Source organism: Ensifer aridi (genome assembly GCF_002078505.1).
In the GTDB taxonomy this organism is placed as follows: Bacteria; Pseudomonadota; Alphaproteobacteria; order Rhizobiales; family Rhizobiaceae; genus Sinorhizobium; species Sinorhizobium aridi.
Genome location: NZ_LUAV01000002.1, coordinates 202,429 through 255,833, shown reverse-complemented (window position 1 = coordinate 255,833; position 53,405 = coordinate 202,429). Strand labels below are relative to the sequence as shown.

Annotated in this window: 62 protein-coding genes; 32 read left to right on the top strand and 30 right to left on the bottom strand. The window is 63.3% G+C overall.

The features are described from left to right. The first annotated feature begins 39 nt into the window (after nt 1-39). Nucleotides 40-1,128 (top strand): DUF1513 domain-containing protein, encoded by a 1,089-nt coding sequence (locus tag AYK65_RS01565; RefSeq protein WP_046120030.1) that lies wholly within the window; start codon nt 40-42, stop codon nt 1,126-1,128. A gap of 36 nt (nt 1,129-1,164) precedes the next feature. On the opposite strand, the gene AYK65_RS01560 is transcribed toward AYK65_RS01565, so the two are convergent. Beyond that, the gene (locus AYK65_RS01560; RefSeq protein ID WP_026613550.1) at nt 1,165-1,719 is read right to left on the bottom strand and encodes a GNAT family N-acetyltransferase; all 555 of its coding nucleotides are present in this window, start codon (nt 1,717-1,719) and stop codon (nt 1,165-1,167) included. A 242-nt stretch (nt 1,720-1,961) separates the two neighbouring features. On the opposite strand from AYK65_RS01560, the gene AYK65_RS01555 reads away from it, so the two are divergent. The 4 genes from AYK65_RS01555 (at nt 1,962) to AYK65_RS01540 (ending at nt 5,659) form a co-directional block, all read left to right on the top strand. Further along, nucleotides 1,962-2,348 (top strand): PaaI family thioesterase, encoded by a 387-nt coding sequence (locus tag AYK65_RS01555; protein WP_373414016.1) that lies wholly within the window; start codon nt 1,962-1,964, stop codon nt 2,346-2,348. Continuing rightward, nucleotides 2,345-2,983, top strand: a complete 639-nt coding sequence (locus tag AYK65_RS01550) for a 5'-methylthioadenosine/S-adenosylhomocysteine nucleosidase (protein WP_081157830.1) — start codon at nt 2,345-2,347, stop codon at nt 2,981-2,983. Before AYK65_RS01555 ends, AYK65_RS01550 begins: the two co-directional genes overlap by 4 nt. Nucleotides 2,984-3,145: 162 nt before the next feature. Continuing rightward, nucleotides 3,146-4,708, top strand: a complete 1,563-nt coding sequence (gene guaA / locus AYK65_RS01545; protein ID WP_081157829.1) for a glutamine-hydrolyzing GMP synthase — start codon at nt 3,146-3,148, stop codon at nt 4,706-4,708. Nucleotides 4,709-4,771: 63 nt separating this feature from the next. Further along, the gene (locus tag AYK65_RS01540; RefSeq protein WP_081157828.1) at nt 4,772-5,659 is read left to right on the top strand and encodes an arginase family protein; all 888 of its coding nucleotides are present in this window, start codon (nt 4,772-4,774) and stop codon (nt 5,657-5,659) included. A 149-nt stretch (nt 5,660-5,808) separates the two neighbouring features. Here AYK65_RS01540 and AYK65_RS01535 read toward each other — a convergent pair whose 3' ends face one another. Further along, nucleotides 5,809-6,507: a GNAT family N-acetyltransferase gene (locus AYK65_RS01535; protein ID WP_205625816.1), complete on the bottom strand. Its 699-nt coding sequence runs from the start codon at nt 6,505-6,507 to the stop codon at nt 5,809-5,811. Then, nucleotides 6,500-6,994, bottom strand: coding sequence for a MarR family winged helix-turn-helix transcriptional regulator (locus AYK65_RS01530; RefSeq protein ID WP_081157827.1), 495 nt, complete (start codon nt 6,992-6,994; stop codon nt 6,500-6,502). The genes AYK65_RS01535 and AYK65_RS01530 overlap by 8 nt, the downstream gene beginning before the upstream one ends. 308 nt (nt 6,995-7,302) lie before the next feature. On the opposite strand from AYK65_RS01530, the gene AYK65_RS01525 reads away from it, so the two are divergent. Next, nucleotides 7,303-7,869 (top strand): 2'-5' RNA ligase family protein, encoded by a 567-nt coding sequence (locus AYK65_RS01525; protein ID WP_139793103.1) that lies wholly within the window; start codon nt 7,303-7,305, stop codon nt 7,867-7,869. Between the two features lie 103 nt (nt 7,870-7,972). Further along, nucleotides 7,973-9,034, top strand: coding sequence for a succinylglutamate desuccinylase/aspartoacylase family protein (locus tag AYK65_RS01520; protein ID WP_081157826.1), 1,062 nt, complete (start codon nt 7,973-7,975; stop codon nt 9,032-9,034). Between the two features lie 42 nt (nt 9,035-9,076). Here AYK65_RS01520 and AYK65_RS01515 read toward each other — a convergent pair whose 3' ends face one another. Further along, nucleotides 9,077-9,547 carry an Lrp/AsnC family transcriptional regulator gene (locus tag AYK65_RS01515; RefSeq protein WP_046120036.1) on the bottom strand — a complete coding sequence of 157 codons (471 nt, stop codon included), beginning with the start codon at nt 9,545-9,547 and terminating at the stop codon, nt 9,077-9,079. A 212-nt stretch (nt 9,548-9,759) separates the two neighbouring features. Here AYK65_RS01515 and tatA point away from each other — a divergent pair, with 212 nt between their 5' ends. The 4 genes from tatA to ybaK all read left to right on the top strand — a co-directional run bounded on the left by tatA (nt 9,760) and on the right by ybaK (nt 12,511). After that, a complete protein-coding gene (gene tatA, locus AYK65_RS01510; protein WP_046120108.1) occupies nt 9,760-10,929 on the top strand; it encodes a tyrosine aminotransferase in 1,170 nt (389 codons plus the stop codon). A 13-nt stretch (nt 10,930-10,942) separates the two neighbouring features. Continuing rightward, complete coding sequence (locus AYK65_RS01505; protein WP_046120037.1) at nt 10,943-11,596, top strand: YitT family protein; 654 nt, start codon at nt 10,943-10,945, stop codon at nt 11,594-11,596. Nucleotides 11,597-11,683: 87 nt separating this feature from the next. Next, complete coding sequence (locus tag AYK65_RS01500) at nt 11,684-12,034, top strand: ArsC family reductase (RefSeq protein ID WP_046120038.1); 351 nt, start codon at nt 11,684-11,686, stop codon at nt 12,032-12,034. 3 nt (nt 12,035-12,037) lie between these two features. Continuing rightward, a complete protein-coding gene (ybaK, locus tag AYK65_RS01495; RefSeq protein WP_026613561.1) occupies nt 12,038-12,511 on the top strand; it encodes a Cys-tRNA(Pro) deacylase in 474 nt (157 codons plus the stop codon). 407 nt (nt 12,512-12,918) lie between these two features. Here ybaK and AYK65_RS01485 read toward each other — a convergent pair whose 3' ends face one another. Beyond that, nucleotides 12,919-13,383: a MarR family winged helix-turn-helix transcriptional regulator gene (locus AYK65_RS01485; protein WP_026613562.1), complete on the bottom strand. Its 465-nt coding sequence runs from the start codon at nt 13,381-13,383 to the stop codon at nt 12,919-12,921. Between the two features lie 82 nt (nt 13,384-13,465). On the opposite strand from AYK65_RS01485, the gene AYK65_RS01480 reads away from it, so the two are divergent. Continuing rightward, complete coding sequence (locus AYK65_RS01480; protein WP_046120040.1) at nt 13,466-14,152, top strand: glutathione S-transferase family protein; 687 nt, start codon at nt 13,466-13,468, stop codon at nt 14,150-14,152. 68 nt (nt 14,153-14,220) lie between these two features. After that, nucleotides 14,221-15,477, top strand: coding sequence for an aminopeptidase (locus tag AYK65_RS01475; protein WP_046120041.1), 1,257 nt, complete (start codon nt 14,221-14,223; stop codon nt 15,475-15,477). A 54-nt stretch (nt 15,478-15,531) separates the two neighbouring features. Here the strand turns inward: AYK65_RS01475 and AYK65_RS01470 are convergent, their stop codons facing one another. Next, entirely contained in the window at nt 15,532-16,407 is an 876-nt protein-coding gene (locus AYK65_RS01470; protein ID WP_081157825.1) for an EamA family transporter, read from the bottom strand. Nucleotides 16,408-16,540: 133 nt separating this feature from the next. Between AYK65_RS01470 and AYK65_RS01465 the strand changes: the two genes are divergently transcribed. After that, on the top strand, nt 16,541-17,038 hold the full coding sequence (locus tag AYK65_RS01465) for a MarR family winged helix-turn-helix transcriptional regulator (protein ID WP_046120043.1): 498 nt from the start codon (nt 16,541-16,543) through the stop codon (nt 17,036-17,038). Nucleotides 17,039-17,111: 73 nt separating this feature from the next. On the opposite strand, the gene AYK65_RS01460 is transcribed toward AYK65_RS01465, so the two are convergent. The 3 genes from AYK65_RS01460 to AYK65_RS01450 form a co-directional block, all read right to left on the bottom strand. Beyond that, nucleotides 17,112-17,699 (bottom strand): NAD(P)H-dependent oxidoreductase, encoded by a 588-nt coding sequence (locus AYK65_RS01460; protein ID WP_026613567.1) that lies wholly within the window; start codon nt 17,697-17,699, stop codon nt 17,112-17,114. A gap of 12 nt (nt 17,700-17,711) precedes the next feature. Next, nucleotides 17,712-19,292: an exodeoxyribonuclease VII large subunit gene (gene xseA / locus AYK65_RS01455; RefSeq protein ID WP_026613568.1), complete on the bottom strand. Its 1,581-nt coding sequence runs from the start codon at nt 19,290-19,292 to the stop codon at nt 17,712-17,714. Between the two features lie 79 nt (nt 19,293-19,371). Then, nucleotides 19,372-20,151, bottom strand: coding sequence for a helix-turn-helix domain-containing protein (locus AYK65_RS01450; protein WP_046120044.1), 780 nt, complete (start codon nt 20,149-20,151; stop codon nt 19,372-19,374). Nucleotides 20,152-20,278: 127 nt separating this feature from the next. Between AYK65_RS01450 and AYK65_RS01445 the strand changes: the two genes are divergently transcribed. Next, nucleotides 20,279-20,689 carry a hypothetical protein gene (locus AYK65_RS01445; protein ID WP_026613570.1) on the top strand — a complete coding sequence of 137 codons (411 nt, stop codon included), beginning with the start codon at nt 20,279-20,281 and terminating at the stop codon, nt 20,687-20,689. A gap of 124 nt (nt 20,690-20,813) precedes the next feature. Here AYK65_RS01445 and AYK65_RS01440 read toward each other — a convergent pair whose 3' ends face one another. Then, complete coding sequence (locus AYK65_RS01440; protein WP_046120045.1) at nt 20,814-21,800, bottom strand: Gfo/Idh/MocA family protein; 987 nt, start codon at nt 21,798-21,800, stop codon at nt 20,814-20,816. Nucleotides 21,801-22,021: 221 nt separating this feature from the next. On the opposite strand from AYK65_RS01440, the gene AYK65_RS01435 reads away from it, so the two are divergent. Continuing rightward, complete coding sequence (locus AYK65_RS01435; RefSeq protein WP_081157824.1) at nt 22,022-23,002, top strand: aldo/keto reductase; 981 nt, start codon at nt 22,022-22,024, stop codon at nt 23,000-23,002. Here the strand turns inward: AYK65_RS01435 and AYK65_RS01430 are convergent. Both AYK65_RS01430 and AYK65_RS01425 read right to left on the bottom strand, forming a co-directional pair. Further along, nucleotides 22,995-23,633: a hypothetical protein gene (locus AYK65_RS01430; RefSeq protein ID WP_026613573.1), complete on the bottom strand. Its 639-nt coding sequence runs from the start codon at nt 23,631-23,633 to the stop codon at nt 22,995-22,997. The two genes, AYK65_RS01435 and AYK65_RS01430, sit on opposite strands and share 8 nt — an antisense overlap. 34 nt (nt 23,634-23,667) lie before the next feature. Next, nucleotides 23,668-24,438 (bottom strand): SDR family oxidoreductase, encoded by a 771-nt coding sequence (locus AYK65_RS01425; protein WP_026613574.1) that lies wholly within the window; start codon nt 24,436-24,438, stop codon nt 23,668-23,670. Between the two features lie 220 nt (nt 24,439-24,658). Between AYK65_RS01425 and AYK65_RS01420 the strand changes: the two genes are divergently transcribed. The 3 genes from AYK65_RS01420 (at nt 24,659) to AYK65_RS01410 (ending at nt 26,227) form a co-directional block, all read left to right on the top strand. Next, on the top strand, nt 24,659-25,150 hold the full coding sequence (locus tag AYK65_RS01420) for a YciE/YciF ferroxidase family protein (RefSeq protein WP_026613575.1): 492 nt from the start codon (nt 24,659-24,661) through the stop codon (nt 25,148-25,150). Nucleotides 25,151-25,434: 284 nt separating this feature from the next. Next, nucleotides 25,435-25,794, top strand: coding sequence for a nuclear transport factor 2 family protein (locus AYK65_RS01415; protein WP_026613576.1), 360 nt, complete (start codon nt 25,435-25,437; stop codon nt 25,792-25,794). Nucleotides 25,795-25,888: 94 nt separating this feature from the next. After that, nucleotides 25,889-26,227 carry a VOC family protein gene (locus AYK65_RS01410; protein ID WP_139793118.1) on the top strand — a complete coding sequence of 113 codons (339 nt, stop codon included), beginning with the start codon at nt 25,889-25,891 and terminating at the stop codon, nt 26,225-26,227. 171 nt (nt 26,228-26,398) lie between these two features. Here AYK65_RS01410 and pheT read toward each other — a convergent pair whose 3' ends face one another. The 5 genes from pheT to infC form a co-directional block, all read right to left on the bottom strand. Continuing rightward, nucleotides 26,399-28,825 carry a phenylalanine--tRNA ligase subunit beta gene (gene pheT, locus AYK65_RS01405; RefSeq protein WP_081157823.1) on the bottom strand — a complete coding sequence of 809 codons (2,427 nt, stop codon included), beginning with the start codon at nt 28,823-28,825 and terminating at the stop codon, nt 26,399-26,401. A gap of 34 nt (nt 28,826-28,859) precedes the next feature. Continuing rightward, complete coding sequence (gene pheS, locus AYK65_RS01400; protein WP_081157822.1) at nt 28,860-29,942, bottom strand: phenylalanine--tRNA ligase subunit alpha; 1,083 nt, start codon at nt 29,940-29,942, stop codon at nt 28,860-28,862. Nucleotides 29,943-30,132: 190 nt separating this feature from the next. Then, nucleotides 30,133-30,537: a 50S ribosomal protein L20 gene (rplT, locus tag AYK65_RS01395; RefSeq protein ID WP_026613580.1), complete on the bottom strand. Its 405-nt coding sequence runs from the start codon at nt 30,535-30,537 to the stop codon at nt 30,133-30,135. A 36-nt stretch (nt 30,538-30,573) separates the two neighbouring features. Next, nucleotides 30,574-30,777 (bottom strand): 50S ribosomal protein L35, encoded by a 204-nt coding sequence (gene rpmI, locus AYK65_RS01390; RefSeq protein ID WP_026613581.1) that lies wholly within the window; start codon nt 30,775-30,777, stop codon nt 30,574-30,576. Nucleotides 30,778-31,028: 251 nt separating this feature from the next. Then, nucleotides 31,029-31,565, bottom strand: a complete 537-nt coding sequence (infC, locus tag AYK65_RS01385; protein WP_077068068.1) for a translation initiation factor IF-3 — start codon at nt 31,563-31,565, stop codon at nt 31,029-31,031. Between the two features lie 217 nt (nt 31,566-31,782). Between infC and AYK65_RS01380 the strand changes: the two genes are divergently transcribed. Next, nucleotides 31,783-32,589 carry an alpha/beta hydrolase gene (locus tag AYK65_RS01380; RefSeq protein WP_026613583.1) on the top strand — a complete coding sequence of 269 codons (807 nt, stop codon included), beginning with the start codon at nt 31,783-31,785 and terminating at the stop codon, nt 32,587-32,589. A 285-nt stretch (nt 32,590-32,874) separates the two neighbouring features. Then, a complete protein-coding gene (locus AYK65_RS01375) occupies nt 32,875-33,495 on the top strand; it encodes a transglutaminase-like cysteine peptidase (protein WP_026613584.1) in 621 nt (206 codons plus the stop codon). A gap of 69 nt (nt 33,496-33,564) precedes the next feature. Here the strand turns inward: AYK65_RS01375 and mbfA are convergent, their stop codons facing one another. The 3 genes from mbfA to efp all read right to left on the bottom strand — a co-directional run bounded on the left by mbfA (nt 33,565) and on the right by efp (nt 36,667). Next, on the bottom strand, nt 33,565-34,548 hold the full coding sequence (gene mbfA, locus AYK65_RS01370) for an iron exporter MbfA (RefSeq protein ID WP_046120050.1): 984 nt from the start codon (nt 34,546-34,548) through the stop codon (nt 33,565-33,567). A gap of 120 nt (nt 34,549-34,668) precedes the next feature. Beyond that, nucleotides 34,669-35,910: a cyclopropane-fatty-acyl-phospholipid synthase gene (cfa1, locus tag AYK65_RS01365; RefSeq protein WP_026613586.1), complete on the bottom strand. Its 1,242-nt coding sequence runs from the start codon at nt 35,908-35,910 to the stop codon at nt 34,669-34,671. A gap of 187 nt (nt 35,911-36,097) precedes the next feature. Then, nucleotides 36,098-36,667: an elongation factor P gene (efp, locus tag AYK65_RS01360; RefSeq protein WP_026613587.1), complete on the bottom strand. Its 570-nt coding sequence runs from the start codon at nt 36,665-36,667 to the stop codon at nt 36,098-36,100. 160 nt (nt 36,668-36,827) lie between these two features. On the opposite strand from efp, the gene epmA reads away from it, so the two are divergent. The 3 genes from epmA (at nt 36,828) to AYK65_RS01345 (ending at nt 39,840) form a co-directional block, all read left to right on the top strand. Beyond that, nucleotides 36,828-37,880, top strand: a complete 1,053-nt coding sequence (gene epmA, locus AYK65_RS01355; RefSeq protein ID WP_046120051.1) for an EF-P lysine aminoacylase EpmA — start codon at nt 36,828-36,830, stop codon at nt 37,878-37,880. After that, nucleotides 37,877-38,929: a lysine-2,3-aminomutase-like protein gene (locus tag AYK65_RS01350; protein WP_081157821.1), complete on the top strand. Its 1,053-nt coding sequence runs from the start codon at nt 37,877-37,879 to the stop codon at nt 38,927-38,929. The genes epmA and AYK65_RS01350 overlap by 4 nt, the downstream gene beginning before the upstream one ends. A 98-nt stretch (nt 38,930-39,027) precedes the next feature. After that, nucleotides 39,028-39,840 carry a class I SAM-dependent methyltransferase gene (locus AYK65_RS01345; protein ID WP_046120052.1) on the top strand — a complete coding sequence of 271 codons (813 nt, stop codon included), beginning with the start codon at nt 39,028-39,030 and terminating at the stop codon, nt 39,838-39,840. Nucleotides 39,841-39,920: 80 nt separating this feature from the next. Here the strand turns inward: AYK65_RS01345 and AYK65_RS01340 are convergent, their stop codons facing one another. Then, nucleotides 39,921-40,586: a YiaD family glycine zipper/OmpA-like lipoprotein gene (locus AYK65_RS01340; RefSeq protein WP_026613591.1), complete on the bottom strand. Its 666-nt coding sequence runs from the start codon at nt 40,584-40,586 to the stop codon at nt 39,921-39,923. Between the two features lie 272 nt (nt 40,587-40,858). Between AYK65_RS01340 and AYK65_RS01335 the strand changes: the two genes are divergently transcribed. Then, entirely contained in the window at nt 40,859-41,497 is a 639-nt protein-coding gene (locus AYK65_RS01335) for an exopolysaccharide biosynthesis protein (protein ID WP_026613592.1), read from the top strand. Nucleotides 41,498-41,509: 12 nt separating this feature from the next. Here AYK65_RS01335 and AYK65_RS01330 read toward each other — a convergent pair whose 3' ends face one another. The 4 genes from AYK65_RS01330 to AYK65_RS01315 form a co-directional block, all read right to left on the bottom strand. After that, nucleotides 41,510-41,860 (bottom strand): antibiotic biosynthesis monooxygenase family protein, encoded by a 351-nt coding sequence (locus AYK65_RS01330; protein ID WP_052728598.1) that lies wholly within the window; start codon nt 41,858-41,860, stop codon nt 41,510-41,512. A 99-nt stretch (nt 41,861-41,959) separates the two neighbouring features. After that, complete coding sequence (locus tag AYK65_RS01325; RefSeq protein ID WP_046120110.1) at nt 41,960-42,985, bottom strand: histone deacetylase family protein; 1,026 nt, start codon at nt 42,983-42,985, stop codon at nt 41,960-41,962. A 101-nt stretch (nt 42,986-43,086) separates the two neighbouring features. Next, nucleotides 43,087-43,614: a GNAT family N-acetyltransferase gene (locus tag AYK65_RS01320; RefSeq protein ID WP_046120053.1), complete on the bottom strand. Its 528-nt coding sequence runs from the start codon at nt 43,612-43,614 to the stop codon at nt 43,087-43,089. A 1-nt stretch (nt 43,615) separates the two neighbouring features. After that, a complete protein-coding gene (locus tag AYK65_RS01315; RefSeq protein WP_046120054.1) occupies nt 43,616-44,194 on the bottom strand; it encodes a helix-turn-helix domain-containing protein in 579 nt (192 codons plus the stop codon). Between the two features lie 196 nt (nt 44,195-44,390). Between AYK65_RS01315 and AYK65_RS01310 the strand changes: the two genes are divergently transcribed. From AYK65_RS01310 to AYK65_RS01295, 4 genes are read left to right on the top strand one after another with little or no spacing between them, the layout of a single operon-like run. Further along, entirely contained in the window at nt 44,391-45,644 is a 1,254-nt protein-coding gene (locus AYK65_RS01310; protein ID WP_046120055.1) for an MFS transporter, read from the top strand. 49 nt (nt 45,645-45,693) lie between these two features. After that, nucleotides 45,694-47,529, top strand: a complete 1,836-nt coding sequence (lepA, locus tag AYK65_RS01305) for a translation elongation factor 4 (protein ID WP_081157819.1) — start codon at nt 45,694-45,696, stop codon at nt 47,527-47,529. Between the two features lie 56 nt (nt 47,530-47,585). Next, nucleotides 47,586-47,819 (top strand): type II toxin-antitoxin system CcdA family antitoxin, encoded by a 234-nt coding sequence (locus AYK65_RS01300; protein WP_026613599.1) that lies wholly within the window; start codon nt 47,586-47,588, stop codon nt 47,817-47,819. After that, on the top strand, nt 47,819-48,118 hold the full coding sequence (locus AYK65_RS01295) for a CcdB family protein (RefSeq protein WP_046120056.1): 300 nt from the start codon (nt 47,819-47,821) through the stop codon (nt 48,116-48,118). Before AYK65_RS01300 ends, AYK65_RS01295 begins: the two co-directional genes overlap by 1 nt. A 5-nt stretch (nt 48,119-48,123) precedes the next feature. Here the strand turns inward: AYK65_RS01295 and AYK65_RS33800 are convergent, their stop codons facing one another. The 4 genes from AYK65_RS33800 to AYK65_RS01275 all read right to left on the bottom strand — a co-directional run bounded on the left by AYK65_RS33800 (nt 48,124) and on the right by AYK65_RS01275 (nt 50,282). Next, on the bottom strand, nt 48,124-48,429 hold the full coding sequence (locus AYK65_RS33800; protein WP_420810234.1) for a GNAT family N-acetyltransferase: 306 nt from the start codon (nt 48,427-48,429) through the stop codon (nt 48,124-48,126). Between the two features lie 221 nt (nt 48,430-48,650). After that, nucleotides 48,651-49,202 carry a sugar O-acetyltransferase gene (locus AYK65_RS01285; RefSeq protein ID WP_046120057.1) on the bottom strand — a complete coding sequence of 184 codons (552 nt, stop codon included), beginning with the start codon at nt 49,200-49,202 and terminating at the stop codon, nt 48,651-48,653. Beyond that, nucleotides 49,199-49,690 (bottom strand): GFA family protein, encoded by a 492-nt coding sequence (locus AYK65_RS01280; protein WP_081157818.1) that lies wholly within the window; start codon nt 49,688-49,690, stop codon nt 49,199-49,201. Before AYK65_RS01280 ends, AYK65_RS01285 begins: the two co-directional genes overlap by 4 nt. A 136-nt stretch (nt 49,691-49,826) precedes the next feature. After that, a complete protein-coding gene (locus tag AYK65_RS01275) occupies nt 49,827-50,282 on the bottom strand; it encodes a DoxX family protein (RefSeq protein WP_026613603.1) in 456 nt (151 codons plus the stop codon). Nucleotides 50,283-50,524: 242 nt separating this feature from the next. Between AYK65_RS01275 and AYK65_RS01270 the strand changes: the two genes are divergently transcribed. Continuing rightward, nucleotides 50,525-50,806 (top strand): Rdx family protein, encoded by a 282-nt coding sequence (locus AYK65_RS01270; RefSeq protein ID WP_026613604.1) that lies wholly within the window; start codon nt 50,525-50,527, stop codon nt 50,804-50,806. Nucleotides 50,807-51,047: 241 nt separating this feature from the next. Here the strand turns inward: AYK65_RS01270 and AYK65_RS01265 are convergent, their stop codons facing one another. Then, nucleotides 51,048-51,674, bottom strand: coding sequence for a ribonuclease D (locus tag AYK65_RS01265; protein WP_026613605.1), 627 nt, complete (start codon nt 51,672-51,674; stop codon nt 51,048-51,050). 222 nt (nt 51,675-51,896) lie between these two features. Between AYK65_RS01265 and AYK65_RS01260 the strand changes: the two genes are divergently transcribed. Both AYK65_RS01260 and AYK65_RS01255 read left to right on the top strand, forming a co-directional pair. Beyond that, complete coding sequence (locus tag AYK65_RS01260) at nt 51,897-52,223, top strand: hypothetical protein (RefSeq protein WP_026613606.1); 327 nt, start codon at nt 51,897-51,899, stop codon at nt 52,221-52,223. 95 nt (nt 52,224-52,318) lie between these two features. Further along, entirely contained in the window at nt 52,319-53,350 is a 1,032-nt protein-coding gene (locus tag AYK65_RS01255) for a hydroxyacid dehydrogenase (RefSeq protein WP_026613607.1), read from the top strand. Nucleotides 53,351-53,405 lie beyond the last annotated feature (55 nt).

Sequence of the window (53,405 nt, the reverse complement as noted above, 5' to 3'; positions counted from 1 at the left end):
CTATGCCTCGACTCCGCCGACGTCTGCCACGGAAAGCGCATGAACGCCAAAAACCTCATCGACCGACGCAGCTTCGTCAAAATGGCCGGCGCCGCCTGGGTGGCGGCGCTCGGATCCCGCGGCGCCTTCGCGCTCGAAAGGACCGACGCGGTCTTCGCCTCCGCGTTCATGGCGCCGGACGGCAGCTACGGCGTTGCGACGCTGACGGAGGAAGGCGAGATCGTCGATCGCACGCTCCTGCCGGCGCGCGCGCACGGCATGGCCTTTTCGCCGGTGAGCCACCGCGCGGTCGCCTTTGCCCGCCGGCCGGGCACCTATGCGATGATTTTCGCATGCGACGGCACCGCTAAGCCGGTCATCATCACTGCCGCCGAAGGCCGCCACTTCTTCGGCCACGGCTGCTTCTCCGCCGATGGCCGGCTGCTTTACGCCACGGAGAACGATTTTGCCGCCAACCGCGGCATGGTCGGTATCTATGATGGCGGCCAAGACTTTGCCCGCATCGGCGAATTCCCGACCTACGGCATCGGGCCGCACGACATGACGCTGAGTGCGGACGGGAGCACGCTCGCAATCGCTAATGGCGGCATCGAGACGCATCCCGACTTCGGCCGCGCCAAGCTCAATCTCGACCACATGGAGCCGAGCCTCACCCTCGTCGACACCGCGACGGGCGCGCTCATCGAGAAACACGCGCTGCCGCCGGACCTCAGGCAGCTTTCGACCCGCCACGTCGATATCGGGGCCGACGGCAGGATCTGGTTCGGCTGCCAGTACGAGGGCGCGCGCGACGACCTGCCGCCGCTCGTCGGTCATTTCGCCAAGGGCGAGGCGCTGGCCTTTGTCGCTCTGCCCGAACGCACAACGCTAGCGCTTGCCAACTATGTCGGCGCTATCGCCGTCAATCGCCACGAAGAGCTTGTCGGGCTCACCTCGCCGAAGGGCAATATCGCCGTCACGCTCGATGCCAGAACGGGACGGGTGCTGAAGGAGGAACGGATTGTGGAAGCGGCCGGTGTCGCAGCGGCGGAACACGGTTTTGCGGTTTCCTCCTATGACGGCTATTTCAAGCAGCACCGCAGCCCCGTCGCCTGGGACCAGCATATCGTGCGGCTTAGCGCGGGATAAGGCTACATGACGGAGGAGTTCACTCCGAAGGTCGAATCAGGCCGAGATATCCCCGAAGCCCGAGAGTGCCCCAAGGTCGTCCCAGCGATAGGCGACCTGATCCAGGCGTTCGCTGCCGACGCTCACTCGCCCCTGGCCGACGGCGCGCGCGCCCATGCGTTCGTAGAACACCCTGTTCGGATTGTCGGCCAATACCCAGGCAAAGAGCGACGACCCCCCCATCTCGCGGCAATGGCCGGCAACCGCACGCACGAGCGCCGAGCCGATGCCTGCACCATGGAACTCCGGCAGGAGGTAAAGCTCATAGAGCTCCCGGTCGAAGGCGGGCGGCATCCCCCTTGCCCGGCCGTAATTGGCAAAGCCGATCACGCGCTTTTCCGCCATGTCGACGGCGACCATGAGAAAAGTCCCTGGGAAACGCATACGCCGCGCATGCCCGATCGCCTGATCTTCGACGGTCATCGCGTCGAGATAGGCGTCGGAAATGATGCCGCGAAAGGTCGCTCGCCAGGTCCGCACCAGAACCGAAGCGATCATCATGAGATCGTCCGGTACCGCCAGGCGGATCTCTATGCGTCTGATGTTCTTCATTGATGATGATATATGGATGCGTCCTCGCTCGCGAAAGCCCGGAAGACATAGATTCCACCCGCCGCGATGAAGCGCTGGGGCGACCTCATGATTGCGCTTGTCCTCTTTCGCGACGCATGCAACTGTCGGCCCGTCGCGGGGCGATCGGCCCCGCCTTCGCAAGGATCCTTTGAGTGATAGAAGACAGCGAGCCGTACGATTTCCGCGCCCGCGTCCGGCAGAGCTTCAGCCGACAGGCCGCCATGCGCACGATCGGCGCGGAACTCACGCGCGTCGAACAGGGAACGGTCGAGATCGAGCTGCCGTTCGACATCAAGCTGACGCAGCAGCACGGCTTGCTCCATGCCGGCATCATCTCCGCCGCGCTCGATGCGGCCGGCACCTACGCGGCCTATTCAGTGATCGACTCCGACGCATCGCTGCTGACGATCGAGTTCAAGGTGAACCTCTTGTCGCCTGGGCGCGGCGAGCGCTTCCTCTTCCGCGGTGAAGTGACGAAACCCGGGACGACGATCATCGTTTCGGATGGTCGCGCCTATGCGGTGAGATCCGACGGCCCGGCCAAACTCATCGCCTCGATGACTGGAACGATGATGGTGGTGCGCGGACGCGAAGGGATCGAGGGATGAGTTTCGAACTGAAATCGGTGGCGGGCAAGAAGATCCTCTATGTCATGGCGGTCGACCCGGAATACGGACCGTGCCTGCGCGCCCGCATCACACCCCTGATGACCGGCGTCGGACCTGTCGAAGCCGCGGTGGGTCTCACGAGGGTCCTTGCCGAACTCCGCGCCGGTGCCAGCCTGCCGGATCTCGTCGTCTCGCTCGGCTCCGCCGGCTCCGCGACGCTAGAGCAGACGGAGGTCTATCAGGCCACCTCCGTCGGATATCGCGACATGGACGCGTCGCCGCTCGGCTTCGAGAAGGGTGCGACACCCTTCCTCGACCTGCCCGCCGTCGTAAAGCTGCCCTTGCGCATCCCGGGCGTCAAGGAAGCGCGGCTTTCGACCGGGGCCAACATCGTCTCCGGAAAAGCCTACGATGCGATCGATGCCGACATGGTCGAGATGGAGACCTTCGCGGTTTTGCGCGCCTGCCAGGCCTTCGGCGTGCCGCTCATCGGGCTGCGCGGCATCTCCGACGGCAAGGCGGAGCTGAGGCATGTCGACGACTGGACGGCATATCTGCACGTCATCGACGAAAAGCTCGCCGCCGTAATCGACCGGCTGGAAGAAGCGCTCGAAAACGGCGAGATCCGGCTCTGACGCTTCTGCCGCAAGCCAATTGCTGCAGCGACCTTCGCGCGTCCGATAAGACGCGGCGCTGTAGGAGCAGGCGCTAAATTGTCGGGATGCAATGTTATCGTTGCGCCAAGAGCGGGCTTTCATTAAAGGCTCGCCATGATCAAGCTTGCTTGAAGGCCCGCTATGACCCAGACAGCCCACCCCGACACCGTCCTCATCGTCGATTTCGGCAGCCAGGTGACGCAGCTCATCGCCCGGCGCGTGCGCGAAGCCGGCGTCTATTGCGAGATCGTGCCGTTCCAGTCAGCCGAGGAAGGCTTCAAGCGGCTCAACCCGAAGGCGGTGATCCTGTCCGGCAGCCCCGCCTCGACGCTTGATATCGGTTCGCCCCGCGCCCCCTCGGTCATCTTCGAAAGCGGCCTGCCGGTCTTCGGCATCTGCTACGGCCAGCAGACCATGTGCGCCCAGCTCGGCGGCAAGGTCGAGAGCGGCCATCACCGCGAATTCGGCCGGGCCTTCCTGGAAGTCGAGAAGGAATGTGAGCTTTTCGAAGGTGTCTGGTCGCTCGGCTCGCGCCATCAGGTCTGGATGTCGCATGGCGACCGCGTGACGGCGCTGCCTCAGGGCTTCGAAGTGGTCGCTACCTCACCGAACGCCCCCTTTGCCTTCATCGCCGACGAGAAGCGCAAATATTACGCGGTGCAGTTCCACCCGGAAGTGGTCCACACGCCGGACGGCGCCAAGCTGATCGCCAATTTCGTGCACAAGATCGCCGGCATCAAAGGCGACTGGACGATGTCGGCCTATCGCGCCAAGGCGGTCGAGGCGATCCGCGAGCAGGTCGGAGACAAGAAGGTGATCTGCGCGCTTTCGGGCGGCGTCGATTCCTCCGTCGCGGCCCTCCTTATCCATGAGGCGGTCGGCGACCAACTCACCTGCATCCTGGTCGACCACGGGCTGATGCGCAAGAACGAGGCGGCGAACGTCGTCGCCATGTTCCATGAGCATTACAACCTCAACCTGCTGCACATCGACGCCTCCGACCGGTTCATCGGCGAGCTCGAGGGCGTCAGCGATCCCGAAACCAAGCGCAAGATCATCGGACGTCTCTTCATCGAGGTCTTCGAGGAAGAGGCGAAGAAGCTCGGCGGCGCCGATTTCCTCGCGCAGGGCACGCTCTACCCGGACGTCATCGAAAGCGTCTCCTTCACCGGCGGCCCGTCGGTGACGATCAAGTCGCACCACAATGTCGGCGGCCTGCCGGAGCGCATGAACATGCAGCTCGTCGAGCCGCTGCGCGAACTCTTCAAGGACGAGGTGCGCGTGCTCGGCCGCGAGCTCGGCCTGCCCGAGAGCTTCATCGGCCGCCATCCCTTCCCCGGCCCGGGCCTTGCGATCCGCTGCCCCGGCAGCATTACCCGCGAGAAGCTCGAAATCCTCCGGGAGGCGGACGCGATCTATCTCGACGAGATCCGCAAGGCGGGGCTCTACGACGCCATCTGGCAGGCCTTCGCCGTGCTTCTGCCGGTGCAGACGGTCGGCGTCATGGGCGACGGGCGCACCTATGAATATGTCTGCGCGCTGCGAGCCGTCACCTCGGTCGACGGCATGACCGCCGACTTCTACCATTACGACATGGAATTCCTGGGCCGCACGGCGACCCGCATCATCAACGAGGTCCGCGGCATCAACCGCGTCGTCTACGACGTCACCTCGAAGCCGCCAGGCACCATCGAGTGGGAATGAGCGCATAGCTGAGGAACCTTCCGGCGTTGTATCGGTTCGAGCCCGCATCAGCCGGAGGTTGCAATGCCAAAGCGCCGCTATGCCATCCTTGAAGCCCCTTCAGCACTTGGTCTGTCGACCGACGGCGTGGAGGGCTTGCCCGCTCGGCTCCTGGAGCTCGGTCTCGCGGAGCGGATCGGGGCGCGTCACGCCGGGCGACTCGCCGTTCCGCCGAAGGATGCAACACCTGACCCGGAAACTCTGATCCTGAACGCCAAAACGATCGCGGCATGGTCGCCGAGGCTCGCCGACGCCGTCGAGGCGATACTGGATGCCGGCGAGTTTCCGGTCGTCTTGGGCGGCGATTGCACGATCCTGCTGGGCCCGATGCTCGCCTTGCGGCGGCGCGGGCGCTATGGCCTGTTCTTCATCGACGGCCATGCCGACTTTTTCCAGCCGGAGGCGGAGCCTAACGGCGAAGGCGCGTCCATGGATCTGGCTCTCGTGACCGGCTACGGGCCGGCACTGCTGACCGATCTCGAGGGCCGCGGGCCTTTGGTTCGGCCGGAGGATGCCGTTGCCTTCGCCTTTCGCGACCACGAGGACCAGGCTGAATTCGGCAGCCAACCCTTACCGCCGGAGCTCCGCGCCTATGATCTCCATTACATCCGCCGCCACGGCATCGACAGGGCGGCTAGTGCCGCGCTCGACCATCTGACGCGGCCTGGCTTGGATGGCTTCTTCATTCACCTCGACGCCGATTGTCTCGACGACGCCGTCATGCCGGCGGTCGATTTCCGCGTTCCGGACGGACTCTCCTGGGATGAGCTGATGACGGCGCTCGAAATCATTCTGACGAGTGAAAGAGCGGTCGGCCTCGAAGTCACCATCTACAATCCGAGCCTCGACGAGGACGGCAGCGCCGGACGCGGCCTGGTCGAGGTGCTGGCGGGAGCCCGCGCGGCCGTTTAGCGCGGGATGAGGAAAAGTGTGCGCGGTTTTCCGCCCGCATCCCGCGCTGACTTCTTAGAATCGATCACGTTCATCATTTTAGGTCGGCCCAACTTAAAATCATCGTGATCTAGCGGATACGCGGCGGCGTCAATCCGGTCGCCTCGACCTCACGCCTGCGGTCCGCCCGTGCAGCGGGCGAGCACAGTTACGACCATCGGCGAACGGAGAACAAACCCCAACGCCCTATAGAGATTGATCGCCGGCGTATTGGTCGCATAGGCGTGCAGGAACGGCGTTTCCCCGCGTTTCAAGATCTCGCCTGCGACGACCCGAGAAAGCATCGCCGCATAGCCGCGACCACGGAAATCCGGATGAGTGCAGACGCCGCTCACTTCCGTATAGCCGTTCAGTTTCATCCGCTCGCCGGCCATGGCGACGAGCCGTCCATTGGCCTTGATGCCCCAGAACGCGCCGAGCCGGTGGGTGTTGGCGAAGAAGGGGCCGGGCTGTGTCAGCGTCGCAAGCTCCAGCATTGCTGGTGCGTCCGCCTCGGCCAGGCGTTCGACAGGAGCCATCGGCTCGGAAGGCGCGACTCCTTCCGCGACCATCTGGACGCCCATCGCAATCTTGTCGACCCGCGTACCCGGCGGGACCGGGCTTTCTCCGGGCTGAAGCAGGATGACGCTGCCGTCAGGCGGCACGAGATCGCCCAAAGCGCGCAAAGCCTCCTCCGAGTCGTCGCGCGCTGCCGCGAAAATCCCGACATCCGGCAAAAAGCGCTTCGCGCTTCCGCCGCCCACCGCAAATGCCGCCTGCCTCGATAGAAGAGCATGCCATACGGGACGATCGAGAGTATGTTCAGCCACCACCACGCTCCTTGTGCCGGAGGGCGCGCCTGTCGAGCGACATTTGCCCCAAGCGGTCCTCCATCGCGTTCAACTGGTCGAGCAGGGAGCCCGAGAGATCGCCGCAGAGCTCGACGACTGCCGCCTCGACGTGGCGCCAGACTTCCCCTTTCGATGTTTCGACCGCGCGTCGGCCCGCCTCGGTGAGCGCCACTGTCTTCTGCCTCCGGTCCTCATCGCCCCGCTCGATTTCGAGAAGCCCCATCTCTACCAGACGCAGGACGCTGCGCGTGACGCCCGGCTGGCTCACGCCGAGCGCGCCGACCAGACCACCCACAGTGAGAGGCCCATTGCGGTCGAGAGCCGCGAGCAGCGGATACTGACCCGCCTGAACGTCGAGGCCGACCCGTTCGCTCAAGCGGTTGACATCGGCTTGGAGCCGCTCGCTGATCCGCTTCAATCGGCTGCCGAGGCAGAGATAACCCAGTTCACGAACCACGTCTTCCATCAAACCACCCCGATTGTAATAGCACGTTATATAACGTGTAATGCGATCGAGGCAATGCCACGGTTTTTGGCACCACCCGCTATCTTGGCCGCCTCTGCCGTTTTCGCGAGTATCCCGGCAGGGCGGTTACGCGCCAGCGACTAACCCGGATCGCGCGTGTGGCCGGTGGCCGGCTAGCAGCGGATGTGCTGCTCCATGCGGCATACTCTCCTGCGACTTTCTTGAAGAGCACACCTTGGTGCGCCCTTGCTGCTTTCCCATCTTCTTCATTTAGAGCGGCTGGACGTGCCAGGAACCAGGAGCATCGCATGGCGTCGTACCAGCTTTCCTTGAACTTAGGATCTCCTGCACCACGTGCCGTTGACGTATACTATTTCGCTGTTCTCCCGGAGGAAGAAGCCGCCGTGGAGGCGCTGGAACTGGCGCGCGTGGATCAGCAGAAATATGGGCTTTCCGGAAAGATCTACGACCGTCACCGGCTGCATGTGTCCCTCGCCAAGATCCGCGAGGGCCGCGGGCTTTCGGAAGCAGTCGGCACATATGCTGCAGACCTCGGTTCACGCGTGAAGGCCGCCGCGTTTCAAGTGCGGTTCGATCGTCTCATCAGCGTCGGCCACGGTAACCGACATCCCCGGGTATTGACCTGCAACGGCGTCGTCACTGGTCTCAATGCGTTGGTCCGACAGATCACGGGGCTGCCGCATCTCTCGGCTGAAACAATCCCGCATATGACCCTTTATTACGGCGATCGCGAAGCGCCGCGCGTCGATCTGCCCAGGCCGATCGCATGGACGGTTCACGACTTTGCACTTGTCCACACGCGCAGAGGGTGCGGGGTATTCGCGATCATCAATCGGTGGTCGCTTTCGCTCTAACGGCCAGAAAGGTTCGGCCGATGCCGGTCGCAAGCGCTTGGCCCTTGCGAAGAGGCAGCCGAAAACCGATAAGCGATCCCAAAGAAGCAATGCGGGGAAGGCCGTGGACATTTCCGAAATCATCATCGCCGGCGACACGCCGGGCATCGAATGGCGGCTGCCGGTCTTCCGGTTCAAGGGAACGAGCGCGGAGGCGCCCCGGACTTATATCCAGGCGGCACTTCACGCCAACGAGCTCCCCGGCACGGCGCTTCTCCATTTCCTCCTCGAGAAGCTCCGCCGGGCGGACCAGGACGGCGCCATCCTCGGCGACATCACCATCGTCCCGCAGGCCAACCCCATCGGCTCGGCACAATCGCATTTCGGCGAGTTGCAGGGCCGCTTCGATCTCGGCTCGCGCACCAATTTCAATCGCGATTTTCCGCTGATCACCTTAGGCGAGCGCGCCGGCCTCCTTGAGGACCTCGATCGGCATTCGGCGGTCGATCGCCTGAAGCGGCACCTCCTCTACATGGCGCTTGGCGCCGAGCTGGCGCTCGACCTCCATTGTGACGACGAGGGGCTGCAATATGCCTATATCGACGAGGCTTTCTGGCCGGAGGCGGCGGACCTCGCGGCCGCGCTCGACATGAAGGCCGTATTCCTCTCCGACGGAGAAAGCTCGGCTTTCGAGGAGGCGGTTGGCTATGCATGGAAGCACGAGAGCGAAGGCGAGCGGAGGACTGCGCTGCCCGGCCGCCTGTCGGTGACCGTGGAATTGCGCGGCACGCGCGACGTCTATCCGGAACTGGCGGGCAAGGATGCTGAGGGCCTCTTCCGGTTCCTTGTCGGCCGCGGCGTCGTTGCGGGCGCCCGCTCCGAGCTTCCGGCCTTTACCGGTCGGGCCGTACCGCTCGACAATATCGAGATGGTCCGCGCGCCTGAGGCGGGCGCGATCCTGTTCCACCGCGACATCGGCGACAGCGTCGAGGCGGGAGACCTGCTGGCGACGATCGTCGCCAGACCGGGCATGGCGGACGGCACAGTCAAGGTAAGAGCGCCGCAGGATGGGCTGATCGTCACCCGCGTCTCCAGCCGTTTCGCCCGCCGCCAGGCGGACCTGATGAAGATCGCCTGCGCCGAGCCGTCGCGAGCCGCGCGCAAGCCGGGCGCGCTGGAGGCGTAATGCTTTCAATAGGCCCTTATCCGGCGTGCCGTTGGCGGTGACCTACGGCGCCGCTCCGCCCTGCATTTTCGGGCTGTCGAGAAGGATGGTCGAGCGGAGCGTCTTGATTTCGGCGATCTGCTCGAACTCGCTCCAGAGCAGGCGCTTGTAATCCGCGACGTCGCGGACGGCGATCTTCAGCAGGAAATCGAAGTCGCCGGCGACCGTGTGGCACTCAACGACTTCCGGCATGCGCGAGACGAGCTCGATGAAGCGCTGCCCCACCTTGCTGGCGGTGCGCTCCAGCGTCACTTCTACGAAGGCTTGGAAGCCGATCCCCAGCGCCTTCGGATCGACGGCGACCGTCTGGCGGATCACGCCGGCCGAATAGAGGCGAGAGAGTCGCCGCGACAGAGGCGCGGGCGACAGGCCCACCCTTTCCGCCAGTTCGTTGTTGCTCCTCGACGCGTCCTCGATCAGCAGCCTTATGATCCGCCGGTCGATCGCGTCCAGTTCCGTGCGTCCGCGTTCCATAGGAACTCTCGATGATATCAGCAAACATGTTTCGACTTACGGGAAAATAGCGCAAAAACATTCAATTCAATACCGGCATTCCGGCAAATATGCCATCGAATTTGCGCTTGGATCGTTTTACAGAGAAGGCAAGTGAGCCGCTGATGCGGCTTGCCATTCCGCCGGCAGGAAACGACTATCTTTCGATCTTCAGCTCCAAAGGGAATTCCAGCATGTTCGACGCCCTCACCCGCCAACCCGACGATCCGTTGCTGGCCCTGATCGGCCTGTTTCAAAAGGACGAACGCCCCGGCAAGGTGGACCTCGGCGTCGGCGTCTACCGCGACGAAACCGGGCGCACGCCGATCTTTCGGGCCGTCAAGGCAGCGGAAAAGCGGCTCCTGGAAACGCAGGACAGCAAGGCCTATGTCGGTCCCGAGGGCGACCTCGTCTTCCTCGACCATCTCTGGAGCCTGGTTGCCGGCGATACGGTCGAGCGGAGCCATGTTGCGGGCGTGCAGACGCCCGGCGGGTCCGGTGCGCTGCGGCTCGCGGCAGACCTCATCGCCCGCATGGGCGGCCGGGGCATCTGGCTCGGGCTGCCGAGCTGGCCGAATCACGCGCCGATCTTCAAGGCGGCCGGACTCAATATCGCGACCTACGACTTCTTCGATATTCCGTCGCAGTCGGTAACCTTCGACAATGTCGTCACTGCTCTGGAAGGTGCAGCACCGGGTGATGCGGTGCTCCTGCATGCGAGCTGCCATAATCCGACCGGCGGCGTGCTCACCGAAGCGCAATGGATGGAGATCGCGCAGCTTGCGGTGCAGCGAAGCCTGCTGCCGCTCGTCGACCTCGCCTATCAGGGCTTCGGCCGCGGTCTCGATCAGGACGTCGCCGGCCTCAGACATCTCATCGGCGTCGTGCCGGAGGCGCTCGTCGCCGTCTCCTGCTCCAAATCCTTCGGCCTTTATCGCGAGCGCACTGGCGCGATCTTCGCGCTCACCACTTCGGCCTCTTCGGCGGATACCGTCCGTTCCAATCTCGCGGGCCTCGCCCGCACCAGCTATTCCATGCCGCCTGACCATGGCGCCGCCGTCGTGCGCACCATCCTTGCCGACCCGGAGCTGAGGCGCGATTGGGCGGAAGAGCTGGAGGCGATGCGGCTGCGCATGACCGGCATCCGCCACACGCTTGCGGAAGGGCTTCGGACTCGTTGGCAGAGCCTCGGGGCAATCGCCGATCAGGAGGGCATGTTCTCCATGCTGCCGCTCACCGAGGCGGAGGTGATGCGGCTCAGGACCGAACATGGCATCTACATGCCGGGTTCCGGCCGCATCAATATCGCCGGGCTGAAGACGGCGGAAGTCGCCGACGTCGTCGCCAAGTTCACCAGCCTCTGAGGTTTGCCGGCCCATGACCAGGATCGCGAGCACGAAGGCCGATCAGGAGAGGAGCGCCAGCGCCGCGACGCTGGAGCGGCACAGGCTCTACGAGGACGCACTCGCCATCCTCACCGGCACACTGGTCATGGCGCTCGGCGTTGTCATCTACGGCAAGGCCATGCTCATCACCGGCAGCACGGCGGGCCTTGCTCTCCTCTTGCAATATGCGACCGGCGCCGGCTTCTGGCTCGTCTTCTTGCTCGTCAACCTGCCTTTCTATTTTCTGGCAATGAAGCGCCTCGGCTGGCCCTTTGCATTGCGCACCTTTCTTGCCGTCAGTCTCGTTTCGCTCTTCTCCCGCCTGACGGCCGGATGGGTGGAGTTTGCGCGGATCGATCCGCTCTATGCGGCGATCGTAGGCGGCGCGCTGATGGGAATGGGACTGCTCATTCTTTTCCGGCATCGCACCGGTCTCGGCGGCATCAATATCCTGGCGATCTACCTGCAGGAGAAATACGGCATCCGTGCCGGCTATTTCCAGCTTGCCGTCGATCTCGCGATTCTCGCCACGGCCTCCTTCGTGCTGCCGCCGACAAACCTCTTGCTTTCGGTCGTCGGCGCCGTCGTCGTCAACATGACGCTTGCGATCAATCACAAGCCCGGCCGCTACGCCGGCGTAACCTGAGGATCCGCCTTCCGGGCTTTTCTCCGGAACGGCGTCCGGCTATGTCTGCCTCCGCATTTTCGCGAGCTGACGGGAAGACGATTCGGCATGACGGTCACGATCTACGGCATCAAGAACTGCGACACGATGAAGAAGGCGCGCGGCTGGCTCGACAGCCGTGGCGCCGCCTATAATTTTCATGATTACAAGGCTGAAGGCATCGACCGCGCGCGGCTGGAGCGCTGGTGCGCCGAACTCGGCTGGGAAACGCTGCTCAATCGCTCCGGCATGACCTTCCGCAACCTGGCCGAAGCGGAGAAGCAGGATCTGACCGAGGAGAAGGCGATAGCGCTGATGCTCAAGCAGCCATCGATGATCAAGCGGCCGGTGCTGGAGAGAGAAGGCAGGCTGCTCGTCGGGTTCATGCCGGAGCTCTACGAAGCCGAATTCGAGGCGTAGGCGATGTCGAAGACCACCCGGGCGACGCAGGCGCTGGCGAAGGCCGGCGTCTCCTTCACCGTCCACAGCTACGATTACGATCCCGGGGCGGAACGCGTCGGCCTACAGGCGGCGGAGGCACTCGGCGAAAACCCGTCCCGCGTGCTGAAGACGCTGATGGCGGAGGTGGACGGCAAGCCGGTCTGCTGCATCGTTCCCTCCGACCGGGAAGTCAGCATGAAGAAGCTCGCCGCCGCCTTCGGCGGCAAGTCGGCGAGCATGATGAAGCCGGCCGACGCCGAGCGGTTGACCGGCTATCACGTCGGCGGCATCAGCCCCTTCGGCCAGAGGAAGCTCGTTCCGACTGCAATCGAAGAGGCAGCGCTCGACGAACCGCTGGTCTACATCAATGGCGGGCAACGCGGCCTGCAGGTGCGGCTCGCGCCGAAGGACGCGCAAGCCGCGCTGAAGGCGATTGCCGCACCCTTGATCGCGTAGCGCCCGCAACGTCCGCCTGCCGACCTTCAGCCGTTAAGCGTCGAATGGTCCCACAGAGGCGCCAGTCGGCCTCGCGCGTCCTCTACAGCCTGACCGTAGTTATCTCTGAACGGAGTTACCAACTGACGCTCAAGCTCAGCAAGAAGGCCATGGAGGACGGCACATTCTGCGGTGCTTTCGAAGCATGCGCTGTTTGGCGTGTGAGTGACCGTCGCGTCGCACCAGCGAGACAGCAGCTCGAAAAGAACGACAGCTTCGTCGGAACTGAGCCGAATAACGGCAGTATCGTCGGAATCGGAGGAATTAGACATAGCAGAACCCTAACTGAAGAATGGCCGCTTCCATCATTGCCAGCAGAGGTTTAACCCGCGCTTGTTGGACGGGCGATATTCTCTCGTATTTGCGAGCTACATCGCATCTCCGCTAAGCCGCGAAAGCAGCGCCGCAAGCTCGCTTGCCTCGGCTTCGCTGAGCTTTGCGCCGATATGGCGCGCGATTGACGGCGCGTAAGCCCCCCACATGCGCTCCCGCATCGCGCGGCCCGCCTCGGTGACAACCACCCAGCAGCCGCGAGCGTCCTCGTCGAATACCTCGCGACGCACGAGGCCCTCCTTTTCCAGCCGATCGATCAAACGCGATAGATTATATTGCGCAAGCAGCGTCCGCGCCTCGATCTCGAAGGGGCGCAACCGGCCGTCCTCGGCCTTCACCAGTTCCCAGAGCACGTCGTACCAGATAAGCGGCGGCAGTCCCGCGGCCTTGAAATCCTTCTCGATGGCCGCAAGCGTGCGTTGCTGTGCCCGCATCAAGCCAATCCATGCTCGCGTCGCGGCCGCCGTCGGCTCGATGTCTTTCGTCATTCGGTCACTCATATATGCAATTACATCTATCTTGACGGATTTGGCAAGTCAATATATATGCAATTGCATCTACATTGAACAACGGAGATACCCCATGACTGCGGCACTGACCCTGATCAGCCATCATCTCTGCCCTTACGTCCAGCGCGCCGCGATCGCGCTTCATGAAAAGGGCGTGGCTTTCGAACGTGTCTATATCGACCTCGCCGACAAACCCGACTGGTTCTTGAATATCTCGCCGCTTGGCAAGGTGCCGCTCTTGCGTATTCCGCAAGACCAGGGCGAAGCCATCCTTTTCGAAAGCAGCGTCATTTGTGAATATCTCGAGGAAACGCAGTCGGGACCGAAGCTGCACCCGGCCGATCCGCTGACCCGGGCGCGCCATCGCGGCTGGATGGAATTCGGCTCCTCGATTCTCGCCGATCTTTGGGTCTACGAAACGACGCAGGATCCGGAGATGCTCGAAAGCAAGCGCAACGTGCTCGAGGCGAAGTTCGCGACAGTCGAGGCAGAACTCGGCGACGGCCCGTTTTTTGCGGGTTCCGGCTTCAGCCTGGTCGACGCCGTCTTCGCCCCGATCTTCCGCTATTTCGACGTGTTCGACGCGATCTCGGACAGCGGCATATTCGACGGCAGCCCACGTGTCGCTGCCTGGCGCAAGGCGCTTGCCAAACGGCCGAGCGTGAGAGCCGCGGTCACCGAAGATTATCCTCAGCGGCTGATGGCGTTCCTCAAGAAGCACGACGCGGCTCTGCTCAAGGTGGAAAGGGCGGCGGCCTGAAGAGCCTTCTGTTTTCCGCGGAACCGGGCTAAAACCGCCTATCCGCAAGAAGAAGAGCAGGAGCTGTCATGAACGCCCCCCTCCAATCCGCAAAGAACCCGGTCGACCCGGTGAAGCTCGAAAAGCTCGCCGAGGTCGCCGTAAAGGTCGGCCTGCAATTGCAGAAGGGTCAGGACTTGGTGATGACCGCGCCGATTGCGGCGCTGCCGCTCGTGCGCCTCATCACCAAGCACGCCTATATGGCGGGCGCCGGACTGGTGACGACCTTCTATGCCGACGAGGAGGCAACGCTCGCCCGCTACGCGCATGCTCCGGACGAAAGCTTCGACCGCGCCAGCGACTGGCTCTACGAAGGCATGGCCAAGGCCTATGCGGGCGGGGCCGCGCGCCTTGCGATCGCCGGCGACAACCCGATGCTGCTCTCGGCCCAGGATCCGGCGAAGGTCGCCCGCGCCAACAAGGCGAATTCCATCGCCTACAAGCCGGCGCTCGAAAAGATCACCAACTTCGACATCAACTGGAACATCGTCTCCTATCCAAACCCGTCCTGGGCGAAGCAGATGTTCCCCGACGATCCGGAAGCGGTCGCCGTCGAGAAACTGGCGAACGCCATCTTCGCCGCCTCGCGCGTCGACGTCGACGACCCCATCGCCGCCTGGAAGGAGCACAATGCCAATCTGCATCGTCGGTCGGGCTGGCTCAACGAGGAACGCTTCGCCGCGCTGCATTTCACCGGGCCGAGCACGGACCTCACCGTTGGACTGGCGGACGGCCATGAATGGCACGGCGGCGCCTCGGTCGCGAAGAACGGCATTACCTGCAACCCGAATATCCCGACCGAAGAGGTCTTCACCACGCCGCACGCGCTGCGCGTCGAAGGCCATGTGTCGAGCACCAAACCGCTCTCGCACCAGGGCACGCTGATCGACAATATCCAGGTGCGCTTCGAAAGCGGCCGCATCGTCGAGGCCAGGGCCTCGCGTGGCGAAGAGGTGCTGAAAAAGGTGCTCGACACCGACGAGGGCGCTCGGCGGCTCGGCGAAGTGGCGCTGGTGCCGCATTCTTCACCGATATCGGCAAGCGGCATCCTCTTCTACAACACGCTCTTCGACGAGAACGCCTCCAGCCACATCGCGCTTGGCCAGTGCTATTCGGAGTGCTTCCTGAACGGCGCCAGCCTCAGCCAGGAGCAGATCCGCGCGCAGGGCGGCAATTCCAGCCTCATCCACATCGACTGGATGATCGGCTCTGGCGAGGTCGACATCGACGGGCTGCGCCCCGACGGCAGCCGCGTGCCGGTGATGCGCAAGGGTGAATGGGCCTGATTGGATGCCGGCTCTTGCCGCGGCAGGTTCTGCCGCGGCAATCCATGCCGGCGACTACGCGCGAGCGGGTGCTGCTCGACGCGCCACCTGAGCCTGCTGGCTCATCCAGACGCTTGCGAACACGACCGCGATCCCGAGCAGTTGTACCGCTGTCAGCTGCTGATCGAGCACGCCCCAGCCGAGCAGGATCGCCGTGACGGGGCTCAGGAAGCCGAGTGGCGAGACCTGTGACGGCTCCAGGCGTGAAAGCCCGCGTAACCAGAGAACATAGGTGAAGGCGGCGCCGATCAGGCCAAGATATCCAAAACCCATCAGATTAGCGGCAGTGAGCGGCGGCAAGGACGGCTCCAGCAGAAGCGCGACCGGCACCAGCAGCAGGCCGCCGGCCGTGAGTTGCCAGGCGGTGAAAGTGAGCGCGGAGACCGGCGGCGCCCAATGACGGCTGAGCACCGTGCCGAACGCCATGGAGACGGCTCCTGCGAGACCCGCCGCGACCCCCACCGGGTCGAGCGATGCCTTCGGCGTCAGCACCAAGAGCGCCACCCCTGCCATGCCGGCGATACCGGCGACAATGCTCAAGGCTCTGATCGGAGAGCCGAGGATGATCCGCGAGAGCATGATCACGATCAGCGGCTGAACGGCACCGACTGTCGCAGCGACACCGCCGGGCAAGCGATAGGCGGAGACAAACAGCATCGCCCAGAAGAAGGAGAAGTTGAGCGCGCCGAGCACAAAGCTGCGAAGCCACCAAGTGCCCTTCGGCATCTGCCGGACGACCACAAGCAGCAGCAGGCCAGCAGGCAGCGCCCTCAGCATCGCCACCGTCAGCGGATAGCCGGGCGGTAAAAATTCCGTCGTAACGAGATACGTGCTGCCCCAGATCGCTGGCGCTATGGCCGTGAGGACGATATCGAACCTTTGCGTCTGCATTTTCTTTATCTCAAGAATCTCTACATCAAGATAACTGCATCTTAGCGCAATTTATCTTGACGTCAAGATATCGCGGCATTAGAGCCGACAGAAAAGGCGCGGATCAGGTCCGCCTGCCGGGAGATAGCTGGACATGGAAGAAATCGACAAAGACCACGTAGACAAGATTCTGGCACAATGGCGCCGGGAGCGGCCGGAACTTGACGTTTCTGCGATGGGACTTCTCGGGCGTCTGGCGCGGCTGAGAGCCCATGTTTCCCGGGAGCAGGAAAAGGTCTTCGCCGAGCACGGCCTCACATCGGCAAGCTTCGATGTGTTGGCGACGCTCCGCCGCTCCGGCCCGCCCTTTCAGCTTTCGCCCGGCGACTTGCTTGCCGCAACCATGGTCACCTCGGGTACCATGACCAACCGTATCGACCAGCTCGAAAAGGCGGGGCTCGTTGAGCGGCTCAACAATCCCGAAGACCGACGCGGCGTGATCATCGCGCTGACGTCCGAAGGCTTGAAACGCATCAACGCCGCGGCGACCGCCCATGTTGCCAACCAGCAGCGTCTGGTCGCGGGCCTTGCGCCCGGGGATCGGGAAGCCTTGGACGCGCTGCTCAGGAAATTCCTAGCGACGCTCGAATGAGCCAGTAGATCACACCTTTTTAAGGATAACGCGATCTGCGGGCGAAAACCCGCGCACACTTTTCCTCATGCCCCTAGATCCGGCTCACCAAGGCGCGTACCCGTTCGAGATGGCGCTTTCGCTTACCTTCGGTCGCCCGGTCCATGTCGTGCAAGGCGAGCATGCGGAAATCGAGACCCTTTGCACAGAAGGCCGCGATGCCACGCTTGAGCAGCCGGCGCACCGGATTGCCCATATAGAGATGCACCACCCACCAGGGTGAGCCGGTGCTCGTCAGTGCCCAGAAAAGCCTGATATTGCCGAGCCGCGGGATGATGCGCCCGCCCGCCGGATCATGCTCGAAGGCGACACCAGGGGCGAAGACGCGATCGAAGAAGCCTTTGAGGATAGCCGGAAAATTGAACCACCACTGCGGGAAGACGAGTACGAGCCCGTCGGCAGCCTTCAGACGCGCGATACAGCCGGAGGCTTGGGCGTCGTAGCGCTCGGAAAAATAGCTGCCGCGTTCCGCCATAGTCAGCCGCGGATCGAAGTCCTCGCGATAGAGATCGAGCATGTCGACCGTATGCCCGCGCCCTTCGAGCGTTTCCTTGGCCAGGCGCGCGACGCTTGCCGCGAAGCTATCTTCAAGCGGATGGGCGAGCACCATGAGGATGCGCATGATGCTCCCCTCTCAGAAAAGGCTGCCCTGCTTCGTCGGCTCCGCCGTCCGCGGCGGGCGCTTCTTCGGCGCCTGCGGCGGCGTACCGCCCTCGCCCGCCGTTGCTGCGACGCGGCCATCTGCGAATTCGAGCGAAAGCGGCATTCCGGGTTGAACGGCGGCCGCCTGCTTTACGGGCTCGCCCGCCGCATCGCGCACCAGCGCGAAGCCTCGCTGCAGGACATTGCGGTAGGAGAGCGACTGCAAGACGCGATCCTGTGCCGCGAGCGCCCCCTTCAGCCTGCGGAGTTCAGCGGCCATCGCCGCATCGGCGCGCGCTCTCAGACCGGCGACACGATCCTCGGCGCGGTGAATCTGCCCCACCAGGCGCGAAGGGAAGGCGCGAAGCGACGCATCGGCGGCAGCAACACGCGACTGGCGCCGATCGAGCTGGCGCTCGACGCACCGGTCGGCGCGGTTCATCGCCTCCATGAGGTGCCGCCGGCGGTCGCTGATGCGAGTCCTGATCAGATCCGGCCGGAGATGGGCGGCGATGCGCTCGAAGCTGCGGCGCTTGTTCGCCGTGTTCATCGTGAGCCCGCGGCCGAGGCCGGCGGCAGCCTCGTCGAAACGCCGCCGCGGCAGCGCGAGCAACTGATCGAGCGAGGGAAGCGCGCGGGCGAGCGAGCGCAGCGTCTGGCGCCGGTTGTCCATCTGCCGCGTCGCAGCCCCTTTGAGGCGCGCTGCGAGGCTCGCGACCTGCGCCTCGAGATCCGCCTTCACCGGCACCGCCATTTCGGCCGCGCCCGTCGGCGTCGGCGCTCGCTGGTCGGCCGCGTAGTCGATCAACGTCCAGTCCGTCTCATGGCCGACAGCCGAGATCAAGGGGATGGTGGAGGCTGCGGCGGCGCGCACGATGGCCTCGTCGTTGAAGCACCAGAGATCCTCGAGGCTGCCGCCGCCGCGCGCGACGATCAGCACATCCGGCCGCGCAATGGCGCCGCCCGTTTCCAGCGCGTTGAAGCCTTGAATGGCGGCCACGATCTCTTCGCACGCCCCATCACCCTGGACCCGAACCGGCCAGACCACGACATGGACCGGAAAGCGGTCGGCGATCCGGTGTAGGATGTCGCGGATCACCGCGCCCGTCGGCGAGGTGACGACGCCGATGACCTTCGGCATGAAAGGCAGCGGCCGCTTGCGGGCGGCATCGAAAAGTCCTTCAGCCGCCAGTTTCCGCTTGCGCTCCTCGATAAGTGCCATCAGAGCGCCGGCGCCCGCCGGCTCCAGCGACTCGATGACGATCTGGTACTTGGACGAGCCCGGGAAGGTCGTGACCTTGCCGATCGCGATGACTTCCATACCCTCCTCGGGTCGGAACTTCAGCCGCTGGAACGTGCTCTTCCAGATGACCGCCTCGATGCGGGCACGATCGTCCTTCAGCGCAAAATAGGCATGGCCTGAGGAATGTGGCCCGCGATAGCCGGAAATCTCGCCTCGTACCCGGACATGCTCGAAGTTCTGCTCGATCGTACGCCTGATCGAGCCGGAAAGCTCCGACACCGAATATTCGGCGACATTGGAGGCAGAATCGGAATCGAAGAGTGAATTCATGGACCCTTTGTAGCCGACCGCGGCGGGAATATCAGTAGCAAGAGGCGCCTTTCTACCGTTTTTCTGGCGGGTTGCCGCCTTATGCCCTCTGCTCGAAGAAGCGCCGGGTGGCTTCGTCAGCCGGAAAAAAGGATTCGATCATCACGCCTTCGACCAGCGCATCCTGTGTCGAGCCGAAGGTCGAAAGCGTGGTGATGAAGCGGAGCTCCGTTTCGCCCAGCCTGAGCTCGATCGGCAGGACCGGCAGCCGGTCGGTCCGAGGGTGGTTTTCCAGCGCCCGGACGACACCCGGATCGCGGACGAGCCCATCGAGCCGCCGCTGCAATGGGCTGCGTGGCCCTTGGAGCCAAGCCTCCATGCGGACCCGCTGTACCAGATCGGCCGCTGCCGCCTCCCAGTTCAGGACCAGCGTTCGGACTGGCTGGGCGGCGAGGAAGCCGTCGAGGAAGTTCTGGCCGGGCCTGAACGGAACATCGGTCGCCTCGACGAGCGCGGAAAAGGCGGGATTGGTCAGAAGCACCGTATATTGATGATCGAAGACGAGGCCAGGATAGGGATCGTGGCGGTCGAGCATCAGCCGAATCGCAGCGGCGACTGCCGGTGGCATCGCCGCCAGGCCCGAGGCCGGGCGGGTTGTCATGCGCGGCCGGTAGCCGGCGGCAGAGAAGAGCGTGCCCTGGTCGCGCGCGGGAATGTCGAGGACCGAGGCGAGCCGCAGGATCATGCCCTCGGTCGGCCGGGAGCGGCCGGTTTCGAGGAACGAAAGATGGCGCGCGGAAATGCCTGCCGTGGTCGCAAGATCGAGCTGGCTCATGCGGCGATGTCCGCGCCATTCCTTCAAGTGGCTGCCGAATTCCATTGATGCGGTTCTCCGTTGCCTGCCCAGATTGGCCGGGCCGGCGCGCAAAATCCATTACCTCCGAGGTAATTGGTTTGATGATCGCGAGAGGTCAGCATCTCTCCATCGACAACCGAAGGAGACAGACATGTTCGACCTTTCCAGCCGCTCGCTTCTCAACAAGACATTCATTGCCGACGGCATCTTCTCGCTGATCGCCGGCACCGTTCTGATCGTCGACGCGTATCCGCTCGCCAGGCTCGTCAGCCCCGCGGTTCCCGCCGCCGTCATGACGGCGCTCGGCACGGGGCTCTTGCTCTGGGGCGCGTTCCATCTTGCCTCCGCCAGAAAGAACGGGCCGAATGCTCTCGCGGCGAGGATCAGCATCGGCGGCGACATTCTCTGGCAGGCGGCAAGTCTGGCCCTCCTGGCGATCGCCTATCCTTGGCTCACTCCGATCGGAGCCGGCTTGGTCATCGTCGGAATGGTTGGTGTCGCCGACTTTCTCTTCTTCAAGATGCGCGGCGCCTCTCAAGCGCGATTGTTCCGCGCCGCCTAGATCACGATGATTTTAGGTCGGACCGACCTAGCGCGGGATGCGGGCGGAAACGCGGACACTTCACCTCATCCCGCGCTAAGAGCGCTGTGGCCCGCCGATCGGCGGGCCACATTATTAGCCGGCTTCAGATCGGTTCCCAACCGTCCTTCTCACTGGCGCGATAGATCGCGTCGATGAATTTCTGATTGAGGCGTGAGCTTTCCAGCGTCACCACTTCTTCGGGCTCGCCGTTGGCTGCCCGCGCGAATGCTTCGGCCTCGAGCCTGTATTGGCGCGCATCCTGGAAGCGGAAGAGCTGCGACTGGGCATGGCTCTGATTGGTGAGTTCTACCTCCTCGCGGCCGTAGCGGTCGGCGTTGAAGGGGGATTTCACCTCGATGTAGCCCTTGTCGCCGTGGAAGACCATGACCTGGCGGGCGGCAAGCTGCGTCGAGATGTAGAAGCTCAATTCGAAATCGCCGAAATCGGCACGCACGCTCGAATAGATATCTGTTCCGAATTCCGGATCGCGTTCGGTACTAGCCTGCACGCGCAGCGGTTCCCTGCCGGTCGAAAAACGCGTAGTGATCGCCGGGTAGACGCCGATGTCCGGCAGGCCGCCGCCCCCGAGCGCCGGGATGTTGCGCATGTTGCCCGGATCGCGGTTGTAATAGGTGAAGGCACCCTGCACATGCCGCAGCCGGCCGATGGCACCGTCGGCGATGAGCGAGCGCACCTTCCGCCAGACGGGGCTGTAGGTCACCATATAGGCTTCCGAGATCAGCACCTTGTTGCGATCGCGCGCCGCGATCACGGCGTCGATCTCTTCCGCTTTCAAGGCGAGCGGCTTCTCACAAAGGACGTGCTTGCCGGCATCGGCCGTCTTGATGGCCCACTCCACATGCTGCGACGTCGGCAGCGGAATATAGACAGCATCTATCGCATTCGAGGCCAGCATCTCCTCATAGGAGCCGAAGGCATGCGGCACCGAGAAGCGGTCGGCCATGGCCCTCGCCTTGGCCTGGTCGCGGCTGGCAATCGCCGTCACGACACAGTTCTCCGCGTCCTGGATGGCAGGCACGACGAGCTCACGGCCGATCTTGGCCGTCGACAGAATTCCGAAACGCAGCATGGGGCAGACTCCTTCTGAAGCGGGTGAAGGCCGGCAGCCGCTCTCCTCTCCCGCATCTCGCTTTGCGAGCCGACACTATCGCTGAGGTACGTGCCTAGCAAGCCGGAGCCGGCCAAGAAAAAAAGCGCCGGCAGGTGTCATCCGGGTAGAGCTGGCCTATGTTCTTGCGGCAATCCTCCCGATCGCAGCTTGTTTTCATCCAACCCAAGTGGAGCGAAACCATGGAAATGCGCAGACTTGGCCGTACCGGTCTTTCGATCGCCCCGCTCGTCTTCGGCGGCAATGTCTTCGGCTGGACGGCGGACGAGAAAACATCCTTCGCCCTGCTCGACGCTTTCTTCGATGCCGGCTTCAATGCCGTCGACACGGCGGATGTCTATTCCTCCTGGGCGCCGGGAAACAAAGGCGGCGAATCGGAGACGATCATCGGCAGGTGGATGAAGCAGTCCGGGCGTCCGCGCGACAGCGCGGTCATCATCACCAAGGTCGGGTCGGAGCTCGGACCGGACCGCAAGGGCCTCTCGCGCCGCTGGATTCTTGAAGCGGTGGAGAACTCCCTCAAGCGCCTGCAGACCGACTATATCGACCTCTATCTCTCGCATTGGCCGGACCCCGACACTCCTTACGAGGAGACGCTCGCCGCTTACGAGACGCTTCTTGCGCAAGGCAAAGTCCGGGCGATCGGTGCCTCGAATTTCGATGCACGGCAACTCCGTGACGCCCTCGATGTCGCCGCGGCGAAAGGACTGCCGCGGTATGATGTGCTGCAGCCCGAATACAATCTCTACGACCGGGCATCCTATGACGGTGCCCTGCGCAACCTCTGCATCGCCGAGGAGATCGGCGTCATCACCTATTTCAGTCTTGCGCGCGGCTTCCTGTCCGGCAAATACCGCTCGCACAAGGATCTGGAGGGTTCGGCCCGCGGTGGCGGGGTCGAAAAATATCTCGACGGGCACGGCATGCGCATCCTCGGCGTGCTCGACGAAGTCGCCGAGGAGACCGGCGCGAAACCGGCAGAGATCGCGCTTACCTGGATCATCGCCCGCGAGGGCGTCACTGCGCCGATCGCCAGCGCTACCAACCTCGACCAGGTGGCGAGTCTCGTGAAATCGGCGGAATTGAAGCTCTCGAGCGAGGCGATCAGGCGGTTGAACGAAGTGAGCGACGAGAAAGAGGTCGTCTCCAACTTCTCTACGTAAGAAGAGCCTCCTCCACCCTCACGAGCGGCGGAAACCCCGGATAAAGATGCGCATGGCTGCCTTCGTGATTGGCCATGCCCGGTTTCGTAAGCAGCCCGCGCGGCCCGGCGTAGCTCATGATCGTCCGCCGCGGGCGCTCGTGCCACTGGATGTTGAAGGCCCAAAGCTTCGGGAAGAAACAGAGGGACGCATAGGGAAGATGGTCGTGGATCCACCAGGCAAGGCTCTGCCAGCCGCCGTCTTCACGCTCCCGGTCCCAAACCCAGGGGATGACGATGCAGGCAGTGGCCCCCATGCAGCCGTCCGCATCGCGCATGTCCCAGATATGATCGGCCGCCGTCGCCGCGTTGGTCGAACAATTGAGCTTGTTGGCGTTTCCGAAGGCGTTGACCGCACAGTTGCGATAGGCGGAGCGGATGTGCAGCCGCCCGAAGGTCGCCTCCAGCGGCTCCAAGAGCTCCTCGCAGAGTCGCCGACCGGCTTCGATGGCGAGGTCCGGATCGTCCGGAACGTTTGGAATCCGGTAGAAATCGGCAATCTCGGAATGCAGGAAATCCCGCAGGAAGAAGTTCTTCGACAGGCGCACGCGCCCGAGGTCCTCGAGCGATTTCATCGATCCGGGTCTCTTCATCCTTTTTCCCTTCGTTCCCTCCCCGTCTCGGCGATCATGTCCTCATCACCGAGACGCCGCCATCGACCAGCAATGCGGCGCCGGTGACGAAACTAGCACCGTCGGAGGCGAGATAAAGCGCGGCTTCGGCGATTTCCTCCGGCCGCGCCATACGTTTCAGAGCGTGCAGGCCTTCGACGAAAGCCCGCGTTTCCGGCGCGGCGCCCGGCAGATTCGCGACATTGGACGGCGTGTCGGTGCCGCCCGGCAGCAGCGCGTTCGCGCGAACGCGCAAGGCCCCGAGTTCGACGGCGAGCGACTGCACCAGCCCAATCAGTCCCGCCTTGCTCGTTGCATAGGCAGCGGTGCCGGGAAATCCAGCCGTATGACCAACGAAGCTCGAGGTGAAAACGAGCGAGCCGCCGCCGCGCGCAACCATAGCCGGAATCTGATGTTTTGCCGCGAGGAAGGCGCCGGTCAGATTGGTTTCGAGCGTCTCCCGCCAGCCTTCGAGGGTGAGCGACCGAACCTCGCCCATGGCGCCGAGCGATCCGGCATTGTTGAAGGCGATGTCGAGACCGCCGAAGCGCTCGGCCGCCAGGTTGACCAACGCCTCGTGCAAGGCTTCGTCGCGCACGTCGCCGGCCAGCATTGCCGCTTCGCCGCCTGCGCCGGCGATTTCGGAAGCAAGTTCCGCCAGCGCGTCCTTGCGTCGAGCGGTCAGGACGACTTTCGCCCCCTCGTGCGCGAAGAGCCGTGCGGCGGAACGGCCGATTCCGGAGCTTGCTCCGGTGATGATCGCGATCTTTCCTTCAAGTCTCGCCATGATGTTACTCCAGTCGTTTCGTCGATGGCCGGAGCATTGCCGATGCGGCAGATCGCGGCCACCCGTTTTCCGCGGCGGCGGAATCTTCGGCCTTTTCACGACCGAACAACGGAAAGCGATCGGCGCTCTGCGCTTTTTGCAGTCGGGAGGAACAAATGGCTCCGTCTGATGTTGATTGCGGGTCGATGGCAACACGAAGCAGACGAGGAAGGAAACCACAATGGCCAAGGAAAGAACGTTAGACGACCTGTTCTACGAGACGCTCAGGGACATCTACTACGCCGAGCGGAAAATCCTGAAAGCTTTGCCGAAGATGGCGCGTGGCGCCCAGGCTCCGGAGCTCAAGGCCGCCTTCGAGAAGCATCGGGAGCAAACGGAAACCCATGTCGAGCGGCTGCAGCAGGTGTTCGACATGATCGGCAAGCGCGCGCAAGGCAAGACCTGCGAGGCGATCGAAGGGATCATCGCCGAGAGCGAAGATATCATGGACGAGTTCAAGGGCACGCCGGCCTTGGACGCTGGTCTCATCTCCGCAGCGCAGGCGGTCGAGCACTATGAAATATCGCGCTACGGCACTCTGAAGACCTGGGCCAAGACCATTGGGCTGAAGGATGCAGTATCGCTTCTCGACGCGACGCTGAAGGAAGAAATCATCACCGACGAGGATCTGACGAAACTTGCGATGGCGCAAGCGAACAAGAAAGCCGCATGATCCCCCCATGGCGGCCGGCTCTGCCGGCCGCCATCAGCCTTCGATCACGGTGGTGGTCGGATCGAATCGACCCGAAGTCGCCGTGATCTGTTTCCCATAGATTTCAACGGGATGCGGACGGGGACCGATCCGTCGGCAAGATCCCTCCATGCGATTAGGCGTCGGCATCGCAATTCTGATGCGATGCCCTACCTATGATCGCGTGCGCCGCGATCACCGCCGGAGCGGCATCGGAGCGGCAAAAGCACGCCCGCATCCCAGTCGATAGAAACGGAGGATCACGAATGTCCGAAGAGCAGGCGATCAGCGCGGTTGTCCATCTCTATGTCGACGGCATGGCCTTTGCCAACGAAGGGGCGTTACGCAAGGCCTTCCACCCCAACGCATCGATCGTCGGCAATACCGAGGGTGCGATAGAGTGGTTGACACGCGACGCCTTCATCGCCGCCGTCGTGAGGGAAGGATCGGCGCCGCCCGGGACGCAGCCGCTGATGGAGATCGAGACGATCCACATCACCGACGACGCGGCGAGCGTGAAGGTGATCGATGAATTCGCCGGCGCACGCTACACGGACTATCTGTCGCTCTTGAAGGTCGACGGACGCTGGTTGATCATCAACAAGGTCTGGCATCGGCATGCATAGGGAATCCTCTGGTCCCTCAAAGACACGGAACGACAGTGTCGCGCCGCAGAAGGCTTCCGGCAGGATCATCGCGCTCGACCATGTGCAACTGGCGATGCCGCGGGGCGGCGAGACCGAGGCGCGCCGATTCTATGCCGATCTTCTCGGCATCCCGGAAGCCCCTAAGCCGGCTAACCTTGCCGCGCGCGGCGGCTGCTGGTTCGAGGGCCCCGGTCTCAAGGTCCATCTCGGTGTTGCGAAGGACTTCTCACCCGCTCGCAAGGCACATCCGGCCTTCATCGTGGACGATCTTTTTGTGCTGGTCGCACGGCTGCAGGCGGCTGGATTTGAAGTGATTGAGGACGAGCCGCTTGCGGGATTGGCGCGCCGTTATGTCAGTGATCCGTTCGGCAATAGGATCGAGCTGATGCAGCCAGTGCTGAAGTCGCCGTAGCGGCGAAAGCCCGGACTTTTTGCCCCTCACGCTAACCCTCTCCCGCGCGCGGGGAGAGGGGACTTGAGAGGCCGCCGCGAGTCCCCTTCGCCCCGCTTGCGGGGAGAAAGGTGGCCGGTAGGCCGGATGAGGCGCGGACGCGGTGCAGAACCGCGGCGGCCTTAGCCATTGTCAGGCGCGCAATACGCCGCCGGTGCTTTTCGCCACATTCGAGACGATGCGCGAGGTCAATGCCTCGAAATCCTCGTCGGTCAGCGTGCGCTCGACCGGCTGGATCGTCACCTCGATCGCGACCGACTTCTTGCCCTCGCCGAGGGACGCGCCCTCGAAGACGTCGAAGACGTTCACAGCCGTCACCAGTTTTCGGTCGGCGCCGGACGCGGCCCGGACGATCGAGGCCGCTTCCACCGTCCTGTCGACGATGAAGGCGAAGTCGCGCTTGACCGCCTGGAAGGGCGAAAGCTCCAGCGCCGGCTTGGTGCGCGTCACTTTCTTCTTCGGCTCCGGCATGGCGTCGATATAGATCTCGAAGCCGCAAAGCGGGCCTGAGACATCGAGGGCATCCAGCGTCTTCGGGTGGAACTCGCCGAAGGTGCCGAGCACGATCTTCGGGCCGAGCTTGATCGTCCCGGAGCGGCCGGGATGATACCAGGTCGGACCGCCGGCTTCGAACTGGACATTGGCCATCGGCACGCCGCAGGCCTCAAGCACCGCGATGGCGTCGGCCTTGGCATCGAAGACGTCGACCGGCTTGCCGCCGCCCTTGGCGGCGTTCGACCAGAGGCGGCCGGCACCGTTGAGCGAGGCGGTGCCACGGCGCACGCCCCCGGCGACGCGCCGCTGCGCCTCGGGCGTGTCGCCCTCATAGGTGCCGGAGACCTCGAAGATCGCCACATCGCCATAGCCCTTGTCGGCATTGCGCTGGGCGGCGGTGAGAAGTCCGGGCAGCAGCGAGGGTCGCATGTCGGACATGTCGGCGGCAATCGGATTGGCGAGCTTCAGCGCCGGCCGGCCACCGCCGAAGAGCTTCGCCTGTTCCTCCGAGATGAAGGACCAGGTGACGGCTTCCAGCATGCCGCGGCTTGCGAGCGCGCGCTTGGCCTGGCGGGTGCGGATCTGCAGCGTCGTCAGGATCTTGCCGTTGACGGCATTGTGGCTCGGAAGCGGCTGAGCGTGGATGTTGTCGACGCCATGGATGCGCATGACCTCCTCGACGAGGTCCGCCTTGCCGTCGATATCCGGCCGCCAGGAGGGCACGGTCACCTTCAGGCGCTCGCCGGAGCCCTCGACGCCGAAGCCGAGCTTCTTGAGGATCGAGGCGCTCTCCTCGGACGAGACCTCGAGGCCGGTCAGGCGCTTCACCTCCGAGACCGGGAAGTCGACGATCTTCGGCGTGTGGCCCTCATAGCCGACGACGTCCAGCTTCGCAGCCGTGCCGCCGCAGAGCTCAATCACCAGCTCGGTCGCTCGTTCGATGCCCGGCACCATGTATTCCGGATCGGCGCCGCGCTCGAAGCGATAGCGCGCATCGGTGATGATCCCGAGCGTGCGGCCGGTCTTGGCGATGTTCATGGGGTCCCAGAGCGCCGATTCGATCAGCACGTCGGTGGTCGCCTCGTCGCAGCCGGAGTGCTCGCCGCCCATGATGCCGCCGATCGATTCGATGCCGTCCTCGTCGGCGATCACCACATTGGCGGGCGTGAGCGTATATTCGCGCGTATCGAGCGCCAGCACCTTCTCGCCCTCCCTCGCCCGGCGAACCGTCAGGTTGCCGGTGACCTTCGCCGCGTCGAAGACGTGCAGCGGGCGGCCCTGGTCGAAGGTCAGATAGTTGGTGATATCGACGAGCGCATTGATGGGCCTGAGCCCGATCGCGGTCAGCCGCCGGCGCATCCAGGCCGGGCTCGGGCCGTTCCTGACGCCGCGCACGAGGCGGAGCGCGAAGCCGGGGCAGAGATGCCTGTCCTCGCCGAGTTCCAGGCGGACCTTGACCGGCGTTTCGCCCCCGACCGGGAAGGACGGCGCCGGCCGCGTCCTCAAGGTGCCGAGGCCGGAAGCGGCGAGGTCACGGGCAATGCCGTGGATGCTGGTGCAATCCGGCCGGTTCGGCGTCAGATTGATTTCGATGACCGGATCGTCGAGGCCCGCATAAGCCGCGTAGCTCGTCCCGACCGGAGCGTCCTCGGGCAAGTCGATGATGCCGGTGTGGTCGTCGGAAATCTCCAGCTCCTTCTCGGAGCACATCATGCCGCGGCTTTCGACGCCGCGAATCGTACCGACCGAGAGCGTCACGTCGATGCCGGGTATATGAGTCCCGGGCGCAGCAAAGGCACCGACGAGGCCCTTGCGCGCATTCGGCGCGCCGCAGACGACCTGCACCGGAGCGCCCGAGCCGGTATCAACCATCAGCACCTTCAGCTTGTCGGCGTTCGGGTGCTGTTCGGCGGAAATGACCTTGGCGATGACGAAGGGCTTGAAGGCGGCCTTGTCGTCGACGTCCTCGACCTCCAGCCCGATCATCGTCAGGCGCGCGCAGATTTCCTCGAGCGAGGCGTCGGATTCCAGATGGTCCTTCAGCCAGGAAAGCGTGAACTTCATGATTTCACCTGTGTCTTAAAAATCTCAACGAAGATCACGCCGAGAGGCCGCCGAAGAGCGTCGCCATGTCGAGCGGGCGGAAGCCGTAATGGGTCATCCAGCGGACATCAGCGTTGAAGAAGTCGCGCAGGTCCGGCATGCCGTATTTCAACATCGCGATCCGATCAAGGCCCATGCCCCAGGCGAAGCCCTGGTACTCGTCGGGATCGAGACCGCCGGCGCGCAGCACGTTCGGATGCACCATGCCGCAGCCGAGGATCTCCATCCAATCCTTGCCTTCGCCGAACTTGACGATCGGGCCGGACCGGTCGCACTGGATATCGACCTCGAAGGAGGGCTCGGTGAAGGGGAAGAAGGACGGGCGAAAGCGCATCGTCACCTGATCCACCTCGAAGAAGGCCTTGCAGAATTCTTCCAGCACCCAGCGCATGTTGGCGACGTTCGCCGTGCGGTCGATGACCAGGCCCTCGACCTGGTGGAACATCGGCGAATGGGTCGCGTCGGAATCCTGGCGATAGGTCTTGCCGGGAATGATGATGCGGATTGGCGGCTCTTGCGCCTCCATCGTGCGTATCTGCACCGGCGAGGTGTGCGTGCGCAGCACCTTGCGTTCGCCCTTCTCGTCCGGCTGGAAGAAGAAGGTATCATGCATCTCGCGGGCCGGGTGCCCTTCCGGGAAGTTCAGCGCCGTGAAGTTGTAGTAGTCCGTCTCGATGTCCGGCCCCTCGGCGATCGCGAAGCCCATGTCGCCGAAGATCGCGGTAATCTCGTCGACGATCTGGCTGATTGGATGAATGCGGCCGCGTTCGGCCGGCGAGGAGCGCACGGGCAGACTGATATCCACCGTCTCGTGCGCCAGCCGTTCGGCGATCGCCGCATCCTTCAAGGCGAGCTTCCGGGCGGAGATCGCTTCGGTAACCGTGTTCTTCAGCGCATTGATGCGAGCGCCGCGGGTCTGGCGCTCCTCCGGCGTCATCGTGCCGAGCGTCTTCAAAAGCTCCGAGATCGAGCCCTTCTTGCCGAGCGCACCGACACGCACCGCCTCGATCGCCGCCTCATCGGCGGCGGCATCGATGTCCGCCAGCAAAATCCGTTCCAACGTTTCCAGTTCGCTCATTCTGTCCTGCCTCGATGCGGGAATGGTTCGGTATATCGGTTCAATTCTTCAGCAATGTGATCGCGTCCAACGTGAGCCGAGGCGTTCCGTGGCTGCGATCCCGGCGGCAAGCCGAAAAGAAAAACCCGCGCCAGCCCTGCCAGCGCGGGTTTCCCAACAATTTCAGAAACGGTCTTGGGAAAACGCTGGCTTAACGGACAGCGCTTTCAAACTCGTTTGCCGTGCCGGCTTCCTTGAGGTAGGCAAGCGCCTTCTTGGCGGCTTCGACGAGCGCCGTGAATGCAGCCGTCTCATGGATCGCCATGTCGGACAGAACCTTGCGGTCGATCTCGATGCCGGCCTTGTTCAGACCGTCGATGAAGCGGCCGTAGGTGAGGCCGTGCTCGCGGACCGCAGCGTTGATGCGCTGGATCCAGAGCGCGCGGAAATTGCGCTTGTTAACCTTGCGGTCGCGGTAGGCGTACTGCTTGGAACGGTCCACCGCTGCCTTGGCGGCGCGAATGGTGTTCTTGCGGCGGCCGTAGAAACCCTTGGCGGCCTTGAGCGTCTTCTTGTGCTTGGCGTGGGCGGTTACGCCGCGTTTTACACGTGCCATGTCATGATCTCCTTAAAATCCAAATCGCCAGACGTCTTAAAGACCGTTGGGCAGGTAGTTCTTGACGACCTTCTTGCCATCAGCCTCTGCGAGAACCATGGTTCCGCGAGCGTCGCGAATGAACTTGTTGGACCGCTTGATCATGCCGTGGCGCTTGCCAGCAGCAGCAGCTCGAACCTTGCCGGTCGCGGTGACTTTGAACCGCTTCTTGGCAGACGATTTCGTCTTCATCTTGGGCATTTTGCTACTCCATTGTTCTTGATATGCGAAACCGGCTGACGAGGCCTGGTTTCCAGCGTTAAGAACGGCCACGGCATGCCCTGCCGGACCGTTCGGACGGGGGCTTATAACCGCGCACCCCAAAAAAGGCAACCCGGCAAAGAAAGAACGCTGCGTGCCGGAAGGGGCGTCGTGACCCAAAAGGAAGAGCCGCCCCACAAGCTCCTCCGGGGCGGCTCTTCATCAAGCCTCTTGTCGGGGTCATGCACCGATCACTTCGGCGCAAGCACCATCATCATCTGGCGACCTTCGAGCTTCGGCTCGGCTTCCACCTTGGCAATAGCCTGGGTGTCATCCTTCACCTGCATCAGAAGCTTCATGCCGAGTTCCTGGTGGGCCATTTCGCGGCCGCGGAACTTCAGCGTCACCTTGACCTTGTCGCCCTCCTCGAAGAAGCGATTCATGGCCTTCATCTTCACCTCGTAATCGTGGGTGTCGATGTTGGGGCGCATCTTGATTTCCTTGATCTCGACGATCTTCTGTTTCTTGCGCGCCTCGGCCGCCTTCTTCTGGTTCGCGTATTTCAGCTTGCCAAGATCGAGAATCTTGCACACGGGCGGATCGGAATTCGGTGCGATCTCCACCAGATCGAGACCGGCCTCGTCCGCCATGCGGAGCGCCTGGTCGATCGGTACGCTGCCCAGGTTCTGGCCCTCGGCATCGATAAGCTGAACCCGGGGGACCCGGATTTCCTTGTTTGCGCGCGGTCCTTCCTTGACTGGGGCGTCCGCTTTGAACGGTCTGCGAATGGTCGTACTCTCCTCGAGCTGTTGACGTACAATTGGTTTGATAAACAGTTAGCGCGATCTCAAACGTGGCGCTTGAAACAGTCACTGACGGCAATGTGTGAATTGCGGCTCCAGAGTCAATAGCATGGCCCGCAATGAAAATCATCCTCTGTCGGTGCCCGAACGAATCTGTTTTAGAAGGAACCCGGTCAAGGTCAGGTCTCTCGGAGGATATTCGATGTCAGCAACGCCGGCTGAAACCGACATCACGCGGATCGAGGTCGGAACGGGAGAGCTCAGGCGCAGCATCGCCATGCGGATCTTCCGCGCCGAGCCGGCCTCCAGCCAACCCGCACTCGTCTGGCTCGGCGGGTACCGTTCCGACATGACCGGCACGAAGGCGATCGAGGTGGAGGGCCATGCCCGAGCCGTCGGCACCGACTGTATCCGCTTCGATTACTCCGGGCACGGTTCCTCGGGCGGCGATTACCGCGACGGCACGATCTCTCGCTGGATCGAGGAAAGCCTTGCGGTGGTCGATCATGCCGCCGCGCCGCGCATGATCCTCATCGGCTCCTCCATGGGCGCCTGGATCGCGCTCCGCCTCATCGAGAAGTTGCGGGCGCGCGGCGAAGCCGACCGCGTCGCCGGTCTCGTGCTGATCGCCCCTGCCCCCGATTTCACCGCCGAGCTGATCGAACCAAATCTGACCGATATCGAAAAGGCGTCGCTTGCCGAGCGCGGCTTTTTCGAGGAGCCGTCGGAATACAGCCCCGAGCCCAATATCTTCACCCGTGCGCTGATCGAGGACGGCCGCGACAATCGGGTCATGAAAGGGCCGGTCGAAACCGGCTGCCCGGTCCATATCCTCCAGGGCATGCGCGATCCGGACGTGCCCTATACACACGCGCTAAAGCTCATGGAGCACATGCCGGCGGACGATGTCGTCATGACGCTTATTCGCGATGGCGACCATCGGTTGTCTCGCGAGGAGGACATTGCCAAATTGAAACAGGCGATCGACGGCATGCTGACGAAGGCCTGAGCGCTGGGCTAGGCCACATGGACTAGCCAAAATCTCCGAACCTAATCCGGAAGTCGTAGACCAAGCCGTTGCGCTAGCGGGATTTCCGCGCCTTCTACCGCAGTCCTTAACCATAAGATGGACTAGCCCGAATCAGGCGATTGACTCCGACAAGCCGTCTATATTAACTCTTTGTTAACGATTAGAGCAGCGCAGGGGAAAAATCCTACAAAAGCTGTCGGCAACTTTGGATTGCGCGGATCGGTCCGAACGGGATCGGATGCGGTCGCGTTACAGGGGATCTGTATGGCATCTTGGACCGGGGTTAAGGCAAGTTTCGCGGTACTTTGCGCGCTTTTCATTTCAACAAACGCGGCGATTCCCGCACAGGCGGGAGCCTCTCCCTGGATGCAGACCGGCGCGGTAACCTCGCAGCCGATCGGGCATTACGAATTCTGCCAAAAGTATAGAGGTGAGTGCCGCGTTCGGTCGAACTCGACCGTTCCGCCGCGCGTCACGGCAGGCGGCTGGGCGGCCATCCGTCAGGTCAATGCCGCCGTCAACCGGCAGATCGCGCCGGTCACGGATCTGCAACTGCACGGCAGAGACGAGGTCTGGTCCTATCCGGGCGCGCAGGGCGATTGCGAAGACTTTGCTCTCGAAAAGCGCAAACGTCTGATGCAGAAAGGTTTTTCCGCCAGCAACCTGCTGATGACCGTCGTGCGCAAACCTGACGGCGAAGGCCATGCGGTCCTGACCGTCCGTACCGCCCAGGGCGACTTCATTCTGGACAATCTCGACAGCGGCGTGAAGCTCTGGACCAATACGCCTTACCGTTTCCTCAAGCGTCAGGCCGCGAACAATAGCGGCCGCTGGGTCACGATTGACAACAGCGGGGAAGTGCTCGTCGGCTCCGTCGGCAACTGATCGATCAACCGTTGCTTTCAAAAAAAGGGCCGCAGACGCGGCCTTTTTTGCTTGCGTGGTGGAGCACCGTCAGGCGTTGCCGATGACGACGCCGGCGGCAAGGACGAGACCGCCGCCGAGCACGACCTGGAAGGCGGCCCTCAAGAAAGGCGTTTCCATGTAGCGGTTCTGGATGAAGGCGATCGCCCAGAGCTCGAAAAAGACGATCCCGACCGCGGTCGCGGTCGCCGTCCAGAAATGCGGAATGAGATAGGGAAGCGCGTGGCCGAGGCCGCCGAGCGCGGTCATGATGCCGGAGGCGAGTCCGCGCTTGACGGGCGAGCCGCGACCGGAAAGCTTGCCGTCGTCATGGGCAGCCTCGGTGAAGCCCATCGAAATACCCGCGCCGACGGAGGCAGAGAGGCCGACGAGGAAGGTCTGCCACGTGTCCTGGGTGGCGAAGGCCGCGGCAAAGATCGGCGCTAGCGTCGAAACCGAACCGTCCATCAGCCCGGCAAGACCTGGCTGCACATAGGTCAGGATGAACTGTCGGCGGGATGTCTCATCCTCCTCATCGCGCACACTTTCGGGCGTATGCTTCTCGCCGAGCCGGCGAGCGAGCGATTCATGCGCCTTCTCGGCAACCGCCAGGTCTCCAAGGAGTTTGCGCGTCGCTGCGTCGCGGGTGCGCGCTGCAGCCTCGACATAGAAGCGATGGGCCGCATCCTCCATGGCTTCCGCTTCCACGCGCGCCTTTTCGATCGGCATCTCGACGATCAGCCAATCGGGCTTGCGTTCCGGGAAATCGCGCACGTGTTCGCGGCGGATCAGCGGAATGCGGTTGCCGAAGCGGGCGACGTGCAGGTCGATTAGGGCTTGCCGGTGATGGCTCTCCTCCTCGGCCATCTCCTCGAAAACTTTTGCGGAATGGGGGTATTTCTGACGCAGCGCATCGGCATAAGCGAGATAGATGCGGCCGTCGTCCTCCTCGGAGGAAATGGCGAGCGCGAGGATCTCCTGTTCGCTCAAGGACAGAAACGGACGCTTGGAGCGGGAGAAAAGGCGGGAAAACATGGGCGGGAACCTTCTTTAGAATAATTCTAAATAGACTCCGTAACCTGGAGCGTCAAGGCAGCGAGCGGGGCGAGGCCGGGCATGAGTGGTGACTTGAGAGAGGGGCGCCCGCTCCCCACATCAGATCGCGAGATCGAGCGCCTTCTCCTTCTCGATATAGGCACGCTGCCGATCGGTGATGTAATCGCGCACGATTGGCGCCGCATCGCGTGAGCGCGACAACTGCATATGGAAGACGAGCTGGCTGCCGGTGCGGAACATCATTTCCGCGCTGATCAGATAGAACTCCCACATCCGGGCAAAACGCTCATCATACATCGCGATCACCTTGTCGCGGTTCTTCTCGAACCGCGCGCCCCAATGAGCGAGCGTCGTCGCATAATGGACGCGCAGGAATTCGAGGTCGGTCACCCACAGACTGTTGCGCTCGACCACCTCGAAGACCTCCGACAGCGCCGGAGAATAGGCGCCGGGAAAAATGTATTTCCGAAGCCAGGGACTGGCCATGCCCGGCGGGCTCATATGGCCGATCGAATGGAGCACGGCGAGCCCGTCGTCCGGCATCAGCGCATTCAACTTCTTGAAGAACTCGTCATAGTGATGAACGCCGACATGCTCGAACATGCCGACCGAAACGATCCGGTCGAACGGCCCCTCGACGTCGCGATAGTCCTTGAGCTCGAAGCGTACGCGATCGGAAACTCCTGCCACGCGCGCACGCTCGGCGGCGAGCGCCTGCTGCTCCTTCGAGAGCGTCACACCGATGACCTCGACGTCCTCGAGCGCGGCCAGATAGAGCGCGAGATCGCCCCAGCCGCAGCCGATGTCGAGCACTTTCATTCCGGGCTTCAGGCAGAGCTTCGCGGCGAGCAGCCGTAACTTGTTGCGTTGCGCTGCCTCTAGCGTCTCGTCCGGCTCGCGGAAATAGGCGCAGGAATAGAGCATGTTCTCGTCGAGGAAGAGCTTGTAGAAATCGTTGCCGAGATCGTAGTGGTGAGCGACGTTCTGCTGCGCCTTCCCCTTGGGGTTCGCCTGCTGGCGCTTACGGAACCGCATCTTGATCGCGCGCAGGAGCTTCTGGATCGGATAGGAGCCGAGCGACAGGCGGTTGATCGAGAAGAGCGTGAGGAAATCCCGAAGCGTCGAGCCCTCCTCGAAGCGCATGGTGCCATCCATATAGGCCTCGCCGGCGGCCAGCTCGGCATTGAAGACGAGGCTGCGATAGAGCCGCTTGTCGGTGAGCCGCATCGTCACGCTCGGCCCCGGCTCGCCGGCAAAGATATGTCTCTTGCCGTCGGCATCGATCACGGTCAGGCTGCCCTTGCGGATGAACGCCTTCATCATGTGCGACAATGGAAACATGCAGGTCCCTCACTCTCGTCCGCTGCGAATGGCAGCACGCAGGCCCGAACCTAGCATCGAGCCGCGAAAATGCACGCCCGATTTCGCACCTCATTGCCTGCACTAGGTTGCGCGAAGGGTCTGAAACGAAAACGGGGACGGCGAGCATGCCCGCCGTCCCCTTCTCATATCTTGGCAGTCAGGACGATCAGTCCTTAGCGCGCTCGACGTAAGAACTGTCTTCGGTTGCGATGACGACGCGGGTGCCGGCCTGAATGTGCGGCGGCACCATGGTACGAAGGCCATTGGACAGCACGGCGGGCTTGTAGGACGAGGACGCGGTCTGGCCCTTGACCACCGGCTCGGTCTCGACGATTTCGAGAACGACATGGCGCGGCAGTTCGATGGCGATCGCAATGCCTTCGTGGATCGACAGCATCACGGCCATGCCTTCCTGGAGATAGGCCTTCTGGTCGCCGATATCGTCGGCCGACATAACGAGCTGATCGTAGGTTTCCGGATTCATGAAGTGGAAGCCTTCGGCATCTTCATAAAGGAAGGTGTGCTCGCGGTCTTCGACGAAGGCGCGCTCGACCTGTTCGGTGGTGCGGTAGCGTTCGGAGACCTTCACGCCGTCGGAAATGCGGCGCATGTCGACCTGCGTGACCGGCGTGCCCTTGCCCGGGTGGAAGTTCTGGGCGGTGAGCACGACATAGAGCTTGCCGTCGACGTCGAGAACGTTGCCCTTGCGGACCGAAGAAGCGATGACCTTGACCATTAGTCTTCCTTGTAACAGAGGTATGCGCGACACGAGCGGGCCGGAGATCGGCCCATTAAGGACGCGAGAATGGTTTTCGCGCCGCCACTACCCTAATTCCGCGCAAATAGCCAGCCTGCGCCGGCATTCACGTGGAAAGAAAGCTTGGACCGAACCGATCATGCAGAACGCTTCTCCCTGGTGGACCCCGGAGGTCCATGCCGACCGGCGCCCGTTCCTCATCGGGCGCAATCGCATCCAGGCGGCGCTTCGCCGGTTCTTCGACGAGCGCGATTTCATGGAGGTGGACACAGCCACGCTGCAGGTGTCGCCGGGCAACGAGGCGCATTTGCATGCCTTTAAAACGCAAGCGATCGGCCATGATGGCTCGACCCAGCCCCTCTATCTGCACACCTCGCCCGAGTTCGCATGCAAGAAGCTCCTCTCTGCCGGCGAAAGGCGCATCGCCTGCTTCGCCCATGTCTACCGCAATCGCGAGCGGGGGCCGCTACACCATCCCGAATTCACAATGCTGGAATGGTACCGCGCCGAGGAGAACTACGAGACGCTGATGCGCGACTGCGCCGAAATCCTGGCGCTCGCCGCCGAGACGGTGGACACCCGGTCCTTCACCTATGGCGGGCGCGCCTGCGATCCCTTCGCGGAACCGGAGCGGCTTTCCGTGGCCGAAGCCTTCGAGCGTTTCGCCGGCATCGACCTCCTCGCTTCGATTGCAGCGGACGGCTCCACCGATCACGAGAGCCTCGCTGCCCCCATGCGAAGAGCAGGCCTGCGCGTCGCCGCTGACGACGGCTGGGCCGATCTCTTCAGCCGCGTGCTCGTCGAGAAGGTCGAGCCCAATCTCGGCTTCGGGCGCGCCACGATCCTCGATCGATATCCCGTCGCCGAGGCCGCGCTGGCAAGACCAACGCCCGGCGACGGGCGTGTCGCGGAGCGCTTCGAGCTCTATGCCTGTGGCGTCGAGCTCGCGAATGCCTTCGGCGAGCTGACGGATGCCACGGAACAGCGTCGTCGCTTCGAGCTCGAAATGGCGGAAAAGGCGCGGGTCTATGGCGAGACCCATCCCATCGACGACGACTTCCTCGCCGCGCTCGCCACCATGCCCGAGGCGAGCGGTATTGCGCTCGGCTTCGACCGGCTGGTGATGCTCGCAACCGGCGCCACGCGCATCGAACAGGTTCTTTGGGCGCCCGTTGCGGAGGCCACGGCATGACCATGGACCGAACCATCCGGACAGCGGGCGAGCTCGTCGGGGCCGGCCTGGTCGGGGCTGCCGACGAACAGGCGATCTCCCGCGTTGCTTCCCGATATGCGGTCGCGATCAGCCCCACGCTTGCACGCCTCATCGACCGCGACGATCCGCACGACCCGATCGCCCGGCAATTCGTGCCCGACGCGGCGGAACTCACCCTCGCGCCGGAAGAGCGTGCCGATCCGATCGGTGACGGCGCGCATAGTCCGGTCGCGGGCATCGTCCACCGCTACCCGGACCGCGTGCTCATGAAGGCCGTGCATGTCTGCCCGGTCTACTGCCGCTTCTGCTTCCGCCGCGAGATGGTGGGCCCGCAAGGCCTCGGCACGCTGACGCCCGCAGAACTCGATGCGGCCGTTGCCTATATTGCCGCGCATCCGGAAATCTGGGAGGTGATCCTGACGGGCGGCGACCCGCTCGTGCTCTCGCCCCGGCGGCTTGGCGAGATCGCGAAGCGCCTCGGCAAGATCGACCATGTGAAGATTGTCCGCTTCCATACGCGCGTGCCGGTCGTCGAGCCCGACCGGATCGACGCGGAGCTCATCGCGGCGCTTAAGGTCAGCGGCAAGCCGACCTATGTGGCGCTTCATGCCAATCATCCGCGGGAGCTTACGACCGAGGCGCGCGGGGCCGCCGCGCGGCTGATCGATGCCGGCATCGTCATGGTGAGCCAATCGGTGCTGCTCAAGGGCGTCAACGACGATGCGGACGTGCTAGCCGAACTTATGCGCGCCTTCGTCGAGATGCGCATCAAGCCCTATTACCTGCACCATCCGGATCTCGCTCCGGGCACCAGCCATTTCCGGCTGTCGATCGAGGAGGGTCAGGCGCTCGTCGCCTCGCTGCGCGGCCGCGTCTCCGGTCTCTGCCAGCCGACCTACATTCTCGACATCCCCGGCGGCCATGGCAAGGCCGTGATCGGCGCAAGCGCGATCGAGGCGGAAGGGGGCGGCTGCTACACCGTCAGCGACTTCCGCGGAAACAAGCACGCCTATCCGCCGAAGGATTGAACCCTCGGCGCTACTGCATGCTTCCTTAAATCGTAGTCGATTTAAGGATAAAACCATAAGGTAAGGCGCGCCCCGTTTCCGATCCGCCGGAGGAAGCCATGCCATCGGAGATCCGTCTTGCCGGTGTGACTGCGACGCCGCTGATCACGCTTCTCGCGAAGGCGGAAGAGAGCGCCATGCCGGATTCGCTGCTCCGCGACCGCTTCGCCGCCGCCGCGATCGCCCGCGTCGGCGAGGACCTGACGCATCTGAAGGTCGGGCACGATATGACGGTCGCGATCGCCATGCGGGCACTTCTGCTCGACCGATGGACGACCGCTTTTCTCGATCGGCATTCGGATGCCACCGTCCTTCATCTCGGCTGCGGCCTCGATGCCCGTGTCTTCCGGGTCGATCCGCCGCCATCGGTGCACTGGTTCGATGTCGATTTCCCTGAGGTGATCGCGCTCAGGCAGCGTCTCTATCCCTGCCGCAGAAACTACACGGCGATTGCAGCGTCGATCACGGAAACAACATGGCTGTCGCAACTGCCCACCGGCAGACCTGCGATGATCATCGCCGAGGGCGTGCTGCCTTATCTTGGCGAGAATGAGGTCCCGCAGCTTCTCAGCCGGCTCGTCGGCCGCTTCCCCTCCGGTGAGATTGTCTTCGATGCCTATAGCCGACTCATGATCTGGATGCTGCATTTCAATCCGGCAATCCGTGCGACAGGCGCCTCGCTTCGATGGGCGCTCGACGAGCCGGCGGAACTCGAGCGGCAGGTGCCGGGGCTGAAGCTCGTTGAAGACAGGTCGCATTGGAGCGCGTCCGAGGCAGCGCGGATGTCGCCGCCGGTGCGCATCGCCCTGCAAATCCTCGCGGCTGCTCCGATGCTGCAGCCGATGGGGCGGCTCGTTCGTTATCGCTTCTGACGCGCATCGGGCCACAAGGGCCAAAAAAAAGGCCGCACGGCGACGCCGGCGGCCCTCTCTTGAATCGTCGCTGTGGCGGATCAGCCCTGCTTGATCGGTGCGATCGAGATTTCGACGCGGCGGTTCTGGGCGCGGCCGGCCTCGCTGGCATTGGATGCAACCGGCCGCTCCATGCCGTAGCCCATGGTGGAGATGCGCCGCTGGTCGACGCCGCGGGCACCGAGGTAGTTGGCGACGGAAGCTGCACGGCGCTCCGACAGACCCTGGTTGTAGGAGGCGCTGCCGGTCGAGTCGGTGTGGCCATCGACATCGATCAGCGTCTTGTTGAACTTGCGCAGCACGATCGCGACCGAATCGAGCGTCGGATAGAAGTCCGGGATCACCTGGTCGCGATCGGTCGCGAAGGTGATGTTAGACGGCATGTTGAGGATGATGCGGTCGCCGGCCCGCGTCACCGAGACGCCGGTGCCCTGCAGTTGTGCGCGCAGCTCCGCCTCCTGCTGGTCCATGTAGTTGCCGATGAGCCCGCCGCCGAGCCCGCCGATAGCCGCGCCGACAAGTGCCGCGTCGCGCCGTCCTGCAGCACTGCCGCCGGCGAGCAGACCGGTCGCCGCACCGAGGCCCGCACCGATCAAGGCGCCGCCGGCCGTGTTCGACATCTTCTGCTCTCCCGTGTAGGGATCGGTGGTCGTGCATCCGGAAAGATAGATGGCCGCAACAGCCAGGATGGCGCATTTCTTGATCATCGAATCAATGGTCCCCATTGGTGCTGAAATCGCTTCATACCACCGATTGCGGCAGGAAGATGAAGGGGCCGAGCACTTTCCACAGGGCCCGCGCGCCGGCTCGGCTTCGCAATGCAACATTTCTTCGCCACATTGCTGACCAGAGCGCCCGCTAACCGAAGCTTCACATGCCCGCGCTATGGTGGGCCGCCCGGTCGTGATCGACCTGGGGTAGAACATGCGGGCCGCGCGTCGTTCGGTAAAGCGGGCGCAAAGGTGAGGGGGGTCAAACTATGGCGATCGAGTTCGGCGATACGGAACGCAATCTCAGCGATACGCTGAACGGCATGATCGCTTCGATCAGAGGCGATACAATCACGCTGCGCGAACTGATGATCGAGATCGGCGAGCATGGGTTCCTGCTCCTCTGCGCTCTTCTGACGCTGCCCTTCCTCATTCCCGTTTCCATTCCCGGAGTCAGCACCGTCTTCGGCGCGGCGATCATCCTCATCTCGCTGGCGATCACGCTCAATCGCCTGCCCTGGCTGCCGCAACGCATCCTCGACCGGCGGATCGAGACGGAAAAACTCGTGCCGACGCTCAAGAAAGGGGCGGCCCTCGTCTCGAAGCTCGACCGGTACGTGCGGCCGCGTTTGTACTTCTTGACGCAGGGCGTCGTGATGAACCGCTTCAACGGCCTGATGATCATGGCCGGCGGCGTGCTTCTGATGTTCCCGCTCGGGCTGATCCCGCTGTCGAACACGCTGCCCGGGATCGCCATCCTGCTTCTCTCGCTCGGCATCATTCAGCGCGACGGGCTCATGGTGGCCGCCGGTTACTTCTTTCTCTTGGCAACCACCGTCTATTTCGCCGTTCTCGCCTACGCGACTTTCGCCGCCGGCCAGGGGCTTTCGCAATTCTTCGTGTCGTAGGTCCGGCTTGGACTAGGCTGAAAGCGGCTCCAAGCGCTTATAGCTGCCGAAGTCGGTGCGGATATTGAGCTCGGCCATCAGTGCGTCGCGGTCGAGGCCGAGTTCCCTATCGAGCTCGCCAAGCGCGGCGGCAATCCTCGGCGCGACCTCGTCGCTCGCAAACTCGATCATGATGACGAAATTGAAGATGCCGGGGCCGGAATTCTGCTCGAGGACCCAGTCGCGGACATAGCCGTCCTGCCGGCGAATGACGGCAAAGGTCTTTGCCACGAGTTCCAGGAATTTCTCTCGCGCCTCGTCAGGCACGGCGAATTTGTTGACTCGATAAAGCGGCCGCGACACCGCCAGCTCGTTTCCACTCATCGTTCTCTCCTTTTGAAAGCGGACCGCCGGTGGCGATCCGGAAAGCGCGACCAGTGGTACGACCTCAACCATAGTTGAGGTCAATAGGCGATCCTACAATCAGCCGGTGATCCCCTTCAGCACATTCGCGACGTTCAGGCCGATCTCCGGCACGCCGTAGCCGCCCTCCATACAGATGACGACCGGAAGGGCCATCGCACTCAAGCGTTCGCCGATGCGCAGGTAGTCCTCCGATTTGAGCTTGAAGAAGCTGATCGGATCGTGCTCGAAGGTATCGACGCCCAGCGAGAGGACGAGCGCTTCCGCGCCGAAGCCGGCAATGCGGGCGGTGGCGTCATCCATCGCTGCACCCCAGGTTTCGAAGGTGGTGCCGCGCGGCAAGGGATAGTTCTTTGTCGTGCCAAGCCCCTCGCCCGCGCCTTCCTCGTCGGCAAAGCCGAGAAAATGTGGGAAGGCGTCGACCGGGTCGCCGTGCAGCGAGGCGAAGAAGACGTCGCCGCGCTCGTAGAAGATATCCTGCGTGCCGTTGCCGTGGTGGAAGTCGACATCGAGCACGGCAACTTTCGCCGCACCGGAATCGCGCAAGCGCTGCGCGGCGCAGGCCGCGTTGTTGATGAAGGAATAGCCGCCGAAGAGGTCGATCGCGGCGTGATGGCCCGGCGGGCGGCAAAGTGCGAAGGCTGCCGGAGCACCTGCAGCGACATGGGTCGCTGCGGAAATCGCGCAGTCCATCGCGGCACGCGCAGCGGCAAAGGTACCCTCGGTGATCGCCGTTTCGGCCGCAAAGGCATAGTAGCCGAGCGCTCCATCGATATCCTTCGGCGGGTGCTGGCGCATGCGGCGGGCCGGAAAGCAGGCGGGTATCGCTTCGCCGCGATAGCCATCCGCGACCCAGCGGCTCCAAGCGCTTTCTAGGAATTCGAGATAGTCCGCCGAGTGCAGCTTCAGCGCCGTCTCCATTCCGTGACGCTCGGGTGCGACGACATCGGAGAAACCCGCTTCCCTGACCGCTGCGAGGATCCACTCGGCCCGGAACGGCGCTTCAAAGGGCGGGACGAGCTCGCCTCCATGCAACTCGGTCTTGGCGTCTCTGAGCTTGTGGTCTTCGGAATAGAAAACGCGCATCATTCTGTCCTGTTGCATGGGGAGCCCCCGCGGGGCGTTCGTGCGTCACCCTACTTCACGATTGGGCAAAGCGGAATCGGCTCCGCACGGGGGCAGTCGTTCTAGACGGCAAGGTGCTTGTAAAAAAACGTCGTCGCGCAATAGCGGCCGTCGGGCATCAGGGCGTAGTCGGGAACGACGCCCGCGCGGTTCCAGCCGAAGCGCTCGTAGATTGCCTCCGCCGGCTCGCCCGTTGCCGTGTCAAGCACCAGCACTCGTCTGCGGCGCTTGATGGCTTCGGCTTCCGCCGCTTCCATGAGGCGACGCGCCAGGCCGAGACCGCGGGCGTTCCGATGCACGAGCAGCTTCTTGATGTCGGCGCGATGGGGCTGGTTGGGCATGGTCGCGACGCCGAGCTGCACGGTACCGACCGGTCGGCCGTCGACCTCGGCGACGACGAGCACGGTCTCGCCGCGGCCGACAGCAGCGGCAACGCCATCCCAGAACGGGACCGCGGCCTCAGGCGGAAAGGGTTGCATGAAGCCGACCGAGGCGCCGCCTTCGACGCAATCGGAGAGAATCTCGGCCAGCGCCGGCAGTGCGGCCAGGGTTTCTTCTTCGCTGAGCACGCGGATATTCACGTCGGGCATGTCACACCTTGGTACGGCAGAGGATGACGGCGTAGTGCGCCGGTTCGTCGTATGGGTTGTGGAAGACATGGGCCTCCTCGAGGCCCATGAAAAGACAGTCGCCCGCTTCCAGCACCTGCGGTCCGCTTTCCATCGTCAGTTCGAGCCGGCCGGAAAAGAGCCAGAGATGCTGGGTGATTCCGCGGTCCAGAGGCTGGCGTTCGAAGACGACGCGAGCTCCGGGCGGAAACTCGACCTCGACGATATCGGCCGGCGAACCGACGCCTTCGGGCGAGACGGACCGGCGTAGATAGCCGCTTTCCGGATCGCGCCACAGCCGCTGGTCGGCGCGCCGCGCGATCGGCGACGCGTTCTCCGCCGTCGAGGCGAAGAGTGCCGAGAGCGTTGTGCCGAGCGCGCTGCAGAGCTTCGCGAGCAGTTGCGCCGTCGGGCTCGCCTCGCCGCGCTCGATGCGCGAGATCATGGCGCGGCTGACGCCGGAGCGAGTAGCCAAGTCATCGAGCGTCAGGGTCTGCGCCATGCGCAGCTCGCGCACGCGGTTGCCGATCGTATGTTCAAGGGAGGCGATTGACTGTTCCATTATTTGAGATTGCATTTCTCCTATAATGGAGTCAAGCCGATTTGGGCGCGACAGATAAATTCTGCCGATGCCGTTTTGACGACAACGCGACGAACCATGTTGCGCTATCGTTGCGAGTCTCCCGTACTTCAGAAAGTTCTTCTTCTTCAATACTTTAGAGCTCACTTATCGAAAACGGTCGCGGAAGGACAGGCATATGGACAGATCTCCTTCGTCGCTGATGTCGATCGCGAGCATCGTTCTTTCGATGACGGCCGTCGCGATCGGCAACGGCATGATGCTCGCCTATGTGCCTTTCGTGCTGACGCGCTCGGCCGCGCCGGACTGGGTTCCGGGTGCCGCAGTGACCGCGATCGCTTTCGGCGGACTCCTCGGTTGTCTCATGGGCGGCTCGCTCATTCGCCGGGTAGGGCACGCCCGTGCCTTTTCCTGCTCGATGGCGCTCGTCATCCTCGCGGCGCTGACGATCAGCCTCGGCGTCCATCCGCTGCTTTGGGTTCTCGCACGCGGTCTCTACGGAGTCGCCGCGAACATGAACTTCATCATCACCCAGAGCTGGCTGAACCACGCCAGCGAGAACCACTGGCGCGGCCGGGCAATGTCGCTCTTCTATATGGCCTATGTCATCGGGCTCGGCGCTGGCGCCTGGCTCTTCGGCCAGATCCCTGCCGAAGGCAATCTCGCCCCGATCATCACCGTCTTCTTTACGACCGTCGCCATCCTGCCGATCGGCCTCACGCGGCTGCCGAATCCGCCCGCTCCTTCCAGGGTCAGTATCGACATTCCCATGGTCTGGCGGGCTTCTCCGGTCGCCTTCGTGGGCGTGCTTGCCTCCGGCGGCCTATCGATGCTGGTGCAGGGCTTCACGCCGATCTATGCCGCGGCCAATGCGGTCAGCCAGCAGGACGTGGCGGCATTGATGTTCTTCATGCAGTTTGGCCTTCTTTTCATCCAGTTTCCTATGGGCGCCCTTTCCGACCGCACCGACCGCCGCATTGTCCTGATCGTCACCTGCGCCCTCACCATCGGAGCCGGCCTCGCGGCACTGGTCGTTTCCTTCGACAATCCGCTCCTGCTCATGCTGGTCTTCGCGATCTTTGCGGGGGCCGTCGAGACGGTCTATTCGATCGCCAATGCGCATGCAAACGACCGCACGGATCCGGCCGATTTCGTGCCGCTCGCCAGCACCATGCTGGTCGCCTGGTCGGCGGCCGCAACGCTGGTGCCGATGCTGGTGACGCTGCTGACGCCCGCCTTCGGCCAGCAGACCTTCATCTACGCGACGTTGGCAGTAGCGCTCCTTTACGCGCTCTTCGTGCTCTTTCGCCTCCGCTCACGCGAACGCGTGCCGCCTGAGCTTTGCGAGACCTTCGAATTCAGAAGCGCCCAGGTGCCGAATGCCACTGCGCTTGCAGCAACGGAAGTGCGTGCTGTCAGCCCGGATTTATAGTGAACGAAGCCTTCATTTCGCGCTTTGCGCCGCCTGATCGCACTGCTATATGCGGCCCATGAGCACACCATCTTCCAAGACGCCCCTGTCGCATATCCGCAACTTCTCGATCGTGGCCCATATCGACCACGGCAAATCGACGCTCGCCGACCGGCTGATTCAGCTCACCGGCGGCCTTGCCGAGCGCGAGATGTCCGAGCAGGTGCTGGACAGCATGGATATCGAGCGTGAACGCGGCATCACCATCAAGGCCCAGACGGTGCGCCTGCACTACAAGGCGAATGACGGCGAGACCTATGTCTTGAACCTTATCGACACGCCCGGGCACGTCGACTTCGCCTACGAGGTCTCGCGCTCGCTTTCGGCCTGCGAAGGTTCGCTGCTCGTCGTCGATGCCAGCCAGGGCGTCGAAGCCCAGACGCTCGCCAACGTCTACCAGGCGATCGACAACAACCACGAGCTCGTCACAGTGCTCAACAAGATCGACCTGCCGGCGGCCGAGCCGGATCGCATCAAGGAGCAGATCGAGGAAGTGATCGGCATCGACGCTTCCGACGCGGTGCTGATCTCGGCGAAGACCGGCCTCGGCATTCCGGACGTGCTCGAAGCGATCGTCCACAAGCTGCCGGCGCCGAAGAGCCCCGGCGGCGACAAGGCGCCATTGAAGGCGCTGCTCGTCGATAGCTGGTACGACACCTATCTCGGCGTCATGGTGCTGGTGCGCATCATTGACGGCGTGCTGACCAAGGGCCAGACCATCCGCATGATGGGCACCGGCGCCAAATACACCATCGAGCGGGTCGGCGTGCTGACGCCGAAGATGGTGTCGATGGATTCGCTCGGGCCCGGCGAAATCGGCTTTATCACCGCCTCGATCAAGGAAGTGGCCGATACCCGCGTCGGCGACACGATCACCGACGACAAGCGCCCGACGGCGGAAGCGCTCCCCGGCTTCAAGCCGGCGCAGCCGGTGGTCTTCTGCGGCCTTTTCCCGGTCGATGCCGCCGACTTCGAGGAACTGCGCGGCGCCATGGGGAAGCTCCGCCTCAACGACGCCTCCTTCTCCTTCGAAATGGAATCCTCCGCCGCACTCGGTTTCGGTTTCCGCTGCGGCTTCCTCGGGCTGCTGCATCTCGAAATCATCCAGGAGCGCCTATCGCGCGAATTCGACCTCGACCTGATCGCGACCGCGCCCTCGGTCGTCTATCAGCTGACGATGACAGACGGCACCGAGAAGGAACTGCACAACCCGGCCGACATGCCGGACGTCGTCAAGATCGCCGAATTCCGCGAGCCCTGGATCCGGGCGACGATCATGACGCCGGACGAGTATCTCGGCGGCATCCTGAAGCTCTGCCAGGACCGGCGCGGCATCCAGACCGAACTCACCTATGTCGGCAACCGGGCGATGCTGACCTACGACCTGCCGCTCAACGAAGTGGTCTTCGATTTTTATGACCGGCTGAAGTCGATCTCCAAGGGCTATGCCTCCTTCGACTATCACCTCTCCGACTATCGCGAGAGCGATCTCGTCAAGATGTCGATCCTCGTCAACGGCGAGCCGGTCGATGCGCTCTCGATGCTCGTCCACCGCTCCGCCGCGGAAAAGCGTGGCCGCGCCATGTGCGAGAAGCTCAAGGACCTGATCCCGCAGCACATGTTCCAGATTCCGATCCAGGCGGCGATCGGCGGCCGCATCATCGCCCGCGAAACAGTCCGTGCACTGCGCAAGGACGTGACGGCCAAGTGCTACGGCGGCGATGCCACCCGCAAGCGCAAGCTTCTGGAAAAGCAGAAGGAAGGCAAGAAGCGCATGCGCCAGTTCGGCAAGGTGGAAATCCCGCAGGAGGCTTTTATCGCGGCGCTCAAGATGGGCGATGAGTGAGTGTTTTCTTCCCATGAAAATGCGCATATAATGTGCGCATCTTTATGGGAACGAATATGACACGATCGACCGCACGGCGCCCGACCAATCTGTCCCTCGACGGCGATCTGCTTTCAAAAGCGCGCGATCTCAAGATCAACGTTTCGCGCGCGGCGGAGGAAGGCATCGCACAGGCGATCAGGGCCGAACAGGAAAAGCTCTGGCGTATTGAGAACGCGGAAGCGATCGCCGATGCCAACGCCATGGTCGAAAAGCGCGGATTGCCGCTGGCCAAATACCGGCAGTTCTAATGGCTCGCTTTCATGTCTACCGCCTGAAGCAGGCCGAGACATTGGTCGTCGATCTCCAGGCCGACCTCTTCGACGCGTTGAAGACCAGGATCGTCGCGCCGCTCATTCCGGCATCCGATTTTGCTCATGTCATGTCGCGTCTCAATCCACGCGTGACCATCGGGGAGGACGCCTACGTCATCGCTATCCATCTCTTGGCCGCGATTTCAGTAAGCCAACTCGATGAGATGGTCACGGACCTATCGAGCCGGCGCGACGACATTGTCGCCGCTACGGATTTCGCATTCCAGGGTTTCTAGAGCCTTTAAAGCCCCGCAAGCAAATACCGCTTCGAAATCCGGTCGACGGGCCTACCGTCTTTCAGCGGCACCGCCTTGTCGACCTTGTAGTCGACGAAGCCCATCTTGCTGTAGTAGGCCAAACCGCCGATATTGTCGGCACGGATCGTGGCGTTGATCGCCAGGAAGCCGGCGTCACGGGCATACGCCTTCGTGGCGGCGAAAAGCGCGGTGCCGGCGCCGGGAACTTTCTCATGAGGCGGGCGAAGGTGCCGATATCCACCCAGCCCTCCGGAAGACCGTCCCAGCGCTCCAGCGCCTGGAAGGCGCAAGGCTCGTCCGACCCGTCCTCCGCAACGAAGCAACTGACGAGGCCGGGACCCGCTAGAAAGTGGGAGGCAAAGCTCTCGTGCGTGAACGGCGTCTCATGGGCCGTGGTGCCGCCGATCCGTATGATCTCGTTCAGGAAAGCGCAAAGCACCGGCACGTCCTCGACCCGTGCCGGACGGACATTGATCGTTGCTGCGTCAGCCATGAATTGCCTCCCGAAAAATCAAGGCAGAACCCGCGCCGGGTTCCCCACCACCGTTGCGCCCGGCGCCACATCCCGTCTCACCACCGCGCTGGCTCCGACGATCGCCCCGTCGCCGATCGTGACGCCGGCCAAGATGATCGCACCGCCGCCGATCCAGACGTCCTTGCCGATCGTCACCGGCCGGGCGATCTCCAGACCGGCACGGCGGAGCGCAATGTCCTTGTGATGCTCGGCACAGTAGATGTGCACGCCTGGCCCGAGCATGGTGCCACTGCCGATGGTGACGGGTGCGCTGTCGAGAATGGTGCAGCCGGCATTCAGATAGACGCCGGCACTGAGCGTGATGTTGATGCCGTAGGAGCAATGGAACGGCGCCTCTATGAAAACGTCCGCGGCGACCGCGGCGAAGAGCGTCTTCAGCGCCGGCGCCATGTTGCCGCGTTCGTCCGGCGGCAGGGTGTTGTGCTGGTACACAGCCCGGCGGGCTCGGGCGCGTAGCTCGTCGAGCTCTGAGTCCAAGCAGCAATACCACTCGCCCGCCATCATCTTCTCACGTTCGCTTGCCGTCACGACTGCACCTGCCCCTTGCCCTTCGCGCGCGCTTCACCAAGCCGATCGAGGCTCTCCTTCGGCCACTCAGCCTCTACGTCGTAATAGGCCTCGAAAACCCTGGCGCCCGCGGGCAGCGGCACCCAGTCGAGTTTCGAGCGGGTGTAGATGTGGACATCCGGGGGAAACTCCGATGGCCGGTCGAGCGTCGCGAGGCGAACGAAAGAAAGCCATTTGCGCCGGCCGTAATCGCTCCAGAGCGCCGACTGGCAGTCCGGGCAACGGTAGACGTCATGCGGGCGGCCGCTGTCGGTCGAGAGCGTCACCATGACCGGCTTTCCCTGCAAGAGCTCGACATTTTCCGCCTCCACGATGCCGTTGACCACAAAGGCGCTGCCGAGTTGTCGTTGGCAGTCGCGGCAATGGCAGCAATGCACGAACATCGGCCGACGCTTCAGCCGATAGCGGATACGGCCGCAGAAGCAGCCGCCTTCGATCGTTTCACTCATGGTCCGCTTCCTCCTCGATCCGAGATGACCATGGGCGAAGCCGCTGTTCAAGTGCGGCTTGTGGCTTGAGGAGAGTACGGGCTGTCGCAGGAGGATAGCCGCAGGCACGGACTCCGCCCGTGCCTGCGGTGCGAAGTTAGAACTGGCGGCCGAGCTTGGCGTCGACCGACTGGCTGTTGGCGCCGCGGATCGCAAAGAAGAAGGTGATTGCCGCCCAGAGGATCGATTTCTCAGCCCCGCCAAGGCCCTGGCCCTGGACGATGCCGTGGAAGTAGACGGTGACGAGAAGCACGATAGTCGCGGCAAAGGCCGCGGGCCGGGTCAGGAAACCGATCGCGATGAAGATGCCGCCGAAGAACTCGGTGGCGGCAAGCAGAGGCGACCAGAAGACGCCCGGATAGAAGCCGAGCCCCTCCACCATGCCGACCGCGCCGAACGGATCGAGGATCTTGCCGTAGCCATGGGTGACGAGGAGCGCTCCCGCAAGCACGCGCAGCAGCGTCTCGGCGAAAGTGTCGAGCGGCAGATAGAGCTTTTCGAGCGCAGGCAGGATCGCGCGCGGCCGGCCGTTGTCAGCAGTGGAATCAGTCATAAGGTCCCTCTCGCAGATTGTTGCAATGCCGGAGTCTCTTGCCGCCCGCGCCTCGGAAGACAAGGGGCGGGCGATAAAAACCTGACAGATTTAGTTGACAATTACGTGAGAGAGCCGTGAAAGGCCGATTGTTCAGGGCGCGCGGCAAAGCTAATGTGAAGGCCTGAAATCCTGCGGCGATTCAAAGCGCTAGCGCGGGTTTCCCCCCCCGCATGCAAAGACCACGACACAGGACATACCAGATGACTGAAAAGCCACGCGTCACCATCCTCTACTGCACCCAGTGCAACTGGCTGCTGCGCGCGGGCTGGATGGCACAGGAACTTCTGTCGACATTTGCCGATACGCTCGGCGAGGTGGCGCTGATCCCCGGCACCGGCGGCAATTTCGAGATCCGCGTCGATGGCGAGCTCGTCTGGGAGCGCAAGCGCGACGGCGGCTTTCCCGGTCCGAAGGAGCTGAAGCAGCGGATCCGCGACAGGATCGAGCCGGAGCGCGATCTCGGCCACGTAGACCGGAGCTAAAGCTCTGGACCTTGGCATTCTTGGCGGCGTCTTCGCCGCAGCCTTCCTCTCGGCGACATTGCTGTTCGGCATGTCGGAAGCAACCGTCGTCGCCTCGGCATTCGCGGCTTCTCTGGCTGATGCTGTGAGCTATCGACCGGGCTCGCCCGAAGACCGGTCGCGTCGCCCCACGAATGCGTCATCCTCGGGTCAAGCCGGAGGATGACGGTGGAGTAGAGGTGCAGGAAGACCAGCCCCTGCTCTAGCTATGCGCGAAAATATCCGTCTCCTCCCAGCCGAGCAGGTCGAGCTTGGCGCGGGTCGGCAGGAAGGCGAAGCAGGCTTCGGCCAGTTCCATGCGGCCGTCGCGCAAGAGGCGCGCCGTCAGCTTGTCCCTGAGCGCATGCAGATGCAGCACGTCGGAGGCCGCATATTCGAGCTGCGCCGGCGAGAGGATATCAGCCGCCCAATCCGAAGACTGCTGCTGCTTGGAAATGTCGATGTCGAGCAGTTCCTTGAGATTGTCCTTGAGGCCGTGCCGGTCCGTATAGGTGCGGCTAAGCCGCGAGGCGATCTTGGTGCAGAAGACCGGAGTTGCCGTGACGCCGAAGGTGTAAAACAGGACGGCGATATCGAAACGGCCGAAATGGAAGATCTTCTGCCGTGCCGGATCGGCGAGCATGGCAACGAGGTTCGGCGCTTCCTTCTGGCCGGCCGCGATACGGATCACATCGGCGGTACCGTCGCCGGGCGAAAGCTGCACGACACAGAGACGATCGCGACGGGGAACGAGGCCGAGCGTTTCCGTGTCGATCGCGATCGCGCCCTGATAGCGGGCGGCGTCCGCCTCGGAAATATCGCCTTCGTGGAATCGTATTGTATTTGCCATCGAAAATCCCCAGATCGTTTCCGCATGATTCTTAAATCGGAATGGATTTAAGGACAAAATCATGCAGCACACCAAAGTGCTGCAGCGATCTTCGCGCGTCCAGCCAGACACGTGGCGCTGCAGAGCGTAGCCGGCCTATAGCGCAACTTTGCCGGCCGCGATACCGTGTCCTTCAGTCGGCGCCCCGCTTCGCCGGCCTCCGTCCGAGAAAGTTCATCGAACATGACCTGGTTCCGTTCCGCCGTGACGCTTCATTTCACCCTTTTGCTCCTCGTTCTCTCGGCTGAAGCCGCGTCGGCGGACGGCACCGCGCTGCAACTCGCGCAGACCTACCACGATCTCCCCGGCGTGCGGGCCATCGACCCGCTCAGGGAGGGCGAGAACCTTGTCTGCGAGCAGGTCTTCGTCGACCGCTACGCACCCTTCGAGTCGTCACGCGGCCCCCGCTACGACACTGTCTACCGATGCCGTAGGGGCGATGGCCCGGTCTTTCAAAGCGGTCGGCTGCCGCCATCGCTCGAGAGGCAAAAGCGCGGGCTGAACTATTGAGGCGAAAACAACAAAGGCCCGCTTGCGCGCCGCCTGCAAAAACATACATCCACAGATCGAAAGGGGCGGCGGCACGCCCCGAATGGAGGCAGTCAATGTCCGAGACGAACCTGCCGCTTGCGATCAGCGCGCCCGCGCCACGCACGCTCGACCTGATCTTCACGCCGGAGGCGCTGCAGCGTCTTCATGAGCGCTACCGCGTCGTCGAGGCCGATCCGGAAAACATCGCCGGGCTCGACTCTGCGATCCTCGCTGAAGCGCGCTACATCATCGGACAGCCGCCGCTTTCGGAAGAAACGCTGGAGCGAATGCCGGCGCTTCGCGCCATCCTCAACGTCGAGAGCAATCTCATCAACAACATGCCCTATGACGTCGTTTTCCGGCGGGGCATCCACGTGGTCACGACCGGCCAGGTCTTCGCCGAGCCGGTGGCGGAGATGGGACTTGCCATGGCGCTCAACCTCGCCCGCGGCATCGTCGATGCCGATCTCGCCTTCCGCGAAGGACGCGAGCTCTGGGGCGGGGAAGGCAACCGTTCGGCAAAGCTCCTTTCCGGTTCCGAGATCGGCATCATCGGCTTCGGCGATCTCGGCAGGGCGCTGAACCGCGTGCTCTCGGGATTTCGGGCGAAAATACGCGTCTACGATCCCTGGCTACCAGCCTCCATGCTCCGCGAAGCCGGTGTCGAGCCGGCGCCGCTCGACACGGTTCTCGCGGAAAGCGATTTCGTCTTCGTGGTCGCGGCCGTGACGAGCGAGAACGAAGGTTTCCTCGGCGCTGAGGCTTTCGCCAAGATGCGCGCCGGCGCAGCCTTCATCCTCTTGAGCCGTGCCGGCGTCGTCGACTTCGATGCTCTGATCGCCGCCGTCGAAAGCGGCCACATTCTGGCGGCAAGCGACGTCTTCCCTGAGGAGCCGCTGCCGCTCGACCATGCGGCTCGCCGCCTGCCGGGCTTCCTGCGCTCGGCGCACCGCGCCGGTGCGCTCGATGTGGCCTTCAAGAGGATGGGCGAGATGGTGCTCGAGGACATGGAGCTCATGGACCGCGGCCTGCCGCCGATGCGCTGCAAGCGAGCGGAGCGCGAGACCGTGGAGCGCATGCGGGCGCGGCCAGTCAGCGTCAACTAGAGCCTTTCCATGCTGCGGTATTGACCGCCCGCCACCGCCTAACCCGCCCTATGCA

Bases quoted from the DNA above. Each gene is read 5' to 3' on its own strand.
- AYK65_RS01525 (WP_139793103.1), top strand. From the start codon at position 7,303: ATGGCGTCGTACCAGCTTTCCTTGAACTTAGGATCTCCTGCACCACGT.
- AYK65_RS01450 (WP_046120044.1), bottom strand. From the start codon at position 20,151: ATGGAATTCGGCAGCCACTTGAAGGAATGGCGCGGACATCGCCGCATG.
- AYK65_RS01335 (WP_026613592.1), top strand. From the start codon at position 40,859: ATGGCGATCGAGTTCGGCGATACGGAACGCAATCTCAGCGATACGCTG.
- AYK65_RS01415 (WP_026613576.1), top strand. From the start codon at position 25,435: ATGTCCGAAGAGCAGGCGATCAGCGCGGTTGTCCATCTCTATGTCGAC.
- AYK65_RS01555 (WP_373414016.1), top strand. From the start codon at position 1,962: ATGCGCACGATCGGCGCGGAACTCACGCGCGTCGAACAGGGAACGGTC.
- AYK65_RS01300 (WP_026613599.1), top strand. From the start codon at position 47,586: ATGACACGATCGACCGCACGGCGCCCGACCAATCTGTCCCTCGACGGC.
- pheS (WP_081157822.1), bottom strand. From the start codon at position 29,942: ATGAGCGAACTGGAAACGTTGGAACGGATTTTGCTGGCGGACATCGAT.
- AYK65_RS01475 (WP_046120041.1), top strand. From the start codon at position 14,221: ATGAACGCCCCCCTCCAATCCGCAAAGAACCCGGTCGACCCGGTGAAG.
- AYK65_RS01470 (WP_081157825.1), bottom strand. From the start codon at position 16,407: ATGCAGACGCAAAGGTTCGATATCGTCCTCACGGCCATAGCGCCAGCG.
- AYK65_RS01260 (WP_026613606.1), top strand. From the start codon at position 51,897: ATGACCTGGTTCCGTTCCGCCGTGACGCTTCATTTCACCCTTTTGCTC.
- AYK65_RS01485 (WP_026613562.1), bottom strand. From the start codon at position 13,383: ATGAGTGACCGAATGACGAAAGACATCGAGCCGACGGCGGCCGCGACG.
- AYK65_RS01465 (WP_046120043.1), top strand. From the start codon at position 16,541: ATGGAAGAAATCGACAAAGACCACGTAGACAAGATTCTGGCACAATGG.
- AYK65_RS01255 (WP_026613607.1), top strand. From the start codon at position 52,319: ATGTCCGAGACGAACCTGCCGCTTGCGATCAGCGCGCCCGCGCCACGC.
- AYK65_RS01515 (WP_046120036.1), bottom strand. From the start codon at position 9,547: ATGGAACGCGGACGCACGGAACTGGACGCGATCGACCGGCGGATCATA.
- AYK65_RS01270 (WP_026613604.1), top strand. From the start codon at position 50,525: ATGACTGAAAAGCCACGCGTCACCATCCTCTACTGCACCCAGTGCAAC.
- ybaK (WP_026613561.1), top strand. From the start codon at position 12,038: ATGTCGAAGACCACCCGGGCGACGCAGGCGCTGGCGAAGGCCGGCGTC.
- AYK65_RS01295 (WP_046120056.1), top strand. From the start codon at position 47,819: ATGGCTCGCTTTCATGTCTACCGCCTGAAGCAGGCCGAGACATTGGTC.
- efp (WP_026613587.1), bottom strand. From the start codon at position 36,667: ATGGTCAAGGTCATCGCTTCTTCGGTCCGCAAGGGCAACGTTCTCGAC.
- AYK65_RS01310 (WP_046120055.1), top strand. From the start codon at position 44,391: ATGGACAGATCTCCTTCGTCGCTGATGTCGATCGCGAGCATCGTTCTT.
- AYK65_RS01350 (WP_081157821.1), top strand. From the start codon at position 37,877: ATGACCATGGACCGAACCATCCGGACAGCGGGCGAGCTCGTCGGGGCC.
- AYK65_RS01315 (WP_046120054.1), bottom strand. From the start codon at position 44,194: ATGGAACAGTCAATCGCCTCCCTTGAACATACGATCGGCAACCGCGTG.
- AYK65_RS01375 (WP_026613584.1), top strand. From the start codon at position 32,875: ATGGCATCTTGGACCGGGGTTAAGGCAAGTTTCGCGGTACTTTGCGCG.
- AYK65_RS01280 (WP_081157818.1), bottom strand. From the start codon at position 49,690: ATGAGTGAAACGATCGAAGGCGGCTGCTTCTGCGGCCGTATCCGCTAT.
- AYK65_RS01560 (WP_026613550.1), bottom strand. From the start codon at position 1,719: ATGAAGAACATCAGACGCATAGAGATCCGCCTGGCGGTACCGGACGAT.
- AYK65_RS01410 (WP_139793118.1), top strand. From the start codon at position 25,889: ATGCCGCGGGGCGGCGAGACCGAGGCGCGCCGATTCTATGCCGATCTT.
- AYK65_RS01330 (WP_052728598.1), bottom strand. From the start codon at position 41,860: ATGAGTGGAAACGAGCTGGCGGTGTCGCGGCCGCTTTATCGAGTCAAC.
- AYK65_RS01505 (WP_046120037.1), top strand. From the start codon at position 10,943: ATGACCAGGATCGCGAGCACGAAGGCCGATCAGGAGAGGAGCGCCAGC.
- cfa1 (WP_026613586.1), bottom strand. From the start codon at position 35,910: ATGTTTCCATTGTCGCACATGATGAAGGCGTTCATCCGCAAGGGCAGC.
- AYK65_RS01265 (WP_026613605.1), bottom strand. From the start codon at position 51,674: ATGGCAAATACAATACGATTCCACGAAGGCGATATTTCCGAGGCGGAC.
- AYK65_RS01540 (WP_081157828.1), top strand. From the start codon at position 4,772: ATGCCAAAGCGCCGCTATGCCATCCTTGAAGCCCCTTCAGCACTTGGT.
- rplT (WP_026613580.1), bottom strand. From the start codon at position 30,537: ATGGCACGTGTAAAACGCGGCGTAACCGCCCACGCCAAGCACAAGAAG.
- AYK65_RS01430 (WP_026613573.1), bottom strand. From the start codon at position 23,633: ATGAAGAGACCCGGATCGATGAAATCGCTCGAGGACCTCGGGCGCGTG.
- rpmI (WP_026613581.1), bottom strand. From the start codon at position 30,777: ATGCCCAAGATGAAGACGAAATCGTCTGCCAAGAAGCGGTTCAAAGTC.
- AYK65_RS01440 (WP_046120045.1), bottom strand. From the start codon at position 21,800: ATGCTGCGTTTCGGAATTCTGTCGACGGCCAAGATCGGCCGTGAGCTC.
- epmA (WP_046120051.1), top strand. From the start codon at position 36,828: ATGCAGAACGCTTCTCCCTGGTGGACCCCGGAGGTCCATGCCGACCGG.
- AYK65_RS01445 (WP_026613570.1), top strand. From the start codon at position 20,279: ATGTTCGACCTTTCCAGCCGCTCGCTTCTCAACAAGACATTCATTGCC.
- guaA (WP_081157829.1), top strand. From the start codon at position 3,146: ATGACCCAGACAGCCCACCCCGACACCGTCCTCATCGTCGATTTCGGC.
- AYK65_RS01550 (WP_081157830.1), top strand. From the start codon at position 2,345: ATGAGTTTCGAACTGAAATCGGTGGCGGGCAAGAAGATCCTCTATGTC.
- tatA (WP_046120108.1), top strand. From the start codon at position 9,760: ATGTTCGACGCCCTCACCCGCCAACCCGACGATCCGTTGCTGGCCCTG.
- AYK65_RS01345 (WP_046120052.1), top strand. From the start codon at position 39,028: ATGCCATCGGAGATCCGTCTTGCCGGTGTGACTGCGACGCCGCTGATC.
- AYK65_RS01425 (WP_026613574.1), bottom strand. From the start codon at position 24,438: ATGGCGAGACTTGAAGGAAAGATCGCGATCATCACCGGAGCAAGCTCC.
- AYK65_RS01480 (WP_046120040.1), top strand. From the start codon at position 13,466: ATGACTGCGGCACTGACCCTGATCAGCCATCATCTCTGCCCTTACGTC.
- lepA (WP_081157819.1), top strand. From the start codon at position 45,694: ATGCGGCCCATGAGCACACCATCTTCCAAGACGCCCCTGTCGCATATC.
- AYK65_RS01530 (WP_081157827.1), bottom strand. From the start codon at position 6,994: ATGGAAGACGTGGTTCGTGAACTGGGTTATCTCTGCCTCGGCAGCCGA.
- AYK65_RS01565 (WP_046120030.1), top strand. From the start codon at position 40: ATGAACGCCAAAAACCTCATCGACCGACGCAGCTTCGTCAAAATGGCC.
- AYK65_RS01340 (WP_026613591.1), bottom strand. From the start codon at position 40,586: ATGATCAAGAAATGCGCCATCCTGGCTGTTGCGGCCATCTATCTTTCC.
- pheT (WP_081157823.1), bottom strand. From the start codon at position 28,825: ATGAAGTTCACGCTTTCCTGGCTGAAGGACCATCTGGAATCCGACGCC.
- AYK65_RS01420 (WP_026613575.1), top strand. From the start codon at position 24,659: ATGGCCAAGGAAAGAACGTTAGACGACCTGTTCTACGAGACGCTCAGG.
- AYK65_RS01500 (WP_046120038.1), top strand. From the start codon at position 11,684: ATGACGGTCACGATCTACGGCATCAAGAACTGCGACACGATGAAGAAG.
- AYK65_RS01435 (WP_081157824.1), top strand. From the start codon at position 22,022: ATGGAAATGCGCAGACTTGGCCGTACCGGTCTTTCGATCGCCCCGCTC.
- mbfA (WP_046120050.1), bottom strand. From the start codon at position 34,548: ATGTTTTCCCGCCTTTTCTCCCGCTCCAAGCGTCCGTTTCTGTCCTTG.
- AYK65_RS01460 (WP_026613567.1), bottom strand. From the start codon at position 17,699: ATGCGCATCCTCATGGTGCTCGCCCATCCGCTTGAAGATAGCTTCGCG.
- AYK65_RS01275 (WP_026613603.1), bottom strand. From the start codon at position 50,282: ATGACTGATTCCACTGCTGACAACGGCCGGCCGCGCGCGATCCTGCCT.
- xseA (WP_026613568.1), bottom strand. From the start codon at position 19,292: ATGAATTCACTCTTCGATTCCGATTCTGCCTCCAATGTCGCCGAATAT.
- AYK65_RS01325 (WP_046120110.1), bottom strand. From the start codon at position 42,985: ATGCGCGTTTTCTATTCCGAAGACCACAAGCTCAGAGACGCCAAGACC.
- AYK65_RS01380 (WP_026613583.1), top strand. From the start codon at position 31,783: ATGTCAGCAACGCCGGCTGAAACCGACATCACGCGGATCGAGGTCGGA.
- AYK65_RS01320 (WP_046120053.1), bottom strand. From the start codon at position 43,614: ATGCCCGACGTGAATATCCGCGTGCTCAGCGAAGAAGAAACCCTGGCC.